A 57,671-nucleotide genomic window follows, 5' to 3' on the forward strand; every position below is an offset into this window, starting at 1 on the left:
GAAAAAGATCAAAAGTTTTATGGCGCCGCCTTTTTGAAAAAAGCTTCACCAAAAACGTCCTTATGATTCCTGGATCTTTTCCGGGCTGACTTTTCAAACAGTCTGTCAGGATTTGCCGTTCAGCGGGCTTCGCCAAGGCAGGCGAGCATGGCGGCCTGATCCGGTCGGGCCGCCACGCGTATGTTGCGCCACGCAGGCCCTGCCGCCAGGGTATTCGCCACACCCGCTGACATGGCCACCGCCACCACATGCCCCAGCATCGCGGCCTGCGCCGCGTTCAGCGCGGCAAGAAAAGCCTGCGCCGTGCGGGTGGAATAGAACAGGATCGCCGCCACCTGCTCTGCAAGCAGTGCCTGCGCCGCCTGCGCGGGCAGACGCTGTTCGGGGCTGGCCGCATAGACACAGCGCCGCATGACGCGAAACCCCGCCGCCCGCAGCCCCTGCGCCATATCGTGCCCATAGCCACGCCCCACGGCCAGCAGCAGCAGGCCACGCGCGGGCAGGGCCGCACGCAGCAGGGCGCCCAGATCATTCGCCGTGCCAGCCGCCATGACAACATGCGTAAACCCGGCCACGCGCGCCCGCGCGCCCGTGGCGTCACCCACCACATAGCAGGGTACATCGTGCCATGCGGGGCGATTGATGGCGGCAATGGCCTGCCCGCTGGTCAGCACGATGGCATCCGGCCGGGGCGTGCCCGGGGCAAGGGAAAGCGGTTCGACATGCAGCATGGAAGCCGCAATGGGCCGCCACCCCAGCCCGGCCACCGCCGCCATGGTGGGGGCGAGGCCCGGCGGGGGGCGGGTAATGATGACCCCGTCACGCATGACGGGGGCGTCTGGCGGACTAGGCGCTCTCGGCAAAGATGTCGGCCGGGCTGTCCGCGCGCAGGCTGCGGCCAAGGTCACGGCCCAGACGGGCTGCATCAGCCGGCGCACCGCTGATCGAGCGCTTGAGCAGGAAGGAGCCGTCTTCACGCGCCACAAGCCCGGTCAGGTGCAGTTCCGGCGCGCCACCGGCCACGACCGGGATCAGCCGCGCGTAGCCGCCAATGGGGGTGCGGCACGAACCGTCAAGCTCGGCCAGCAGCGCACGCTCGGCGGTGGCCACGGCGCGGGCCTCGTAATCCTCGATGGCGGAAAGCAGTTCGCGCAGTTCCACATCGCTTTCACGCACGGTAACACCCACAATGCCCTGCCCCGCCGCCGGCACCATGATGGTGGGGTCAAGGATCACGTCGGCGCGATCTTCCATGCCCAGGCGGCGCAGGCCCGCATAGGCCAGCAGGGTGGCATCGCACTGGCGCGCGGCCAGCTTGTCGAGCCGTGTCTGCACGTTGCCACGCAGCAGGCCGAATTTCAGGTCAGGGCGCACATGCAGCATCTGCGCCTGCCGCCGCACCGAGGCACAGCCCACCAGCGCACCCTGCGGCAGCACGGCATACGGATCCGCCGGGTCAGGCTCGCCGCAACCGGGGCCGAGGATCAGCACATCACGCGCATCCTCGCGCTTGAGCGTGCAGGCCAGCACCAGCCCCGGCGGCAGCGTGGTTTCGAGATCCTTGAGGCTGTGGACGGCAAAATCGATCCGGCCATCAAGCAGCGCTTCATGGATTTCCTTGGAGAACAGACCCTTGCCGCCAATTTCAGCCAGCTTGCGGTTGAGCACCTGGTCGCCCGTGGTGCTGATCTGGTGCTCCTGAAACGCGCCCATGTCGCGCAGAACGGGGCAGAAGCGGGTCAGCACCGTAAGGAAGGCGCGTGTCTGAACCAGTGCCAGCGGGGAGGCCCGCGTTCCGACCTTCAGCGGTAGCTGCCGCCGGTGGGGTTCGGTCTGGGTGGCTTCCTTTCGCTGGCGTGCAGCTGCCTCGGCCGCGACTTTCTGTAGCGCGGACGATGGAAACGGGGCGGATGGCTTTGCGGACTCCATATCGCGTGTCTATTACCGCATCGCGATAAAGGAAAGATGACAATCGACACATCCGGATTGTAAATTACGCCATGCACGCCAGCGACCAGACCCCACCCGATCTGCCAACTCCCGTTATGGCCATTGAATCTTCGTGCGATGACACCGCCTGCGCCATTGTCGCGACAGACGGTCGGATCGTGGCAGAAACGACATTAACGCAATCCGGCCATGTGCCATTCGGCGGGGTCGTGCCCGAAATCGCGGCCCGCGCCCACCTTGCCGCCCTGCCCGCGCTGGTGCGCGACACGCTGGCCAAGGCCAATATGCAGCCCCGCGAACTCGGCGCCATTGCCGCAAGCTGTGGGCCGGGGCTGATTGGCGGGCTGATCGTGGGCGCCGACATGGGCAAGGGCATGGCCATAGCACTTGATAAGCCCTTCATTGCCGTCAACCACATCGAGGCCCATGCGCTCACCGCCCGCCTGCCCGGCGTTGCCGAAAATGGCGCGCCGTTTCCCTACCTGCTCCTTCTTGTGTCAGGCGGGCACTGCCAGTGCATTGCGGTGGAAGGCGTGGGCCACTACCGCAGGCTCGGCGGCACGATTGATGACGCGGCGGGCGAGGCGTTTGACAAGGTGGCCAAGATGCTCGGCCTTGGCTGGCCGGGTGGTCCGGCGGTGGAGGCCCTTGCGCGTGAGGGCGACCCGCGCGCGGTCGCCCTGCCCCGCCCGCTGATGGGGCGCCCGGGCTGTGACTTCTCTTTCTCCGGCCTGAAAACCGCCGTGGCGCAGAAACTGCCCACGGCAGTACGCACCGCCCTGCCCCGGCAGGAAGCCGCCAATATTGCCGCGAGCTTCCAGCAGGCGGTGAGTGACATCGTGATCGACCGCCTTGGCCATGCGCTGGACATGATGGAACGCCCCACCACCCTGGTGGTGGCGGGCGGGGTTGCGGCCAATGGCGTGCTACGCGCCAGCCTGCGCGATTTTGCGGCCCGCCACGACCTGCCCTTCGCCGCCCCTCCGCTCAGGCTGTGCACCGATAACGCGGTAATGGTGGCGTGGGCCGCGATCGAGACCATGCGCGCGCGCCGTGAAGCGGGCCTGCCCATTCCCAACGACATCGCCCTGCGTCCACGCCCGCGCTGGCCGCTCGCGGAGATGGCGCAGCGCATGACCGCGGACCCGCTTGAAACAATGCCTTAAGAAGATAAAAGTTTCTGGCGACGCTTTTTTCAAAAAGCTTCGAAAGACGCCGCCTTTTTGAAAAAAGGCGGCACCCAGAAACTTTTATCACACGCGCTCCTCTTCCCCTTGCCCGGCAACCCCGCGCGGCGCATTGCGGTTAGGCACATGACAGAAGGCCGGTTTACGGCACGCACCCGCGGAGAACGCACATCATGACCCACACCAAACGCATCGCCGTGATCGGCGCGGGGGCCTGGGGCACGGCGCTGGCCCTGCAGGCAGCCCGCGCGGGCGCACATGTCACGCTGTGGGCGCGCAATCCCGCCGCCCTCTCGGCAGGAAGGGTCATGCCGCGCCTGCCCGGCTTTGCCCTGCCCGAGACCATTACCGTAACCGACACCCTACCCCGCCAGGCCGAGCTGATGCTGCTGGCCTGCCCCATGCAGCACCTGCGCGCGGTCGCCAGCGCGCTACACCCCTGCGCGCCCGTGATCGCCTGCTGCAAGGGCATCGAGCAGGCCACCGGCCTCATGCCGCTGCAGGTGCTGGGCGAGGTGTTTCCCCATAGCGTGCTGGGCGTGCTGTCCGGCCCCAATTTCGCGCATGAAGTGGCAGCGGACCTGCCTGCCGCCGCCGTGCTGGCCAGCGCCGAGCGCGCGCAGGCCCGCAGGCTGGCCGACCTGCTCACCACCCCCGCCTTCCGCCTGTATGCCAGCGATGACCCGACCGGCGTGCAGCTTGGGGGCGCGGCCAAGAACGTGGTGGCCATTGCCGCAGGCGCCACCATGGGCGCGAAACTTGGCGAGAACGCGCGCGCGGGGCTGATCACCCGCGCCATTGCCGAACTCGCCCGCCTGTCGCACGCGCTGGGCGGCAAGGTGGAAACGCTGTCCGGCCTGGCAGGGATTGGCGACCTGCTGCTCACGTGCACGGGGGCGGCCTCGCGCAATTACCGGCTGGGGCTGGCCGTGGGGCAGGGCATGCCCGCGCATGCAGCCGCCGCGGCCCTTGAGGGCGTGGCCGAAGGCATGGCCACCGCACCCGCCCTGCACCGTCTGGCGCAGGCGCACGGGGTCAGCACGCCCGTCATCGCCACGGTGACCAGCCTGCTGGCGGGCGAGATCGACATGGCGCAGGCAGCAACCACGCTTCTGGCCCGGCCCGTGGGGCATGAATTCGCCTGACCGGAGCACGGGCTACATTGCACATCTGCAAACAGGCAGCTTGACCCCCGGCGCGCTAGCCTGCAATCGGATCATTCCGGCGCGCATACGAGACCGAGCATTCCATGACCACGATCTACGATTTTAAACTTCCCGCCCTAGATGGTTCCGAGATCGACCTCGGCACGATGCGGGGCAAGCCGATCCTGATTGCCAATACGGCCTCGAAATGCGGGTTCACCCCGCAATATGAGGGGCTGCAGGGCCTGTGGACCACATGGCGCAGCCATGACCTGATGGTGATTGGCGTGCCATCGGGTGATTTCGGCAACCAGGAACTCACAACCCCTGCCGATATCGGCACATTCTGCCAGCGCAACTACAACGTCACCTTCCCGCTTACGGTCAAAAGCCATGTGAAGGGGCAGCAGGCGATCCCGCTGTTCCGCTGGCTGGCGCGCGAGGGGGGATTCCTGTCGCTGCCACGCTGGAACTTCTACAAATACCTGATCGGGCGCGACGGCAACCTGGCCAACTGGTTCACCTGCGTCACCTCGCCCGAATCGCGCCGCGTGCGCATGGCGGTCGAACGCGCCGTGATGGATCACTGATGGGTCGCCTGATCCGCTCCGCCGCATGCTGAAAGGCTTCCTGACCGTAAGCGGCTGGACCATGATCAGCCGCATCCTCGGGCTGGTGCGCGACCAGCTTCTGGCAGCCCTGCTGGGCACGGGGGTGGCGCAGGATGCGTATCAGATCGCCTTCCGCCTGCCCAACATGTTCCGCCGCCTGTTTGGCGAGGGCGCGCTCAATGCCGCCTTCGTGCCGCTGTTTGCCTCCCTGCTTGAACGCGAGGGCAAGGACACCGCGCGGCAGTTCGCCAGCGAGACCATGAGCGTGCTGCTGTCGTGGCTTTTGCTGCTGACCGTGCTGGGCGAGATCTTCATGCCCGGCGTGCTGCGCGTGATCGCACCGGGCTTCGCGCATGGGGATGTGCGCGATTCGCTGGCCATCTCGCTCAGCCGCATCACGTTTCCCTACCTGCTCATGATCTGCGGGGCGGCACTCGTCTCGGGCGTGCTTAACGGCATGCACCAATTCGGCGTGGCGGCGGCCGCCTATGTCAGCTTCAACGTGGTGGGCATTGCCGCCATATTGCTGCTGCCGCCCCTTACCGGCGATGTAGCCCATGCCGCGGCGTGGGGCGTAAGCGCCTCGGGCGTGGTGCAGTTCGGCATCCTGCTCTATGCGGCAAGCCGGGCGGGCATGCGCCTGCGGCTGGTCATGCCGTGCCTTACGCCGCGCATCCGCACGCTGCTGGCCCGCATGGGCGTGGGGCTGGTGGGCAGCGGCATTACCCAGATCAACTTCCTGGTCGATACCATCATCGCCACGCTGCTGCCCGCGGGCAGCGTGTCGCTCATGTATTTTGCCGACCGGGTGAACCAGTTGCCGCTTGGCGTGCTCGGCGCCGCGGCGGGCACCACGCTGCTGCCCGTGCTCACCCGCCACCTTGCCGCCGATGACGAGGCAGGCGCCCATGGCGTGCAGAACCGCGCCATTTCCTACGCCCTGATCCTGACCCTGCCCGCCGCCGCTGGCCTGCTGGTGCTGGCGGCCCCGGTCATGATGGCGCTGTTCGGCCACGGGCAATTCACGGCGCATGACGCGGTACTGGCCGCGCAGTCGCTGCGGGCCTATGCACTGGGGCTGCCCGCCTTCGTGCTGGTCAAGGTGCTCTCGCCCGGCTTCTTCGCGCGCGGCGATACGCGCACGCCGGTGCTTGTGGGCATGGGCACGCTGGCGCTCAACTTCATTCTCAACATCAGCTTCATGCACTGGCTGGCCCATATCGGCCCGCCTCTGGCCAGCAGTCTTGCCGCCATGGTCAATGCGGGCGTGCTGGCCTTCATCCTGCTGCGGCGCAAGGCACTTGTGCCTGACCCTGACCTGCTGCGCCAGCTTGCGGGCATGGTGGGCTGTGCCGGGCTGATGGCGGGCGGCGTGGCCCTGCTGGGCCATACACCGCTGGGCCGGGCCATGGAGGCAGGCCCGGTCATGCGGCTTGTCGATGTGGGCGTGCTGATCGGCCTTGGCGTGAGCCTGTATCTCGTGGCCCTGCATGTGCTCGGGGTGACCGACCTGCGGCTCGCCCTTGGCGCGGTCAGACGGCGGCTGGGCCGGAAGCGGCAGGCCTGAAAGCCCCCTGAAACCAGCGGATAAAAGCTTCACCAGAAACTTTCTTGTGCTCCCTGCTGGCGAATCCCCCACCCCACCGGTAGACACCAGACATGACATTTCCATCTCCCGAAGGCGCCACACCCGCCATGGCGCAGTGGTTTGCGCTCAAAGCCGAACACCCCGACGCCCTGCTGTTCTTCAGGATGGGAGATTTCTACGAACTCTTCTTCAATGATGCCGAAGCAGCGGCCTCGGCCCTTGATATTTCGCTCACCGCGCGCGGCACGCATGCGGGCCAGCCCATCGCCATGTGCGGGGTGCCAGTGCATGCGGCGCAGGCCTATCTGGCGCGGCTGATCCGCCGGGGCTTTCGCGTGTCGGTGGCCGAGCAGACCGAGCAGCCGCGCAAGGGGCGACCGGCCTCCAAGGGGCCGCTGCGGCGCGAGGTCGTGCGCCTGATCACGCCGGGCACGCTGACGGAAGATGAACTGCTTGAAGCCGGGCGCCAGAACCTGCTGGCCTGCATCATCTGCCCCACCGGGCGCGACGCGGGCGATCCCGGCCTTGCGTGGATCGATATTTCCACCGGCCTGTTCGAGACCGCAAGCGTGCCCGCGCGCGACCTGAACGACCTGCTTGGCCGCCTCGACCCCGCCGAGATCCTGTGCGCGGAGAATGTGGAGCTGGGCGATTTCGACCCCCGTCGCACCCCCATCGTGCCCCCGCCCGGCGCTGAGGCCGCCCGCACCCGCATGGCCGAGGCCTTTGGCGTGGCCAGCCCCGATGCGTTCGGCACCTTCAGCGATACAGAGGCGCAGGCCGCAGCCGCAGCCCTGGACTACATCCGCCGCAGCCAGGCGGGCCAGTTGCCGCGCCTGTCGCACCCCCGCCCCAGCGACAGCCAGGACGTGCTCGGCCTTGACCCCGCCACCCGCGCCAGCCTCGACCTGCTGCGCACGCGTGATGGCACGACCGAGCACACCCTGTTTGCTGCCGTGGCCCGCACCGTCACCGCGGCAGGCAGCCGCATGCTGGCCGACTGGATCGCAGCGCCCCTGACCGACCCCGCCCGCATTGCCCGCAGGCAGGCCGGGTGGGTCTGGCTGCTTGACAGGGCGGGCGTGCGCGACGACCTGCGCACCCACCTGCGCACCGCCCCCGACATGGCCAGGGCACTTGGCCGCCTGTCGCTCGGGCGCGGGCAGCCGCGTGATGCCGGGGCCATCCGGCTGGCGCTGCGCGTTGCGCGTGAAATCGGTCAGATCCTGAACCAGCAGGCGGACCTGCCGCCCCTGCTGGCCATGGCCGTGGGCCACCTTGACCGCGCGCACGACCTGCAGGCCCTGCTGGAGCGCGCGCTGAGCGAAAACCCGCCCGCGCGCATGGACGAAGGCGGCACCATCGCCGCGGGCTATGATGAGGAACTCGACGCCCAGCGCGAACTGCGCGATGGCAGCAGGCGCATCATCGCGGCCCTGCAGAAGGAATATGCCGAGGAATTCGGCATCTCCAACCTCAAGATCCGCCATCATGCCCAGCTTGGCTACGTCATCGAGGTGCCTGCCGCAGCAGCAGCGCGCCTGCGCGGGCGTGAAGACCTGATCATGCGCCAGGGCACGGCCAGTTCCAGCCGGTTTGCCACCGAGCGGCTGGCCAGCCTCGACCAGCAGATTGCACAGGCCGCCGAGAACGCCGCCCTGCGCGAGCGCCACCTGTTTACGCAGGTGGTGGGTCATATTCTCGATGAAGCCACCCTGCCGGACATGGCCGCTTCCCTTGCCGTGATCGACATCATGCAGTCCTGCGCGGTGCTGGCGGGCGGCGGTGCGTGGTGCTGCCCGGCGGTGGGCGATGATACGTCCTTCATCATCCGCGCGGGCCGTCACCCCGTGGTCGAGGCAGCCCTGCCGCGCAACACCCGCTTCACCCCCAATGACTGCGACCTCGAGCCCGACCACCGCATCATGCTGCTGACGGGGCCGAACATGGCGGGCAAGTCCACCTTCCTGCGGCAGGCGGCACTCGCCGTCATCCTCGCGCAGGCGGGGTTGCCGGTGGCCGCGGCGAGCATGCGCCTCGGCGTGGTGGACCGGCTGTTCTCACGCGTAGGGGCTGCCGATGACCTCGCGCGCGGGCGCTCGACCTTCATGGTGGAAATGACCGAGACGGCGGCCATCCTCAACCAGGCCGGCCCGCGCTCCCTTGTGGTGGTGGACGAGATCGGGCGCGGCACCTCCACGCTCGACGGGCTGGCCATTGCCTGGGCCGTGCTGGAAACGCTGCATTCCACCCTGCGCTGCCGCGCCATATTCGCCACCCACTTCCATGAACTCGCCGAGCTCGCCAACACCATGCCCCGCCTCACCCCGCACACCATGAGCGTGCGGGAATGGAAGGGGCAGGTCATCTTCCAGCATGAAGTGGTGCCCGGCTCGGCGCGGCGTAGCTGGGGCGTGCATGTCGCCCGCCTTGCCGGCGTGCCCGAGCCCGTGGTGCGCCGCGCGGGCCGCCTTCTGGGCATGCTGGAGAAGGAGCGCGGCAGGCAGGCCCCGCCGCTGCCCCTGTTCGAGCAGCAGGCCGAAATGGTGGAAGACACGCCCGCGCAGGCCGCCCTGCCACCCGCCGCCCTTGATATGCTCGAAGCACTCGACCCCGACGCCCTCAGCCCGCGCACGGCGCTGGAAATGCTCTATAAACTCAAAAAACTGCTGAAACCCTGATACGGCTCTGGACCTGACCCCATCAAGGGCGGCACACTCCCGGACTCGATCATTCTCGCCACTTACAGGACGCCATCCGCCCACGATGTCGAACGCTGCCCCCCTTCCCGCCTCCTCCGTCGAGGCGATGACCGACGCCCTCCATGCCGCCCTGTTTCCCGCAGGGGAGCCGGACGGCACGCGCGCCCTGCCCCCGCGTGAGGAGGCGATCAGGCTGTTCCGCCGCCACCTGTCGCGCTACCAGGCGCATGTGCGCGAGGAATTCGAGCATCACCGCCTTGGTGGCGCTGAAGCGGGCAAGCTGCTCGCGGCCTATACCGATGGCATGATCCGCGAGCTCGGTGCCTACGCCATGGCGCAGACCGGCATCGATTCGCACCACGAGGCCCCGTTTGCCATCGCAGCCACGGGGGGCTACGGGCGCGGGCTGCTCGCCCCGTTCAGCGATATCGACCTTTTGTTCCTGACCCCCGATGCGCAGGGCGAGGACATGCGCGCCTGCGTGGAATACATCCTGTATTTCCTGTGGGATCTGGGGCTGAAGGTGGGCCACGCCACCCGCACCATCAACGAGTGTATTGCCGAGGCGGAAGCCGACACCACGGTGCGCACCACCCTGCTTGATGCGCGGATCCTGACCGGCAGCGAATCGCTGTTCTCCATGTTCCAGGCCCGCTACATCGTGGCCTGCGTCAAATCCGGCGCCGACCGCTTCATTACCGACAAGCGTAAGGAGCGCGCCGCCCGCCACCAGCGCTTTGGCGACAGCCCCTACCTGGTCGAACCCAACGTGAAGGAAGGCCGCGGCGGCCTGCGCGACCTCCAGACACTGTACTGGATGTGCCGCTACACCTTTGGCACGCGGCATGTGTCCGACCTGCTGGCGCCCGGATTCAGCGAGCTTGGCCTGCTGACCGAGCCCGAAGCCAAGCGCGCGCGCCGCGCGTGGGACTTCCTGTGGCGGGTGCGCTTTCACCTGCATTACGTCTCGGGCCGGGCGGAAGAACGCCTGACATTCGACGTGCAGCCCGTGGTGGGCGGGCGCATGGGCTATACCCGCCACGGGCGGCAGGTGGGGGTGGAGCGCTTCATGCGCCACTACTTCCTGACCGTGCGCGAGGTCATGCGCCTGACCCTGGTGCTCGAGCCCGCCGTGCTGCGCCAGGCGCTCGGCCCGGTGGCCAACGCGCCCGAGGCCGACAGCCAGATGCGCGATGCGGGCTTTACCGTGATTGACGGCCGCATCCTGCCCCAGCGCGGCACGTCGTTCGAGAATGAACCCATCCAGATGATGCGGCTGCTGGACTGGGCCAACAAGCGCAAGCTGCCGATCCACCCCATGGCCATGCACCAGCTCATCCGCTGGGAGCGCAAGGCCGCCAGCCTGCGCGGCGACCCCGAGACCGCGCGCATCTTCCTTGACCTGATGTGTGGCGCGCCCCCCGAGCGCCCGCAGCGCGCGGCACGTGCGGAAGAGGAAAAGCCCGAGGCCATTCCCAGCTTCCACCTGATGGATGAGGGGCGGCGCAAGGGGAATGCCTACTGGCTGCACATCCTCAACGAGACCGGGCTGATGGGCCGCCTGCTGCCCGACTGGTCGCGCGTGGTGGGGCAGATGCAGTTCGACACCTACCATGTGTTCACGGTTGACGAGCACATCATCGACGCGCTGCGCATCCTTGGCCGGGTCGAGCATGGCCACATGGCCGATGAAATTCCCATCGCCTACGACCTGGCGCGCAACCTGCATTCACGCCGGGCGCTGTACGTGGCGGTCATGCTGCATGACATCGCCAAGGGGCGCGGGGGCGACCATTCGGAAATCGGGTCGCAGATCGCGCTGTATGTCTGCCCCGAACTGGGCATGGACAGCGAGGAGACGGAAACCGTGTCATGGCTGGTGCTGCACCACCTGCTGCTCAGCCACACCGCCTTCCAGCGCGATATCGACGACCCCAAGACCATCCTTGACCTTGCCGACATCATCCAGTCCCCCGAGCGGCTGCGGCTGCTGCTTTTGCTGACCATCGTGGACATGCGTGCGGTCGGCCCGCGCGTGTGGAACGCGTGGAAGGCAACGCTGCTCAACGAGCTTTACATGCGCGTGGCCGAAGTGCTCGAAGGCAGCCTTGCCACCACCGAGCGCGACGTGCGCGTGGAGCGCGCCAAGGCCGCCACCGCCGCGTGGCTGGTGGAAGACGGCATGAACGAGGCCGAGGTGCAGCACTTCATGAGGCTGGGCTATGGCAGCTACTGGCTGTCCTTCGATCATGACACCCATGCCCGCCATGCCCTGCTCATTGGCGAATCCGAGCGCCTGCACTCCCCCCTTACGGTCGAGACCCAGCCCCTGCCCGCGCGCGGCGTGACCGAGGTGACCATCTACGCCGCCGACCATCCGGGCCTGTTCTCGCGCATTGCGGGTGCGGTGGCCATTGCAGGCGCCTCGATCGTGGATGCGCGCATTCACACCATGACCAACGGCATGGCGCTCGACACGCTGTGGATTCAGGACGCAGGCGGCGCCGCCTTTGAAGAACCGCAGCAGCTTGCCCGCCTGTCGCTGCTGATCGAGCAGGCGATGACCGGGCAGATCAACATCAACCGCGAGATTGCGCAGTGTGGGCGCAGGGTATCGGGGCGGCGCATGCGCGCGATCCATGTGCCGCCGCGCGTGGTGATCGACAATCGCGCCTCAAACACCTGCACGGTGGTCGAGATCAACGGGCGCGACCGCCCCGGCCTGCTGCATGATGTCACGGCGGCGCTGAGCGAGCAGAAACTCCAGATCGCCTCCGCCCACATCACCACCTATGGCGTGCGGGCGGTGGACGTGTTTTACGTCAAGGACCTGTTCGGGCTGAAAATTACCGACAAGGGCCGCCTCGACGCCCTGCGCACAGCCCTGCTGTCGGGCCTGCAGGAGGCTGAAGCCGCGGCCCAGCGCCGTTCATCCGAGCTCGAATCCATCACCATCTAGCGCGGATCCAGTTTGCATGGACACATTCAAACTGGTGAAGATGCTCAATAAACAATGAGTTGGAGCAATTCCACCGAGCCAGAGTTCAATGGAATTGCTCTAGCCGCCTTTGCCGCCTGACCCAGCCCTGCAGGGCGGTCACGATGCCAGCGATCACGGGTTGCCATGCCCGGCCGGGCGGTTGCAGGGCAGGCTGGCGCAGCACGCGCACGCTGTCATACCACCGGCTGGCCGGAGCCGGGCCGCTCGCACCGGGCACACAGACCGGCGGGCAGATACCCTCCGCCTGATCCGCATCGAATGCTTCTGCCCACCGCCAGTCCCCGCCAAAACGGCTGAGCAGCCAGACCGGGCAGCCCATGGCCCCTGCCAGATGGGCGGCCAGCGTATCGACGCTGATCACCAGATCCAGCGTGGCAATCAGGCGGGATGTTTCAAGCAGGTCCGCATCCTCTGCCAGCTCATGGCGCATGAAAGCCGGGTCCAGCGCCAGGTTGCGGTCAGGGCGCAGCGCAATGAACGTAACCCCCTCAACCTGCGCCAGCGCGGCCAGTGCTTTGGCCGCGATCGAGCGCCGTGCATCAAAACGATAGGCGGCATTGCCCGCATGGCACAGCCCGACCCGCAACGGACCGGCATGCCGGTCTGGCCGCCACGCATCCCGCCCCAGATAGGGCCGGAACGGCGCCACCGCATGCACGCCCAGAAGCATGGGCAGGCTGAACAGGTCACACTGGCAGGCTACGCCCTGATAATCATTTTTATCAGGGGTGATAATTTCAATATCATGCAACGCCCTTTCACCCGCCGCCTGCCCCAGCGTTGCCGCCAGCCGGTGCAGGGCGGGCGGCACCTCCAGCACGACCGGCGCGCGCCTTGCCGCCAGCAGCACATAGCGCAGGAAATGCACCGCATCGCCCAGCCCCTGCCCCATCGTGACCAGCAGCCTGCGCCCTGAAGGCAGCACCTGCCCCTGCCAGCGCGGCAGGCGGTGCGCGGCAGGGTGCGGCGGCATGAAGCCGAGGCGGGATTCCCACAGCGCCCAGCCCTGCGCCAGATCGCCTTCGGCCAACCGTGTCACGCCAAGGTTGAACCGCACGCGGGCCAGCGTTGCCGCATCGGGCGCGGGGCTTGGGGCCAGCAGGCTTTCATAGGCCGCGCGGGCCTGATCGTGCTGGCCGGACTCAAACAGGGCGGTGGCATGGTTGAGGGCAATGCGGGCATCGCCCGGCTGTGCGCGGCGGGCATTGGCCAGCATGGCCTGCGCCTGCGCCATGTCGCCCAGCGCCATCAGGGTCAGGCCCAGATTGTTTGCGGTTTCAGGCGCAGGATCATGCCGCAGGGCCGCGCGTAGCATGGTCGCGGCAGGGCGCAGGCGGCCCGTGGCAAAGAGCAATGCGCCAAGGGTGGCGCGCGCCTGCCCGTCGGCTCCGTCATGGGCCAGCCGGTGGCGCAGCACGGTTTCGGCCTCGGCCCTGTGGTCGTGGGCGAGCAGCATGCTCACCAGTTCATGCACCGCTACGCCATCATGAGGCGCATTGCCCACTACATGGCGCATCTGCGCCAGGGCCGCCGCCCCCCGCCCGCGCCGCCACCAGAAACGCGCCTGCGCCACCCGCGCGGCCACGCCGCTCAACGTGACCGCGCGGGCATGGGCCGCCTCCGCCGCCGCCATATCGCCCGTGCGTTCCATGATCTCGGCCAGCGCCAGCATGATCGCGCCATCATCGGGGCGGTAAAGGCAGGCGGCCCGGATCGCGGCCCGTGCGGCATCACCGTGCCCGCAGGCCAGTAGCGCGTGGGCCAGCACCTCATGATAATGCGCCAGATGGGGATGACCCGGCGGCGCGACCAACCGTGCCCGCCCGGCAAGGCTTATGGCACGATCCGCCCGGCCAAGCGCCAGCGCAATACAGGCAAGGCCATGCAGGGCGTCAGGATCATCAGGCCAGAAACCCCGCATGGTGGCAAAACAGGCGCGGGCCCCCGCCATGTCGCCCGCCCGCAGCGCCACCTGCCCCCGTGCCAGCAGGCCATTGCGCCCCGTCATCGCGTTCATGGCATGTGCTTTCCCTTGATTGCTGGCAGGACTGGTTTGCATACAGGGCGGGCGGTTAAGGAATGGTTTGCAGGCGACACCCGCACACCGGGCGGCGTTTTCCGAAGCTTTTTGAAAAAAGCTTCACCAAAAACTTTCTTATGTCTTACAGACTGGTGGGCATGATTTTTACGCAGGAGTGCGCATGAACATCCCGTCCCGCCCCACCGGCCAGCAGGCCTATGACATCCTGCGCCAGCGTTTTGCCCGCATGGGGCAGATCCGCAACGCGCTCGGCATTCTGGGGTGGGACAAGGACACCATCATGCCCGCAGGCGCTGCCGACAGCCGCGCCGAGAGCATCGCCACGCTTGCCGTGCTCTCGCACGAACTCATGACCGCGCCCGACATGCCCGACCTGCTCGCCCGCGCCGAACCCGGCACGGACGCCATGGCCACGGCCAACCTCGTCGAGATGCGCCGCCAGCACGCCCATGCCGCCGCCGTGCCGGGTGACCTGGTGGAGGCGACATCCCGCGCGGCCTCGCGTTGCGAGATGGCCTGGCGCACCGCGCGGCAGGACAGCGATTTCGCCAGGCTTCTGCCCCACCTGCAAACCGTGCTGGACTGCACCCGCGCCGTCGCTGCCGCCAAGGCCGGGGCCCTCAACCTCTCGCCCTACGACGCGCTGCTTGACCAGTATGATGCAGGCACAAGGCAGGCGGATATCGACCCTGTTTTTGCCGAACTGGCCAGCGAACTGCCCCACCTGATCGCCACCGCGCTGGACCACCAGAAAAGCCTGCCAGCCCCCATTGCCCCCACCGGCCCGTTCGCCGTGCCCGCGCAGGAGAAACTGGGCCGCGAGACCATGGCCGCCCTTGGCTTTGACATGCAGCGCGGGCGGCTTGATGTCAGCCTGCATCCCTTCTGTGGCGGGGCGGAAGATGACGTGCGCATCACCACCCGTTACGAGACTGATGACTGCATCAACGCGCTGATGGGCATCGTGCACGAAACCGGCCACGCATTGTATGAGCAGGGCCTGCCCAAAGACTGGCGCGCCCAGCCCGTGGGCGAGGCACGCGGCATGAGCCTGCATGAAAGTCAGTCCCTGCTGATGGAAATGCAGGTGGCGCGCAGCCGTCCCTTCATGGAGTGGATGGCCCCGCGCCTGCGCGCCGCTTTTGGCGGCAACAGTAATGATGCGCCGTGGGGGGCTGACAACCTGCACCGCCTTGTCACCCGCGTGCGGCCCGGCTTCATCCGCGTGGATGCTGATGAGGTCACCTATCCCGCCCATATCCTCGTGCGTTACGAGATGGAAACCGCGCTGATCGCGGGCACAATGAAGCTGGCCGACCTGCCCGATGCCTTCAATGCCCGCATCCATGACCTGCTGGGCCTGAAAGTGCCCAATGACCGTCTGGGCTGCCTGCAGGATATTCACTGGCCGTCCGGCTCGTGGGGGTATTTCCCCACCTATACGCTGGGCGCGATCATTGCAGCGCAGTTGCGCGAGGCCGCCATGCGCGACAACCCCGCCATCATGCCCGCCATCGCGAAAGGCGACTTCACGCCCCTGCTCGACTGGCTGCGCCCGCGCATCCATGCCCGTGGCAGCGGGGCGAGCACAAAGGAGATCGTGCGCGACGCCACCGGGGCCGTGCCCAATACCGGGCCGTATCTGCGCCATCTGCGGCAGCGTTACTGCGCGCAGGTTTGACCCCTTTGAATTCATAAAAGGCTTCAGGTGCCGCCTTTTTTCAAAAAGGCGGCGTCTTGCGACGCTTTTTGAAAAAAGCTTCGCCAAAAACTCTATCCGGTTTTCCCGGCACGCATCAGGTCAGGGCGGGCATGCCGCATCATGCCCTTGCCATTCGCCCCCGTTCGTGACGAGATAAGGCGCGATGCACGCCATGATCCCTACAGCCTTCCGCCGCCTGCGCCCTGCGGGCCTTCTCCTTGCCTGCGGCGCCAGCCTGCTGGCCATGCTGCCTGCCGCCCATGCCGCCAAGCCCGCGCCGCCGCTCAACCCGCCCGCGGCACTTGAGGAGGTCGCATCCTCCTCCACCAGCGCATGGGACCGCGTGGTGGTGCTGCCCGATGGCAGGCTGCTCGTTGAACTGCCGCGCTGGGCGGGCAATAGCGGGCCGGGGCTTGCCGTGCTTGATGCCAGCGGCAACCCCCAGCCCTACCCCGACGCCACATGGAACGACCCCGCCGCCCCTGCTTCCTCGCGCTTTGTGGCACCGGCTGACATGCAGCTCCAGCCCGATGGCACGCTGTGGGTGCTTGATAGCGGCCAGCCCGACCCTGCGGGCAGGCCGCTCGAGGGCGGCCCCAAGATCGTGAAGCTCGATACAAAGGGCCAGCGCGTGCTCCAGACCTGGCCGCTCAACCCCGACATGCTGCGCGCTGGCAGCTACGCCGCCACCATGCGCGTGGCGCGTGGCCATGCCTTTGTGGGCGATGGCGGGGTTCCGGCCATGATCGTGGTCCAGCTCGACACCAACATCCAGCGCCGCCTGATGGAGCACACGCCCGCACTCACCGCCCACCAGCCCATCACGGTGGAGGGCAAGGTGGCGACCAACCCGGCAGGCCATACCGCCATTGTCAATATCAGCCAGATGGATGTCAGCGCCGATGGGCAGTGGCTGTATTTCGAGCCGCTCTGTGGCCCGGTCTACAAGCTCGATACCGACCTGCTCGTGGACCCCGACGTCACCCCCATCGAACTCGAGGAAGGCCCGACACTGTGGTACAAAACGCCCCCGCTCGGTGGCATTACCGTGGGGCCGGATGGCACGCTGTATTTCAATGACGTGTCCACCGGCAGCATCTTCCGCCTGATGCCCGACCGCGTGTACCAGAAAATCGTGACCGACCCGCGCCTGCACTGGCCCGCGGGCTCGTTTGCCACGAAGGACGGCCAGCTTTACGTTCCCGCCGCCCAGCTTGACCGGACGGCCCCGCTCAATGGCGGCACCAATGCCATACAGTGGCCGGTGCATATCTACCGCATCAATATCGGCAACCTGCCCCCGCCTAAATTCTGACACACCGCCAGCGGAATCGCGCAAGCCGGTCCCGCGCCCCCTTCGCGCGGGGGGCGGTTGGGATTATGATGGCGCCATGCGCTATATTTCTACCCGGGGGCAAGCCCCCGTCCGCGATTTTTCGTCCGTTCTGCTGGCGGGGCTGGCAGAGGACGGTGGCCTGTACCTGCCGGAAAGCTGGCCCGAGCTTTCGGTCGATGACTGGCGTAGCCTGCGTGGCCTGCCCTACCCGGAGCTTGCGGCCCGGATCATCGCCCCCTTCGCCGAAGGCTCGATTACGCACGATGTGCTGCTGAAGCTGTGCCGCGAGGCCTATGCCCGATTCGATCACCCCGCCATCGTGCCGCTGACGCAGGTGGAAGACGGGCTGTTCGTGCAGGAACTGTTCCACGGCCCGACGCTGGCCTTCAAGGACATGGCCATGCAGCTGCTTGGCCGCCTGTTCGACCATGTGCTGACCGCGCGTGACGAGAAAGTGACCATCGTGGGTGCGACCTCGGGTGATACCGGCTCGGCCGCCATCGAGGCCTGCCGTGGCCGCGAGCGCCTGCGCGTGGTGATCCTGCACCCCGAGGGCCGCACATCGGAGGTGCAGCGCCGGCAGATGACCACCGTGCTGGAACCCAACGTGACCAACCTTGCGGTCAAGGGCACGTTTGATGACTGCCAGGACCTGGTCAAGGCCATGTTCGCCGACCTGCCCTTCCGCACGGACATGAACCTCTCGGCGGTCAACTCCATCAACTGGGCGCGCATTGCAGCCCAGGTGCCCTATTACGTCTATGCCGCCCTCGCCCTTGGCGCGCCCGACCGCGAGGTCTCGTTCGCGGTGCCCACCGGCAATTTCGGCAACGTACTGGCCGCCTGGGTGGCCCGCCGCATGGGCCTGCCCATCCGCGCGCTGTGCGTTGGCTCCAACCGCAACGACATCCTGAGCCGCTTCCTCAACGAGAACGACATGAGCATCCACGGCGTGGTGCCCAGCCTGTCGCCCTCGATGGATATCCAGGTCTCGTCGAACTTCGAGCGCCTCCTGTTCGAACTGCTCGACCGCGACGCCGCGGCCTGCGCGCGCATCATGACCGCATTCCGCAAGACCGGCGTGATGAAGGTGTCCACCCCCGTGTGGGACCGCGCCAATGCCCTGTTCCACGGCATGGCGCTTGATGATGACGCGACGGCAGCCGAAATCCGCACGCTCAATACGCGCAGCCACTACCTGGCCGACCCGCACACCGCCATCGGCATTGCGGCGGGGCGCGCCTTCCGTGAGCCGGGCATTCCCATGGTGGCCATGTCCACAGCGCACCCGGCCAAGTTCCCTGATGCGATGGCGAAGGCCACCGGCATCCGCCCGGCCCTGCCCGACTCGCTTGCCGACCTGTATGACCGGCCCGAGCGCTACACCGTGGTGCCCGCCGATCTGGGCATGATCGAGGACAAGGTGCGCGCGGCGGTCCTGACCAACACGCCCTGAGCCTTTCCCCCATCCATCTTACGTAAACAAGGGGTTGCTGGCGCCAAGGCGCCACGCCGCCCGCAGGACCAGCATGACCGACCTGATCAATGTGACCCGACTGGACTCCGGCCTGACCATCGTGACCGAACGGATGGACAGGGTGGAAACCATCTCGCTCGGGGCGTATGTCGCCGCGGGCACCTGTAACGAGAGTGCTGCGGAAAACGGGGTTTCCCATTTTCTCGAGCACATGGCCTTCAAGGGCACGGGCACCCGCACCGCCGTGGGCATTGCAGAGGAAATCGAGAATGTAGGCGGCCACATCAACGCCTACACCGCGCGCGAGCACACGGCCTATTACGTCAAGCTGCTCAAGGAAAACCTTGATCTGGGTGCCGACATCATCGGCGATATCCTGACCCATAGCAGCCTCGCCCCCGATGAACTCGAGCGCGAACGCGGCGTGATCCTGCAGGAAATCGGCCAGGCCAACGACACGCCGGATGACATCGTGTTCGACCATTTTCAGGAAACCGCCTTCCCCGACCAGCCGATGGGCCGCCCCACGCTGGGCAAGGAAGCGGGCATCCAGTCCATGTCACGGGCAACGCTGGTCAACTACATGGGCACGCATTACCGGGCGGGCAACACCATCGTGGCGGCGGCGGGCAACCTCGAGCATGGCCGCGTGGTCGACCTTGTGCAAAAGCACTTCGCCGACCTGCCCACCGGCACCGTGCCGCCGCAGCCGGGCGTGAACTACGTGGGCGGCGCGTTCGTGCAGGAGCGTGAACTCGACCAGGCGCATATCGTGCTCGGCTTTCCCTCCATGCCGTATGGCGATCCGGATTATTACCCCGCCCTGCTGCTCTCCACGCTGCTCGGCGGTGGCATGTCCTCGCGCCTGTTCCAGGAGATCCGGGAAAAGCGCGGGCTGGTCTATTCGGTCTATTCCTTCAACGCGCCATTCCGCCAGGGCGGCCTGTTCGGCATCTATGCCGGCACGGGCGAGGCCCAGGTGGCCGATCTGGTTCCGGTCACGCTCGAGGAACTGCGCAAGGTGCGCCACACGGTCAATGCCAGCGAGCTTGCGCGGGCACGTGCCCAGCTCAAGTCCTCGCTGCTCATGTCGCTGGAGAGCACGGGCAGCCGCTGCGAGCAGCTTGCCCGCCAGCTTCAGGTGTTTGGCCGCCTGATCCCGACCAGCGAGACCGTGGGCAAGATCGACGCCGTGAGCATTGAAGACGTGCAGCGTGTGGCCACCCGCATCTTCAGCGGCAGGCCCACCCTGGCCTCGCTGGGGCCGGTCAGCCACCTGCCTTCTCTCGACAGCATTACGGGAGCGCTGGCAGCATGAGCGCCAATCCCCTTGACCTGATCGCAGCCCTCATCACCCGCGCCCGCGCGGCGGGGGCCGATGCGGCGGATGCCATATACGTCAACCGCGTAGCCCATGGCGTGCAGGTACGCAATGGCTGCACGGAAGACCTCGAGCGCTCGGAAACCTGCGACCTGGGCTTACGGGTATTCGTGGGCCAGCGCGCCGCCATCGTCTCGGCCACGGCACTCGACCCCGAACGCTTCGACACGCTGGCCGCCCGCGCGGTAGCCATGGCCCGCGTGGTGCCCGAGGACCGTTTTGCCGGACTGTGCGAACAGGCGCAGCACGGTTTTGTCGATGCGGCGGGCCTCGACCTGTTCGACCCGGCCACACCCACCACCACCGACCTCATGGCGCGCGCCCGCACCGCGGAGGAAGCAGCCCTTGCGGTGGCGGGCGTGTCGAACAGCAACGGGGCCTCGGCCAGTTTTGGCCTGTCGGACATCATCCTCATGACATCGGCCGGTTTTTCGGGCCGCTATGCCCGCACCAGCCATTCGGTCTCGGCCAGCGTGGTGGCGGGGTCGGGCACGCACATGCAGCGTGATTACGACTACCATTCAACCGTGTACCTCGCCGACCTTGAGGATGCCGCCCTGATCGGTCGCCGCGCGGGCGAGCGCACGGTCGCCCGCCTCAACCCGGTGCGCCCGCGCACGGGGCGGCTGCCCATCGTGCTCGACCCGCGGGTTTCCACCTCGCTGCTCGGGCATCTGTCAGGCGCGATCAACGGCATTTCCATCGCGCGCGGCACCTCCTTCCTCAAGGAGAAGATGGGCCAGCAGATCATGCCCGCAAACATCACCATCATTGACGACCCGAGGCGGGTGCGTGGCCCTGGCGCGCGCCCGTTTGATGGCGAGGGCATGCTCACATCCACCCGCACGCTGGTGGAAAATGGCGTGCTGAAAACCTGGGCGCTCGATTCCCGCTCCGCCCGCCAGCTTGGCCTTACCCCCACTGGCTGTGCCAGCCGGGGCACGTCCGGGCCGCCCGCGCCCTCGCTGGGCAACATGCACATGCAACCCGGCACGCTCACGCCCACCGAACTGATGCGTGATATTGGTGAGGGCATCTACGTTACCGAGATGATGGGCTCGGCCATCAACGGCATTACCGGCGACTACAGCCGTGGTGCCGCAGGCTTCATGATCCGGGGTGGCGTGCTGGCCGAGCCGGTGGCCGAACTGACCGTGGCGGGCAACCTCAACGACATGTTCGCCCGCCTTGTGCCCGCCAATGACCTGACCTTCCGCCAGTCCACCAATGCGCCGACCATCCGCATTGATGACATGGTGATCGCCGGGGCCTGATCGTTGCCTTTCCGTGATTTCATGTTTCTGTAAGCCCGTTGCCCCTGTTACAGGGGCGCGGGCCTGCTTATATCTGGTTCAAGGCGGCCCGATCTCATGCAGGCTGCATGGATAATGATGGTTCCGATACAGGATTGCAGATACCCTGACCCAGATGAAACAGAATTCCTCGCGCCTGATGCCGCGTAAAAGCATCATCCTCGCCGCTGGCGCGGCCCTGAGCATGCTCTCCCTCGTGGCACACCCCGACGTGGCGGATGCCCGCGCCGGTGGCGGCATGTCGATGGGGAGCCGTGGCTCGCGCACCTACAGCGCCCCTGCCCCCTCACAGACCGCCCCGTTTGGCGCAACACCTTTCCAGCGCACCATGACACCGCGCCAGGAGGCGCCCGGCTATGGCGCGCGGGCACCGTTTGGCGCCGGTGCGGGCATGGCCATGGCGCGGCCCCGCCACCCGTTCATGAGCGGGTTCATGGGCGGGCTGATCGGTGCCGGGCTGTTTGGCATGGTGTTTGGTCATGGCATGTTCAGTTCGGGCATGGGGGGCGGCGGCTTCCTTGGCCTGCTGATCCAGCTTGCGCTGGTCTTCTTTGTGGTGCGGTGGGCGATCCGCCGTTTTAGCAACAGGGGTGGTGGCACCGGCGGGTCCGTCGCAAGCCCCTTTGGCGCCACCGGACCCGCCGCCCCGCAACAGGGCGGCCAGCAGAATGTGGGCGTGGCCATCACGGCAGCCGACTACCAGGCCTTCCAGCAGGCGCTGATCAATATCCAGACGGCCTGGAGCCAGCAGAACGTGGACGCCATGCGCCACATGGCCACGCCGGAGATGGTGTCCTACTTCAACAACCAGTTGACCGAGCTTGCCAGCCGTGGCGCACGCAATGTGGTGTCCGACCTGCGCTTCGAGCGGGGCGACCTGGTGGAAAGCTGGCGTGAAAACGGGGCCGACTACGCCACCGTGGCCATGCAGTATTCCATGATCGACATCACCACCGACATGACGGGCCGCGTAATCGAGGGCGATCCCTCCAACCGCACCACCGTGACGGAACTATGGACCTTCGTGCGCGCGGCAGGTCTCGGCACATGGCTGCTCTCGGCCATTCAGCAGACACCGCGCCGCTGATACCAACCCTACTGAAAAAGGCCTGCATCGCATGATGCAGGCCTTTTTTATATGCGGCACACGGCAAACCAATCCCCGCATGCCAGCTTTTTTCGAAGCTTTTTGAAAAAGCTTCACCAAAAACTTTTATCAGAGAGGCGCGAGGCTGAGCGCGTAGAGGATCACCGCCAGCGCCGAGAGCGTAACGGCCACGGCCTTGATACGCCCCCTGTGCCGACGCAGCGCCTCCTGCGCTTCCTGCTGCGGGCTCACCTGTGCGGTTACTACTGGCTCCATGAACCTGATCTCCCGTATGTGAAAACAGCCCGCTTCAGTGGGCAATGAAGGCGTGGTCAGCCAGCAGGCCAAGGAACAGGAAAAACAGATAGGCCAGCGAGTAGCGGAAGGAACGGCGTGCCGGGCCATCGCCCGTCAGGCTGACCCCGTTCGCATCCTGCCTGTCGCGCAGCACGCCTATGGCGCACAGGATGAAACCCGCGCCAAGCACGCTGGCCACGACCGTGTAAAGCCAGCCTGCAAGGTGCATGAAAGACGGCACCAGCGACGTGGCGGTGAGAATGAGGGTGTACCACAGGATCTGCCAGCGCGTGTGCCGCGCGCCCCTGACCACGGGCAGCATGGGAATGCCCGCCCGCCCGTAATCCTTGCAGGCGTAAAGCGACAGCGACCAGAAATGCGGCGGTGTCCACAAGAAGATGATGCCGAACATGACCACTGGCATGATGGCCATCGACCCCGTGGCCGCCGCCCAGCCGATCATGGGCGGAAACGCGCCCGCGGCCCCGCCGATCACGATGTTCTGCGGTGTCGAGCGCTTGAGCCACATCGTGTAGATCACGGCATAGAAAAAGATGGAAAACGCAAGGATGCCCGCTGCCAGCGCATTGGTGGCCAGCCATAGCAGGATGACCGAGGCGACCGACAGGCCAATGCCGTAGCCCAGCGCCGCATCGGGCGCGATCCGCCCATCAGGGATGGGGCGGGTGACGGTGCGCTTCATCACCGCATCAATGTCGCGGTCATACCACATGTTGATCGCACCTGCGGCACCCGAGGCCATGCACACGCACAGGATGCTGACAGCGGCCACCAGCGGGTTGATCGGCCCCGGCGCCATGGCCAGGCCGGCAGCCCCCGTAAACACCACCAGCGAGATGACACGCGGCTTGAGCAGCAGCAGCCAGTCACGCGCCAGCGTGCCGACGCGGCCGGAATCATAGGCAAGGGCGGCCTCGCTGGCCGGATTGGTTACGGTGCCGCTCATGGTCATGCCTTCTCGCGCGCGGGGGAGGGTGCCTGCCATTCGGCCGTGCGGGCGCCCGGCCCCCAGTAATTATCCGGCAGGGTGCTGCCCGGGCGCAGGCCCGCCTGCACCACGATGCCTGCAAACACCAGCACCGACAGGCCCATCAGCACCGCACCCAGCACGCCCAGCGCCCCATGGAACGCCATCAGCGACAGCACGGTTCCGCCTACCGTCAGCCCGAAATGCAGGCGGCTTGCGCCCACCGGGGCCACGTGGCCCACCATCTTGCCAATCCAGTAATAGAAGCCCGCAAACAGTGCGAAGACGGCGGCATACAGCGTTGCGGCATGCACATCGGCCATGCCGCCGGGCCGCAGCGACATGACGGAGCCTGCCAGCAGCAGGGCCACGAAGCCAACAGCCCATTCCATCGGCACGGAGGCCCGCATGTGGCCCAGCCGCACCGTCTGCGCCCACGCCACCAGCACGACCAGCACCGGCGCCACGATCAGCCCGAGCTGCACCGCAGCCGAAGGCGCCGCCAGATGCGCAAGCCCGCCATGCAGCAGGTCATGCACCCATACGGAACTGCCACCGACCGACATGACCACCAGCGCACCCAGCACGAGGCGCGGCATCTGCAGCGGGCGGGCGCAGAAGGTCTCGACAACCTGCGAGACGATGCCGATGGAAGGCAGCAGCAGGAGCGCGATCTCGGGGCCGGAAAAGGCATGCAGCAGCGCATCGATATGGGCGGAGACATCGCCGCCAGCCAGCCAGATGCGCGTAAGCCCGCCTGCCATGACCGGCATGACCATGACCGCCATCATGCCCGCAAGCCCCTGCGCCCACACGAACAGGGGCAGGTCGCGCAGGCGCTGGCCCATTGGCCCCATGTTCAAAACGGTCGCCACCATGCAGATGCCCTGCATCAGCATGCCCAGGCACCAGCCCAGTAGCGCCAGCAGCGAAACCTGCGCAGGCAGCGCGGGCGAAAGCCCGGCCAGCACGGCCACGAAACTCGCGGCCACCAGCCCCCAGCCCGCCAGCGCCACGCGCGGCAGCGCCAGCGCGCGGGCACGCAGCAGCAGCGGCACGAACCAGTTGCCAAACCCGCCCGTAAGGGCTGGCAACGCACAGAAGAAGACCATCATCATGCCGTGGCGCCGCGCAATGCGCTCCATGGCGCCGGGGGTGTCCCCCCCGGCCCAGGCATCGATCAGGGCATGGGGCAGCAGGCCCGCCTGCAGCCCCACTGCCAGCAATCCGCCCACAAGGCCCGCCACAATGGCCATGACGAGATACAGCATGCCGATGGTCCTGTAGCGACAGGCCCCCGCATCCTGCACCGCATCCGCCCCGAACTGTGTGCCTGTGGGCATACGATGTACTCCCTGCTGCCATGCGCCGCTTATGGCATGGCCAATCGTTACCATGATTTCATCATATACCGCGACTTATACACAAAAACGACCCTGTGGGCCGCCTGTGTGGTCGCGCAATTGTCATTTCAGCCCTGCCGCTGGGGCAGGGCTGTGCCTGTGTGGCTCAGGCCACCATCGGGCTGGCGCAGTCATCCGCCTCACGATCGAGCGTGACGAGGGTGAACAGGCCCGCCGGGGGTACCGGCTGCAGGATTGCGCGGCGCAGGTCGGCGGGAGGCAGCAGGGATTCAATGGCGAAATCGGGGTGCCAGCCCAGCGAGTGCGAGGCCCGCGCCATGCCGCGCTCGACCGCAAGCCTGACCCCACCCTCGGCAAGGAAGTGGTTGACGAACAGGATATGCCCGCCCGGCCTGACCACGCGCTTGAGTTCGGCCAGCAGCGCGCGCGGGTGCGGCACCACAGAGGCCACGAACATGGCCACCGCGATATCGAACGCGCCATCCTCGAAGCCGGTGGCCTCGGCATCCATTTCCAGCAGCGCATCGACATTGGACAGATGCAGGCGGGCGGCACGCTGGCGGGCGCGCTCGAGCATGTCGCCTGACAGGTCGATGCCGGTAATGCGCTTGTCGGCCCGGTAATATGGCAGGGCCAGGCCGGTGCCCACGCCCACTTCCAGCACTCTGGTGCCGGGCAGCGCGTTCACCGCCTCGACCGCGCGCTTGCGGCCAAAGGTGGAAATGCTGCCAAACAGCGCGTCATATACACTGGCCCAGCGCCGGTAGGCAGCCTTGACCGCGTTTGCATCCATCGCGGCACGGGGGGACGGGATATCCACAACCGTCTCGGCGGCTTCATTGGGCAGGACATCGCTCATCGGGCTGCTCCCTTGTCGTGGCCATGGAAAAGGGCATGGCCAGCCCCCTTCCGTGCTGCGTCTGCCATGATCAAATCCGTCCCATCGTGCTGCATTACAATTCCACCTGACCTGCCCACGTGCCACACGGCCCGCGCAACTGCCTGTAATCCCTATCCGGTGTCACCACGCCACAGGGCGCCACAGCCACGACCACCGTGCCTGTCATGAACACCGGTTCAATCTCTACGCGTTCACGCCGCCCGCGACCAGACGGGATGTGATCGCATCCCATATCAGGCCAGCGGTATTGATGCCGTCAAAACGGTCAATTTCCTGCAGGCCGGTGGGGGATGTGACATTGATCTCGGTCAACCATTCCCCGATCACGTCAATCCCGACAAAGATAAGCCCCTGCTCGCGCAGCATCGGGCCGATCGCGTTGCAGATCTCGCGGTCACGCGCGGTCAGTTCCGCCCGCACGGGTTTGCCGCCCACATGCATGTTGGAGCGTGTCTCGCCCTCGGCGGGAATGCGGTCGATGGCGCCCACGGGCTGGCCGTCAACGAGAATGATGCGCTTGTCGCCCTGCCGCACGGCGGGCTCGTAGCGCTGGATCATCAGCGGCTCGCGCGAGCGGGCGAAGTGCATTTCCAGCAGGGCGTTGAGGTTGGGGTCATCCTCGCGGATGCGGAACACGCCGGCACCGCCATTGCCAAACAGCGGCTTGACGATGATGTCGCGCCATTTCGCGCGGAATTCCAGTATCGCCTTCACATCCCATGTCACCAGCGTGGGGGGCATGAGGTCGGGGTAATGCGTGACCAGGATCTTCTCGGGCGCGTTGCGCACGGCGGCGGGGTCGTTCACCACCAGCGCGCGGTCGGGGCCAATGCCGTGGATATGCTCAAGGATATGGGTGGCGGTAATATAGGCCATGTCGAACGGCGGGTCCTGGCGCATCAGGATCACGTCCATGCCCGCAAGGTCGATCACCTGCTCGGGGCCGAAGGTGGCGTGGTCGCCCACCCGGCGCTGCACCGTAACCGGGCGGGCGCGGGCGGTGACGCGGTCCATGCGGTGGCCCTGCGGGCTGGCCCGTCCCTCGCTCAGACTCAGCGCCTCGACCTGATAGACAAACAGCTCATAGCCCCTGGCCTGCGCCTCGAGCATCATGGCGAATGTTGAATCGCCATTGATGTCGATGGCGCCAAGCGGGTCCATCTGGACGGCAACCTTCAGGGGGCGTGACATAGGATCAGTTTCTCCGCGCGGAACAGGTCCGGTTCGAGCCGATGGTAACAAAGGGCAACCACCCGCAGCCAAATGTCATAATATGCCTTCCGCCCCACGGCCAGCCCCCCTTTCAGGGTAAAGGCGGATAAGCAATGGCGAGCACCTCGATCATTTCCTCCCCGCGCGGGGTGACCAGCTTCACCTCATCGCCCACGCCCGCGCGCATGAGCGCGCGCGCCACGGGCGAGACAAGGCTGACCTGACCGGCGGCCATATCCGCCTCGTCCACGCCGAGGATGGTAACGGTCCGTTCCTCATCACGTTCGCTCACGTAGGTCACGGTCGCGCCAAAAAACACCCGGTCGCGCCGGGGCTGGGCGGCGGGATCGACGATGATGGCATTGTCGATGCGCTTGGTGAGGAAGCGGATGCGGCGGTCGATCTCACGCAGGCGGCGCTTGCCGTACTGGTAGTCGCCATTTTCCGAGCGGTCGCCATTGCCTGCCGCCCACGATACGATCTCAACGATTTTTGGCCGTTCGTCGCGCAGCAGGGCATTGAGTTCGCGCCGCATGGCCTCGATGCCCGCGGGCGTGATGTAGCACGACAGGCCGCCGGTCGCGGGCTTGCCATCCTTTGTGGTGGCACGGGTTTTCAGCATCGCGCCACCGTCATGCGGATATGCCCTTCCATCTTCTGGCCGGGCGCGAGCACACGCACGCCACTATCGGCAATGGCCATGCGGTTGAAGCCATCATTCATGTTGCTGACCGGCTCCAGCCCGATATAGGGCTTGCCGGGCGGCGTAAACAGCACGAGGTGGCGCAGTTCGGGGCTGCCCTCGAGTGTGAGGGCATAACCCTCGCGCGGCCAGCGCAGGAAGGCGCTGCCCGACCAGCCCGCGTAGCAGTTGTCAATGGCCGCATCCCCCACGTCGCGCATCTGGGCGAACGACCACTGCCCCTCCGCCGGGATGCGCAGGAGCGGCAGGTGATCGGGCGCGCTGGTCCACACGCTGCTGGCCGCGAACCCCACCCTGAGCCCGGCATGGCAGGGAAAATAGGGGTGAAAGCCCATGCCCACAGGCTGGTTGCGGGTATCGGTGTTCTCGATCAGGATGCCGATCGAAAGCCCGGCCTCGCGCAGGTCATAGCGCAGTTGGGCGCGGTAGCTGAACGGCCATTCCCCCGCGCGCGGGCCGATGGGCGCGTGGTCGAGCGAGAGCGTGGCACTCCTGTCCGACAGCATGGCGATCCGCCAGCGATGCTGCCAGCCATTGCCATGAATGGCGCAGTTCTCGCCGCCAAAATTGGGAGTGAGGCGGTAATCCACTCCCTCGAAGCGGAACTGGTTGCCCGCCACCCGGTTGGAAAACGGCACGAGCGGATACCCCGCAACCGCCCGGCCATGCTGGGCCACAAGGTGGGGATCGGCCACGGGGCGCAGGAAATCCATCGTGCCACTGCGCCAGAAGGCGATGCTGCCGCCCATGTCAGGCAGCAGGCCAAGGCGGGCGGCACCTGCCTGGAGTTCCAGGGTTGCGGACATCTCGCGTTCATGCTGCCCCGCGCATGGCGGCATGGCCTTATCGCCCACGGCGCTTTCCCCTTCCCTTCGCCTGATCGGGGTCATACCCCCCGCCGCCCGGCCCGAGCGGCACGGGGCCACGGTTGCGCCGGGCGATGGCCTTGGGGCTGGTGCCCGGCATACCTGCGCTTGATTGCGGCAGCGGTGGCGGCTCCATGCCGAGTTCGAGCGCCTCAAGCCTGCGGATTTCATCACGCAGGCGCGCTGCGGTCTCGAATTCCAGCTCCGCCGAGGCGTCGCGCATCTTCTTTTCCAGATCAGCGATGGCGGCCTTGTAGTCCTTGCCCACCATCTCCTGCACGCTGCCATCCGCCGTGGGGGCCACCGTGACGTAATCCTGCTCGAACACCGAGGAAATGGCCTCGCCGATATGCTTGCGCACCGATTGCGGGGTAATGCCGTGTTCCTCGTTCCACAGGCTCTGTTTTTCGCGCCGCCGCGCGGTCTCCTCGATGGCGTAGCGCAGGCTGTCTGTCATCTTGTCGGCATAGAGCAGCACGCGGCCATCGACGTTGCGCGCGGCGCGGCCGATGGTCTGGATGAGCGAGGTGCGCGAGCGCAGGAAGCCTTCCTTGTCGGCATCAAGGATGGCGACGAGCGAGCACTCGGGAATGTCCAGCCCCTCACGCAGAAGGTTGATGCCGATCAGCACGTCAAACGCGCCAAGCCGCAGGTCGCGGATGATCTCGATGCGCTCGAGCGTATCCACATCCGAATGCAGGTAGCGCACGCGGATGCCCGCCTCGTTCATGTATTCGGTCAGGTCCTCGGCCATGCGCTTGGTCAGGGTGGTGACCAGCACGCGCCCGCCATCGGCAATGGTCTCGCGGCATTCGGCCAGCAGGTCATCCACCTGGTGCTCGACCGGGCGCACGATGGTGATGGGGTCGATCAGCCCGGTGGGGCGGATGACCTGCTCGGCAAACACGCCCTCGGTGCGACGGATCTCCCACGGGCCGGGGGTGGCGCTGACAAACAGGCTCTGCGGGCGGAATTTGTCCCATTCCGCAAAGGTGAGCGGGCGGTTGTCGAGGCAGGATGGCAGGCGGAAGCCGAATTCGGCCAGCACGGACTTGCGCGCGTGATCGCCGCGCTCCATGCCGCCAATCTGCGGCACGGTCACGTGGCTTTCATCCACGATCAGCAGCGCATCCTCGGGCAGGTATTCGAACAAAGTGGGCGGCGGCTCGCCCGGCGCGCGGCCCGACAGGTAGCGTGAATAGTTCTCGATGCCCTTGCACACGCCGGTAGTCTCGATCATCTCGAGGTCGAACGTGGTGCGCTGCTGCAGGCGCTCGGCCTCGAGCAGCTTGCCTTCGGTGGTGAAGGTGGCCAGCGTGTCGCGCAGTTCCTGCTTTATGCCGGTCATGGCCTGCGTGAGCGTGGGGCGCGGGGTGACGTAATGGCTGTTGGCGTAGATGCTGATGGATTCGAGGTCGCTGGTCTTCTCGCCGGTCAGCGGGTCGAATTCGCTGATCTCGTCAATCTCGTCGCCAAACAGGCTGATGCGCCAGGCGCGGTCCTCGTTCTGCACGGGAAAGACATCGACCGTCTCGCCACGCACGCGAAAGGTGCCGCGCTGGAAGGCGGCATCGTTGCGGCGGTACTGCAGTTCGACCAGCGCCTTGATCAGCTTGTCACGCGCGATCTCGCCGCCAACCTCGAGCTTGACCACCATGCGCGAATAGGTCTCGACCGAGCCGATACCATAAATGCACGACACCGAGGCCACGATGATGACATCGTTACGCTCGAGCAGCGCCTGCGTTGCAGCATGGCGCATGCGGTCGATCTGCTCGTTGATCTGGCTGTCTTTTTCGATATAGGTGTCCGAGCGCGGCACATAGGCCTCGGGCTGGTAGTAATCGTAGTAGCTGACAAAATACTCGACCGCGTTATCCGGGAAGAACTGCTTCATCTCGGCATAAAGCTGGGCGGCGAGCGTCTTGTTGGGCGCCAGCACGAGGGCCGGCTTCTGCGTGGCCTCGATGATCTTGGCCATGGTGAAGGTCTTGCCCGAACCCGTCACCCCAAGCAGCACCTGATCGCGCTCGCCCGCCTCAACGCCCGCCACGAGTTCGGCAATGGCGGTGGGCTGGTCGCCCGCGGGTTCATAGGGCGAATGGACCCTGAATTTGTTGACCTTGGGCTTGGCCGCCTGCCGCTCGGGCTGGAAGGTGACCGGCATGTCGGCAGGGTCGATGTCGGTGGTTTTCTTCTTTTTGCGTGATGCTGTTGCCATGGCTACACCAAGTGGGGCGTCACCGGCCCTGCCGCAAGGGCCATGGCCGGCTGCGTCCCGCCGCCCCCCTTAATGCTGCGCGCCAAGCGGCGGCGGCACGCGGGCGGCGCGCAGGGCCTCGGCCTGGCGGGTGGCAAGGGCCGCCTCGCTGAAGTCGCCAGCCAGTTCCTGAAACAGCTCATGCCAGTTCACCTTGGCCTTGAGGCGCAGGAACACGCTGCCCAGCCCCACGGCGGAGCGGTCAACCAGCACGAATTCACGCGGCGGCTGTACCCCGCCGGTGCGCTTGAGGCCGTTATAGACCTTCTCGGCCACGGCGCGGCCATATTGCGGGTCGTTATCTTCCTGAATGAAGCGTTCGCGGTCATCAAGCAGTGGGCCGTAGATGAAGCGCGCCCATTCGTTGAGCACCCGCACCGTATCGCGCGACAGGTTGGCAAAGCCCCATGCCTCGTAGGCGTGCATGGCCAGATCCTCGTCATCCGTCTCGATCGCCTTGTGCAGGTCGATGATGCCCTGGACAAAACGCGGGCGGAAAATGCGGATGGCGCCAAAGTCGAGCAGGTTGATGCCGTAGTCATCGCGTATGGTGAAGTTGCCCATATGCGGGTCGCCATGAATCACGCCATAGCGGTACAGCGGCGCGTACCACGCGCGGAACAGGGCGCGCGCCATGCTGTTGCGCTGCTCCTGCGTGGGGTTGGCGTCGAGCACCTTCTGCAGGCCCTGGCCATTGACCCATTCCATGGTCAGCAGGCGGCCCGTGCACAGGCTGTCGACAGGCTCGGGAATGGTCACGTCGGGCCAGTCGGCCATCATGATGCGGTACAGCCGCATATTGGCGGCCTCGCGCTGGTAGTCGAGTTCCTCATACAGGCGGTCCTGCAGTTCCTCGAGCACGTCATCCTGGCAGATGGTGCTGTCGAGGCGATAGAACAGGCCCACGGCCATGCGGAACTGGCGCAGGTCGGACTCGACGGTGGATTTCATGTCCGGGTACTGCAGCTTGCACGCCACCTGCCGCCCGTCGGGCAGCACGGCGCGGTGTACCTGCCCAAGGCTTGCAGCCGCCGCAGCCGTGCGGTCGAACGAGCGGAAGTTGCGCTCCCAGTTGGGGCCGAGTTCGGCGGCCATGCGGCGGCGCACGAAGGTCCAGCCCATGGGCGGCGCATTGGCCTGGAGCTGGGCCAGTTCCTTGGCATATTCCTCGGGCAGGGCGCCGGGAATGGTGGAGAGAAGCTGCGCGCCCTTCATTAACGGCCCCTTGAGGCCGCCGAGCACGCTTTTCAGGTCCTCGGCATGTACGTTCTGGTTGGAGCGGAAGCCCATCTTGTGCCCCGCAATGCGCGCGGCAATGCCGCCCACCGTGCCCGAGGTGCGCACCATGCGGCGGAATTCACCAAACAGGCCGGTATTATCGAGGTTCCGTTCATCCGCCACGTCAGACACGCTCCAGTTCATCTATAAATCCGGCGATCACATCCAGCCCCTTCTGCCAGAACCCCGGATCGGCCGCATCCAGCCCGAAGGGGGCCAGAAGTTCGCGGTGCCGCAGGGTTCCACCAGCCTTGAGCATGTCGAGATACTTGTCCTGAAAACCAGGGTGCCCGGACCGGAACACCCCGTATAGCGCGTTTACCAGGCAATCGCCAAAGGCATAGGCGTACACATAGAATGGTGAATGGATGAAATGCGGAACATATGTCCAGTACACATCATAATCTGGCGTGAAGTTGAAGGCCGGGCCAAGGCTCTCGGCCTGGGTCTGGCGCCATATCTCGCCAATGCGCGCGGGCAGGAGCTCACCCTTGCGGCGCTCCTCATGCACCAGTGTCTCGAAGCGGTAGAACGCGATCTGGCGCACCACGGTGTTGAGCATGTCCTCCACCTTGGCGGCCAGCATCAGCCTGCGCCGGGCGGGATCGGTCTGGGCATCGAGCAGGGCGCGGAAGGTCAGCATCTCGCCAAACACGCTGGCGGTCTCGGCCAGGGTGAGCGGCGTGCTGGACATGAGGTAGCCCTGCCTGCCCGCCAGCACCTGATGCACGCCGTGGCCGAGTTCATGCGCCAGCGTCATCACATCACGCGTGCGGCCACGATAGTTGAGCAAAAGGTAGGGGTGGACGGACGGCACCGTGGGGTGGGCAAACGCGCCTGAGGCCTTGCCGGGCACGGGCGGCGCGTCGATCCAGGCATGATCGAAGAACTGTTTTGCCACGTCCCCCATGCGCGGGTCGAAGCCTTCATAGGCGCCCAGTACCTGCTTTGTGGCCTCCGCCCACGGGATCAGCGGTTCATCCTGCGTGGTCAGGGGGGCGTTGCGGTCCCAGTATTCCAGTTTGTCAAGGCCGAGCCATTTGGCCTTGAGCGCGTAATAGCGGTGCGACAGGCGGGGATAGGCCTCGGTCACGGCCTGCACCAGCGCGTCCACCACTTCGTCTTCCACCATGTTGGCGCAGTTGCGCGCCGAGGTAGGGCGCGGGTAGTGGCGCAGCCCGTCCATGATGGCCTTGTCCTTGGCCAACGTGTTGGTAATGAGCGAGAACAGCTTCACATTCCGGCTCAGCTCATCGCCAATGGCGCTGGCCGCTGTGGCCCGCTGTTTGCGGTCGGGGCTGGACATGGTGTCAAGCGCATTGCCCAGCGTGACCGGCTCGCCGCCCACGCGCACGCGCAGGCCGGCCATCGTCTCGTCAAACAGGCGGTTCCATGCGGCAGCGCCCGTGACCGATTTCTCGTGCAGGACCGCCTCGACCTCATCGGAAAGCTGATAGGGGCGGAATACGCGCAGGTCGCGCAGGAAGGGGGCCCAGTGCGCCAGCGCCGCATCACTCATCTGGGCGGCCAGCACCGCATCATCAATGCGGTTGATCTCGAGCGTGAAGAACAGCAGATGCGTGGAGATGGTGGTCAGCCGCTCATTGATCGACTGCGCGAACCGCGCCACGCCGGAATCCGACGTGTTGGCCGCGAAAAGAAGCTGGGCATAGGAGCCTGCCCGGCCCAGCACCTCGTCAATGCGCTGGTATTCGGCAATGGCCTGCGCCAGTTCCGCCCCCGGCAGGCTGGCCAGCCGGCCCTGCCATGCATTGCTGAAAGCCTGCGCATCGGCCTCGGCCTGATCAAGGTCGGTGGCCAGTTCCGGGGCATCCGGCCCGGCATAGAGGTCCGACAGGTCCCAGCGCGGCAGGCCGGCCAGGCCGGGCGTGGTCGCGGCGGCGGGCGCATCAGCGCTGCGCGGGACAGACAGGGAGGCGGAAAAATTCGCTTTGAACATAGATCGGGCACCAACCATCAGATCGGGCGAAGCCTGCGCACCAGCGCGGGCCCCGCGATTCCATGGTGTGAATCTAGTGCGTCATGTCCTGCTAGGCGACCCCACTGCCCGATATTATGCCCCCAACGCAGGCGGGGCCGGACATTGCTGCCCGGCCCCGCCATTTTTTGCGAAACTTCTGCCGTTTACGCGCCGACCGCCAGCGCGGGGACCTCGAAGCCGATTACTTTCGCATATTCCTTGGGCACGACATGCCAGAAGCGCGGCAGCGTCTTGTCCCAGTCATGCAGCAGCAGTTCGGCATAGCGGCTGCCAGTCTCGCGGGCATGGGTCTCGACCTGCTCGCGCAGCACGGCCTCCCATCTGGGGTCGTGAACGCGGCACCACATCACGGTATCGGGGTTCACCCGCTCGGCAAACGTGCCGCTGGCGTCATACACAAAGGCCATGCCGCCGGTGAAACCCGCGCCGAAATTGTCGCCCGTCTCGCCAAGGATCACCACCGTGCCGCCGGTCATGTATTCGCACCCGTTCGACCCGCAGCCCTCGACCACGCCAATGGCGCCCGAGTTGCGCACCGCAAAGCGCTCGCCCGCCTGCCCTGCCGCATAAAGCGCGCCCGCCGTTGCGCCATACAGCACCGTGTTGCCCACGATCGCGTTCTCGTTCGACACGAGGCTGGAAGACGGCGAAGGCCGCACCACGATGGTCGCGCCCGAGAGGCCCTTGCCCACATAGTCGTTCGCATCACCCAGCACCTCGAGCTTGAGGCCCTGCACCGCGAATGCGCCCAGCGACTGCCCTGCCGAGCCACGCAGCCGCGCCGTGAGGTGGCCCGGTGCCAGCTTGGTCATGCCGAACTGGCGCACGATGAGCGAGGAGATGCGCGTACCGATGGCGCGATGCGTGTTCTGCACGTTGTACTGCAACTGCATCTTCTCGCCATGGTCAAATAGCGGGCGCGCATCGGCAATCATCTGCGCATCCAGCGTCTCGGGCACCTCGTTGCGGCCCTCACGCGTGCAGTAGCGGCCATAGGGGCCGGGATCGGCCTGCGCCAGCAGCGAGTTGAGGTCGAGGTCATCAAGGTAGTCCGCCCCGCGCAGCACCTGGTGCAGCAGGTCGGTGCGGCCGATGATCTCGTTAAGCGTGGAGAAGCCCAGCGATGCGAGGATATTGCGCACGTCCTCGGCAATGAAGGAGAACAGGTTGATCACCTTCTCCGGCGTGCCTTCGAACTTCCTGCGCAGGTCCTCATCCTGCACGCACACGCCCACCGGGCAGGTGTTGGAGTGGCACTGCCGCACCATGATGCAGCCCATGGCCACGAGGCTGGCCGTGCCGATGCCGAACTCTTCCGCACCCAGCATGGCGGCGATCACCACGTCGCGCCCGGTTTTCAGCCCGCCATCGGTGCGCAGCTTCACGCGGTGGCGCAGGCGGTTGAGCATCAGCACCTGATGCGCCTCCGCCAGCCCCAACTCCCACGGCATGCCCGCATACTTGACCGAAGACTGCGGGCTGGCCCCCGTGCCACCGGAATGGCCCGAGATCAGGATGGCATCCGCCTTGGCCTTGGCCACGCCGGCTGCAATCGTGCCGATGCCCGAGCGCGCGACCAGCTTCACGGTCACTGTGGCCTCGGGGTTGATCTGCTTGAGGTCGTAGATGAGCTGGGCCAGATCCTCGATTGAGTAGATGTCGTGGTGCGGCGGCGGCGAGATCAGCGTCACGCCCTCCGTCGCATGACGCAGCTTCGCGATCAGGCTGGTCACCTTGAAGCCGGGCAACTGCCCGCCCTCGCCGGGCTTCGCACCCTGCGCCATCTTGATCTCGATCTCCCGGCAGTCATTGAGGTACTGCGCGGTCACGCCAAAGCGGCCCGAGGCGATCTGCTTGATGGCGGATGAGGCATTATCGCCATTGGGGCGCGGCTTCGCGCGGGCCGGGTCTTCACCGCCCTCGCCCGAATCCGACTTGGCGCCGATGCGGTTCATGGCGATCGACAGCGTCTCGTGCGCCTCGGGGCTGAGCGCGCCGAGCGAGATGCCGGGCGCGATCAGGCGCTTGCGCAGTTCGGTGATGCTCTCGACCGATTCCACGGGGATGGGCGTGCGCCCGCCACGGAAGTCGAGCAGGTCGCGCAACGCCACCGGCGGCTGGCGGCGCACCGCATCGGCATAACGCTGGTAGATGGAGAAGCTGCCGGTGCCCACCGCCGTCTGCAGCATGTGGATGAGGTTGCCATCAAAGGCATGCACTTCCCCGCTGCGGCGCATCTTGTAGCGCCCGCCGACGGAAAGCGTTTCCACCTGTTTGTTCCACGCCTTGTGGTGGAAGCTGAGCACATTGCGCGCGATGCCGGTCAGGCCAATGCCCGAGATGCGCGAGGGCATGCCGGGGAAGAACTCCGCCGTCAGCGCGCGTGACAGCCCGATGGCCTCGAAATTGTAGCCGCCCCGATACGACGCCACGATGGAAATCCCCATCTTGGACATGATCTTGAGCAGGCCCTTGTTGACCGCCTTGCGGTAGCGCTCCACCGACTCGCTGAGCGAAAGCTGGCCGAACAGGCCGCGACGGTGGCGGTCGGCAATGCTTTCCTGTGCCAGGTACGGGTTCACGGTCGTCGCACCCACGCCGATGGTCACCGCGATGGCATGCACGTCGAGCGCCCCGGCCGAGCGCACGTTGAGCGAGGTGAACGTGCGCAGCGACTGGCGCACCAGATGCGTATGCACCGCCGCCGTGGCGAGGATCATCGGGATATATGCCCGCTCGCTGGACTGGTGCTCATCGGTCAGGAACACATGGGTGCAGCCCTGGCGCACGCGGTCCTCGGCCTCGGCGCGGATGCGCGCGATGGCGGCGCGCAGCCCGGCCTCGCCCTCGCTGGCGGGGAAGGTGCAGTCGATGATGCAGGCATTCCTGCCACAGAACTCGACCAGCGCCTGGAACTCACCCGTGGTCAGCACCGGGGAGGGAAGCTGGAGCAGGTCGCACTGGCTCTCGTTTTCCTCCAGGATGTTGCCAAGGTTGCCAAGGCGGGTCACGAGGCTCATCACCCGCGTTTCACGCAGGCTGTCGATGGGCGGGTTGGTAACCTGGCTGAAGGCCTGGCGGAAGTAATGCGCCAGCCCCCGGTAGCGGGAGGAAAGCACGGCAAGCGGCGTGTCATCGCCCATCGAGCCGATGGCCTCGGCAGCGTTTTCCACCATGGGTTGCAGGATGGTCTCGAGATCCTCGAGCGTCAGGCCCACGGCAAGCTGGCGGCGGCGCAGCATCTCGGCCCCGTACAGCACCGGCTCGCTGCCATCGGGGCGGACAATGCTCGAGATTTCCTGCGTGCGCTTGACCCAGGCCGAGAAGTCCTGCCGCTGCGAGAGTTCATCAAGCAGCTCTTCATTGCTGTAGAGCTTCGCGGTTTTCAGGTCGAGGGCAAGCGACTGCCCCGGCCCGAGGCGGCCACGGCTCACGATCTCGGCCTCGGGCACCTTCACCATGCCCGTCTCGGAGCCCACGATCAGCAGGCCGCCTTCGGTCAGGGTGTAGCGCAGCGGGCGCAGGCCGCTGCGGTCAAGACCCGCCACCATCCAGCGGCCATCGGTGGCGCACAGGGCGGCGGGGCCATCCCACGGTTCCATCACGGCATTGCAGTAGGAATACATGTCCTTGTGGCGCTGCGGCATGGCGGAGTTGCCGCCAACGCTTGCCGGAATCATCAGGCAGCGCGCCATCGGCGCGTCACGGCCTGCGAAGGTCAGCAGTTCGAACACGTTGTCAAAGCACGCGGTATCCGACCCCTGCGCCTGCACCACGGGCTTGAGGTCATCCATGTAGGGGTCAAGGATGGGGTCGGCCAGCCGTGTCTCGTGGCTTTTCATCCAGTTGACGTTGCCCGAGATGGTGTTGATCTCGCCATTATGGGCCAGCCTGCGGAAAGGCTGGGCCAGCTTCCATGTGGGGAAAGTGTTGGTCGAGTAACGCTGGTGATAGATGGCGAAACGGCTGACAAAGCGCGGGTCGAGCAGGTCGGGGTAGAACTCGGTCAGGTGCTCGGCAAGGAACATGCCCTTGTAGATGAGCGAGCGGCACGACAGCGAGCACACATACAGGTCGACCTGGTTGGCGATGGCGCTTTTTTCGATCTTGCGGCGGATCACGTACAGGTCGCGCTCGAACTCTTCCTCCCCGCTGCCGGGCAGGTTGCGGATCAGGATCTGCTCGATCTCGGGGCGGGTGGCGTTGGCCTTCTCGCCAATGCAGTCGGTGTTGATGGGCACCTGCCGCCAGCCATAGATGCTGTAGCCGAATGCCAGGATCTCGCTCTCGATGATCTGGCGGCAACGCTCCTGCGCTGCGATATCGGTCTTGGGCAGGAAGATCATGCCCACCGCGATCTGGCTGTCCACGCCGCTTTCGGCGCCGCCTGCATGAATGGCGTCGGCAAAGAAATCCTGCGGGATCTCGACATGGATGCCCGCGCCATCGCCGGTCTTGCCATCGGCATCGACCGCACCCCGGTGCCACACGGCCTTGAGGGCTGCGATGCCCGCTTCCACCACGTCGCGGCGCGGCTTGCCATCAAGGGCGGCCACCATGCCCACGCCGCAGGCATCATGCTCGTCGGCGGGGGTGTACAGGCCGGAGATGGCCTGCGCGTTGTCGCGCCATTCCTGCACGAAATCGGTGGACTGGTTTTCGAACTGATCCATCATGCTTACTCCGCCACCTCGGCCTGTGCCGCCGTCATTTCCTCTAGCCATGCGTGCATCTGCGCTGCCGCATCACGCCCATCGCGGATGGCCCACACCACCAGGCTGGCCCCGCGCACGATATCGCCTGCGGCAAACACACCAGGCAGGCTGGTCATGAAGCTCTTGCGATCGACCATGAGCGTGCCCCAGCGCGAGACCTCAAGCTCCGGCTGGCCCCACAGCGTGGGCAGCGGCTCGGGGTCAAAGCCAAGCGCCTTGACCACGAGGTCGGCCTCGAGCGTGAACGCGCTGTCCTCCACCGGCTCGACCGACTGGCGGCCCGAGGCATCGGGCAGGCCCAGCTTCATGCGGCTGGCGCGCACGCCGCTCACATGGCCCTCGCCCTCGAACGCCTGCGGGGCTGCGAGCCAGACGAACTCCACGCCTTCTTCCTCGGCGTTCTTCACCTCGCGCACGGAGCCGGGCATGTTGGCGCGGTCGCGGCGATAGAGGCATTTGACCGACTTGGCCCCCTGCCGGATGGCGGTGCGCACGCAGTCCATGGCCGTATCGCCACCGCCAATGACCACGACAGACTTGCCCGCCGCATTCAGCGCGCCACTGTCATATTCGGCCACGCTGTCGCCCAGCGAGACGCGGTTGGACGCGGTCAGGTAATCAAGCGCGCGCACGATGCCGCCCAGACCCGCACCAGGGCCACCAATATCGCGCGACTTGTACACGCCGGTGGCGATCAGCACGCCATCATGCCGCGCGCGCAGGGTGGAGAACGCGATGCTGTCCGCACCATCGGTATCGCCAATGCCCTTGCCGAGATGGAAGTGGATGCCCGATTCCACCAGCAGCCTGTGGCGGCGCAGCACGATGTCCTTCTCCAGCTTGAAGCCGGGGATGCCATACATCAGCAGGCCACCGATGCGGTCGTAGCGGTCATAGACATGCACCTGGTAGCCCTGCTCGCGCAGTTGCACGGCGGCGGCAAGGCCACCGGGGCCAGCACCGATGATGGCAACACTCTCATCGCGCTCGGCCACCGGTTTGACCGGCCTGACCCAGCCGTTATCGAAGGCGGTATCGGTAATGTAGCGCTCGACCGCGCCGATGGTGACGCTCTCGAACCCTTCCTCGATCACGCAGTTGCCTTCGCACAGGCGGTCCTGCGGGCAGATGCGGCCACAGATTTCGGGGAAGGTGTTGGTGGCGGAGGACAGCTCATACGCCTCCTCCATCCGCCCTGCCGCCGTCATCATCAGCCAGTCGGGGATGTTGTTGCCCAGCGGGCAGTGCACCGAGCAGAACGGCACGCCACACTGCGAGCAGCGCGAGGCCTGCGCCTCGGCCTTCGCGGGCACGAACTCATCGTAAATTTCGTTGAAGTCCTGGCGGCGCGCCTGGGCAGGCCGTTTGTCGGGCTGCTCCTGCGCCACGGAGACGAATTTCAGCATGCGCTCGGCCATCGGTCTGCCCCTGGTCTGCATATGGAAGGAAGGCGTCAGGCGCGGCTTACGCGCCCGGTGGTTCGCACATGACCTACGCAACGCCTTGCCCAAAGAAAAGACAGCAGTACTGACCTTATTGCGGAAAAAGACCAGAAATACGCGAAATTCCTCCCCTCCGCACCGAAATCAGTCCAGCACCAGATCCATGGGCGAGGGCGTTATGCCCAGCATCTCGAGCGTGCGGGCGCCGGGGGCCACGACGTTATCGACATAAAGCAGCCTGACCTGATCGCGCGTGAGCAGCTTGCCCGGCAGGTGCTCGAGCACGCTGGCCTGAAGGGTGGCGAGCCAGCGCGGCACCTCGATGAGCGGGCGCGGATGCCCGCCCCACCGCGCGGCCCAGGCCACGAGCTGGCGCATGGTCATGACCACGGGGCCGCCAAACTCGAAGACGGCGCCCTCCATGCCCTCGCTCGAAGCAATGCGCAGCATGCCATCGGCCACATCCCCCACCCATACGGGCTGGAAACGGGTGGCCGGCCCAAACACCGGCACCACCGGCATGAAACGCGCCATGCGGGCGAACATGGCGGGAATGGCTCCCTCCACGCCAAAAATGAGCGAGGGCCGGACAATGACCGCCTGCGGCATGGCGCGGCTGACGGCGGCCTCCCCCTCACCCTTGCTGCGGGCATAGGCCGAAGGGCTGCTCACATCCGCGCCAATGGCCGAGACATGGATCAGCCGCTCGACACCGGCGGCGGCACTGATCCGCGCCACCCTTGCCGCACCCGCCACATGGATCGCCTCGAACGTGGCCGCCCCGTGCGGGGAGAGGATGCCCACAAGGTTGATGACCAGCGTGCTGCCCTCAATGGCGGCGACGCAGGCCGCCTCATCAGTCACGGAGGCGACAACGGGCACCACCTGCCCCACGTCGCCAAGCATGCGCAGGGTCGTGGCATGCGCCGCCGTGCGGCCCGCCACGCGCACCACGTAGCCCGCCCGTGCCAGTCGCCCCACCACGGAGCGGCCCACGAATCCACTCCCGCCAAATACCGTTGCAACCTTGCGTGCCATAGCCTGCTCCTGTCCGTGATTCATGACTGTTTCCCTGCCCCCCTGTTCTCACATCTTTGCCCGGTCGCTTCCCATCCATTTTGTCCGTGCAGCCATGCCGGACGGCCTGCTTCCGGCCGCATGGAAAAAATGCGCCTGATTTCAAAAAAATGCATTTACCCTGTTGACCGCCCCCGCAGGCCGGACTAAACACCGCTCACACCACCCCGGCGGCCTCCGCTGGGGAGCCTCTGAGCCCAGATGGCGGAATTGGTAGACGCGCAGGTTTCAGGTACCTGTGGCCGCAAGGTCGTGGAAGTTCGAGTCTTCTTCTGGGCACCATCTCTCAAAACTGAATAGCATTCCCCTCCGGGGGGCGGTCAGGACAGCCCATTACGGGCCTGTCCCGTTATCTTTTTGCCTGTTCCGCAGCCGGAATTGGTGTAAACCGCCCCGAACACACCCTTCACGGCCCTGCCCCCCCGGGCACAGGCAGGCGTTACGACACAACGGATTGCCCTGCTTGCGGTTGCGTTGCAGACCTGCCACCGTGAATTCAATTGCGTGACGGAGCATTTCACATATGGCCACAAGCCCATCACCCGACGCCATTCACCTCTATCGTGGCGACCTGCCCGCGCACGTCACCTTCAGTGGCAGTGTTGCGGTGGATACGGAAACGATGGGCCTCAACCCGCACCGCGACAGGCTGTGCCTCGTGCAGCTTTCCGGCGGGGATGGCCACGCCCACCTGGTGCAGATGCCCAAAGGCGCGCGCGCCGCCGACTGCCCCAACCTCGTGCGCGTGCTGGCTGACCCGGCCCTGCCCAAGCTCATGCATTTCGCCCGCTTTGACGTGGGCATCCTGCAATACACGCTGGGCATGACGGTTGCCCCCGCCATCTGCACCAAGATCGCATCAAAACTGGTGCGCACCTATACCGACCGCCACGGCCTGGCCCATCTGTGCCGCGAACTGCTGGGCGTGGAACTGAGCAAGCAGCAGCAGTCATCGGACTGGGGGGCACCAGAACTCAGGCCCGAGCAACTGGCCTATGCCGCCTCCGACGTGCTGTACCTGCATGCCCTGTGGGCAAAGCTCGAAGCCCTGCTGCACCGCGAGGGGCGGCGTGAACTGGCGCAGGCCTGCTACGATTTTCTGCCCACGCGGGCGCGGCTTGATATACTGGGCTACGAAGATCCTGATATTTTCGCGCATCGGGCCGCCTGATGGCCCATGCCCGGTTTGACCGGGAACCCATTCAGACCGATACAGATCGTGCATGAATAGCAGCCCCTTTCCCCCTCCCTCCGCCACGGGCGATGACACGGCCCTGCCCGCGCGCATGCTGCGCGAGGCCCGTGCCGTGCTGCGCGCCGAATCCGCCGGGCTGCAGGCCATGATCGCCGCGATGGAAGACGGCAATGCAGGCGATGGCGGGCTCGGGGCGGCCTTCATCGCGGCGGTCGAGGGCATCTGGTCGGGCAACCGGCGCGTGGTGGTGACCGGCATGGGCAAGTCGGGCCATATCGGGCGCAAGATCCAGGCCACCCTTGCCTCGACCGGCACGCCCGCCATTTTCGTGCATCCGGCCGAGGCCTCGCACGGCGACCTGGGCATGCTGCAGAAGGGCGATGCGGTGCTGGCCATATCCAATTCCGGCGAGACGGCGGAAATGGCCGACATCATCTCGCATGCCCGCCGCTTCGGGCTGCTGCTCATCGCCATGACCGCGCGCGCGGGCTCCACGCTGGCGCAGGCGGCCGATATCGTGCTGCTGCTGCCCGATGCCCCCGAGGCCTGCCCCATTGGCCTCGCGCCGACCACCAGTTCCACCATGCAGCTTGCGCTGGGCGATGCGCTGGCCATCGTGCTGCTCCAGCGCCGGGGCTTCAGCGCCAGTGACTTTGGCATCTTCCACCCCGGCGGGCGGCTGGGCACGCGGCTGCGCCGGGTGCGCGAACTGATGCATGCAGGCGAGAGCATGCCCCTTGGCCCGCCTGACATGGAACTGCGCCGCGTGATCGTGGAAATGACCCGCAAGGCCTTTGGCTGCATGGGCGTGGTGGACGCACACGGCCGCCTGCTCGGCCTGATTACCGACCATGACCTGCGCCTGGCTTTGGGCCGCGACCTTGACCACACCCTTGCCGCCGACATCATGAACCCCACCCCCCAGACCATCGGCCCCGACCTGCTTGCCGCCGAGGCGCTGCGGGTCATGAACGACCGGCCGCGCCCGATCTCGAGCATTTTCGCCCTTGATGAAGCAGGGCATGCGGTGGGCATCCTTCACCTTCACGACCTGCTGCGCGCGGGCATTGCATGACCGACCGCCCCGAAGACAGGGACGACAACACCGATCCCGACACCATCCAGCGCGAGGATTATGCCCGCAGCGCCGCCGATATCGAGCGCCAGCGCAGCATATTCGACCAGGGCGCGCGCACCCGCCTGCTGCCCAGCGCCGCCGACCAGGCGCGCAGGCAGGCCATCATGCGCTCGGCCAAGTGGATGCTGCCGCTGTTCGCCCTCGTGCTGCTTGGCTCGATCGCCGCATGGCCCGCCGTCGAGCGCGCCGTGATCATGCATACCGGCACCATGGCGCAGATGAGCCGCGTGCGCGTAAAAAGCGGCAGCATGCTCAACCCCACCTATCGCGGGCTGGACGAGCATGGCCGCCCCTACATGATCACCGCCGACGAGGCCCGCCAGGTCGACCCCGAGCGCATCGACCTGAGCAACCCCGCAGCCGACACCCTGACCGATAACGGCAACTGGCTGTATGTGACCGCGCGCGACGGCGTGTATATGCAGCATACCCAACTGCTGGACCTGACGCGTGACGTCACCCTCTATCGCAATGACGGAACCCTCATGCTCAGCCCCACCGCCGATGTCGACATGCGCCACAACATCATCGTAACCGATAGCTGGGTCCATGCCGAAGGCCCGGTGGGCGTGCTCGACGCGCGTGGCGGCATGGTGGACACACGCGGCGGCATCATGCTGTTTCGCGGTCCGGGCCGCATGATCCTCAATGCAGCGGAAAGATCGAACTGATGGCGCGCCTCTTCCCTCACCTGCCGCTTGGCGGCGTCCTGCTCGGGCTGGTGGCAGCCACCCCCGCCATGGCGCAGGGGCTCGACATGTCGCACGGCCAGCAGATCAATGTCACCGCAGCAGGCGGCTTCGACTGGGACCAGAACGCGCAGACCGTCACCGCCTATGACCGCGCCCAGGCCATCCGGGGCGACCTGACCGTGCGCGGCGACAAGCTCATCGCCTTCTACCGCAAGAAGGCCGCCACCACCCCCGCGCCGGGACAGGCCACGCCCGGCGCGAATACGGCCGCAACACCGGGCACGCAGGCCGCGGGCAAGCCGCCCGGCCCCGACGCACCGCTTGCCGCCCATCTCGGCGTTGCCCCTCCGCCCGAGACGCGTCGGCCCCATATCGTGGATGACACGCCCGCCCCCGCTGGCGCCACGAGCACGCCGGCACCGGCCAGCGCGCCCGGCCCCACCGCCTCCGCCAGCGACCCGGACGTGGATACGAACCTCGCCACCCCGTCTGACACACTGCCGCAGGACCTGCCCATTCCCGACCGGCCCGACCCCATCGGCGCGCCCGGCAATGGCCCCGCCAGCGGGCCTGCGGGCACGGCCCAGGGAACGGGGCAAGGGACAGGACAGGGTGATGCGGCAGGCGGTGGCGCGGGTGATGGCGGCGGGTCGAGCGAGGTTTACCGCCTTGAAGCCATCGGCCACGTGCATGCCTTCAACCTCAATGACCAGGCATGGGGCGACCATGCGGTCTATGACGTCGATCAGGCCATTCTGGTCATGACCGGCGAACACCTGAAGATGACCGCGCCGCAGGATATCCTGACCGCGCGCGACGTGCTGGAATACCATTCGCACGAGCACATGTCGGTCGCGCGCGGCAACGCCACCATGACCACCAATGACGGCCGCCAGATCCGCGCCGACGTGCTGGTGGGCTACGACAAGCCCAAGCCCGAGCGCAGCAACAAGCGCAAGGAATGGCGCCAGACCCACCCCAACGGCAAGAACCCGGTACCCGACGACGCCATAACGCCAGAAGATGCGGCGGCGGATGACAGGCCATCCCCCGGCGCGGGCACGATGGACCATGTCGATGCCTTCGGCCACATCATCATCCGCACCCGCACCGAGACCATAACCGGGGATCGCGGCGTGTACGTGCCCGATACGGGCATTGCCCGACTGGTGGGCAACGTGCATATCACCCGTGGGGAAAATCAGGTCAGCGGCACATCGGCCATCGTGAACCTGCATACCGATATCTCGACCCTGACCGACAACCCCGGCTCGCGCGTGAGTGGCCTGGTCATTCCCAACCAGGCTGGCAAAGGTGGCAAGGTACAAGACAAATGAACATGACCCCCCCGACCGATGGCCCCGACCCCACGGCACTGCCCATTCCCGCGCCCGCTGCCGGGCTGATCGCCAGCGGAATCGGCAAGAGCTACAAGAAGCGGCAGGTGGTACGTGACGTGTCGCTGCAGGTGCAGCGCGGCGAGGCCGTGGCCCTGCTTGGCCCCAATGGCGCGGGCAAGACCACCAGCTTCTACATGATCGTGGGGCTGGTGCGGCCCGACATGGGCACCATCACGCTCGATGGCGCGGACATCACGCAACTGCCCATGTACCGCCGCGCGCGCATGGGCATTGGCTACCTGCCGCAGGAGGCGAGCATCTTTCGCGGGCTCAATGTCGAGCAGAACATCATGGCCGCCCTCGAGATCGTGGAACCCGACCCCGACCGCCGCCAGACCATGCTTGACGGGTTGCTGGGCGAATTCGGCATCACCCGGCTGCGGCATTCCTCCTCGCTCGCCCTTTCGGGCGGCGAGCGGCGACGGCTGGAAATCGCCCGCGCGCTGGCCAGCCAGCCGCATTACATCCTGCTTGATGAGCCGCTGGCGGGCATTGACCCCATTGCGGTGGGCGAGATCCGCGACCTCGTGGCCCACCTCAAGGACCGGGGCATTGGCGTGCTGATTACCGACCATAACGTGCGCGAGACGCTGGAAGTGATCGACCGCGCCTACATCATGCATAGCGGACAGGTGCTGACCGAGGGGCGGCCGGAGGAAATCGTGGCGAACGAGGACGTGCGCCGCGTCTACCTGGGCGAAAAATTCACCCTTTAAACAAATTGATAACAGTTTCCGGGTGCCGCCTTTTTTCAAAAAGGTGACGTTCTCCCGAAGCTTTTTGAAAAAGCTTCACCAGAAACTTCTTTCATCCGGCAGCAGGCCCACCCCTGTATTCGTTACGCTTTACGCAAGGGGCGGGCGTAAAAAAAAGCACCACTCCCCCATGCAAGGAAAGCATGGACAGCGAGGGGGCAACCATGCCCAAATATATTCGTTCGCTGTCACGTACCCCCACGGGTCCGACGCAACAATCACTGTCACGCAGGCCTTGCGGGAAGGATCGTCCCCTTTAATTCATAGCCATTCGCTCAAAGCACGTCTTCCTTCTGCCCGTAAGCCACCGCGTTACGACCATGTAAGGAGTTGCCCCTTATGCATATCAGTGTCGCCGGAAAGCAGATCGCCCTGTCCGATGCCCTGAAACACAGGGTAAGCGCCCATCTGGACCGCATATCGGAAAAATATTTCGGACAGGCCATGGAAGCCCGCGTCACCTTCAGCCGCGCGCGCTCGTTCTTTACATGCGACATCAACCTCCATGCCACGCGCGGGCTGACCCTGCGCGGCGAAGGCGAGGCCGCCGATGCCCATTCGGCCTTTGATGATGCCGCCGAGCATATTGCCAGCCGCCTGCGCCGCTACCACCGCAAGGCCACCAGGCACGGCCACCAGAAAGCCCGCCAGCAGGTGCCCGAAGTCGGGCGTGGCTATGTTTTGCGGCCCGGCATGCCCACCACGCTTTCCGCCACGGAAGACGACGTAGCGAGCGAGGATGAGGACAGCGCACTGCCCGCAACCGGCCCCTACGCCACCATCATTGCCGAGCACCCGACCGAGATCCCGACCCTGAGCGTGAGCGAAGCGGTGATGCGGCTTGACCTGGCCGACTGCCAGATCCAGCTCTTCCGCAACAGCACGACCGAGACGGTCAACGTGCTCTATCGCCGCCCTGACGGCAATATCGGCTGGCTCGACCCCTCGCTGCGCTCAAACTGACCCCTGACCGGCAGCGCCCCCCAAGGGGCCTGCCCCTTTCCCAACAAAAATGGCCCTGCCCCCGGATAGGGGAGCAGGGCCATCTGTTATGTGGCATGCACCAGGTGCTAGTGCAGCGGCACCAGCATCATGTCATGCTGAACGATTGCATTGACCGCCTCATCGCGGTCCTCGGCTACGGCAAGCGGCGTGCCGTCGGCGGCATGGATGGCGAAGGCGTCCTCGCCCTCGACCTGTACTGCCCGGATATAGGCCACCGCCTCCATGCCCAGCCCACGCAGTTCGCCGGTGCTGATCATGTAGGGGCTGGTAGTCGGCTCCGCCGGTTCGCCGTGCAGCAGCACCCGGCCATTGCGTGTCGTAACTCTCATGGCGTCATCTCCTGCATCATGAAGGGTCTCCATCGCCCTTCGTCTCCGCATCCCAACAGGGGCGACAGGGGACCTGACCATGCGGGGATCAGTCCTCGTCAATTACCCTGACAACACGTTGCTTGCGCCCGGCGGGCACATCAACCACCGGCGCAACACGATCATGCGAGGACGGCGGACTGGCCTGCGGGGCGCGGGCAATCTCGATCTTGCGCACGCGCACTTCAGGCTGTGGGCGGGCGAGTTCGATATGCAGCAGCCCGTTATCCATCCACGCGCCGCCAACCTCGATTCCCTCGGCGAGCACGAACGCCTTCTGGAACTGCCGCGCCGCAATGCCACGATGCAGGAAAATACGCCCCTGCCCGTCGTCGCTCTGGCGGCCGCGGATGACAAGCTGGTTGTCTTCCTGCGTTATGTGCAGGTCTTCCATCACGAACCCCGCCACCGCGAGCGTAATGCGCAGCGTGCTGGGGCTGACCTGCTCTATGTTGTAGGGCGGATACCCGTCTGATGCATTTTTTGATGCCCGTTCAAGCATCTGCTCCAGATGGTCGAACCCAAGGAACATGGGCGACCCGAAAACTCTTCCCGACAAATCGGCCTCCTCTGCTGTGAGCGAGACAGGAAACGGAAAAAGCGGACCCGAAACGGCATCCGCCCTCCGTCCCTTTACGATATGGGAGAATAATGGAAATGCACAAGGGAGCAGACCGCACCGCGCCGGTGCATTTTGCGTGCATCCCCACTGGCATCACGCGGGCGGAAACGCTAAATGGCGATACTATGATTGATCATGATGTCATCGCTCAGGCGACCCCCATGCCGATCCTGGTCGCGCCCCAGGCGGTCCTGCGCCAGAAAACACGCCTTGTCCGCCCCGAGGACATGGGCGCGCTGCGCACCACCATCCCCCGCATGTTCGCCGCCATGTACGCAGCCCCCGGCATCGGGCTGGCGGCACCCCAGGTAGGGCTTGGCATGCGCTTCGCCATTGTGGACGTGTCCGACAAAGGCGAGGCCCGCAACCCGCTCGTGCTGATCAACCCCGAGGTGATTGCCGAGACCGAGGACATGGCCGTGCGCGAGGAAGGCTGCCTGTCGCTGCCCAACCAGTATGCCGAGGTCATCCGCCCCGAGGCCGTGCGCGTGCGCTACCAGGACATGGAGGGCAAAAAGCACGAGCTTGAGGCCAATGACCTGCTGGCCACCTGCCTGCAGCACGAGATCGACCACCTCGAGGGCATCCTGTTCGTCGATCACCTTTCCACCCTCAAGCGCAACATGATCATGCGCCGCCTGGCCAAGGAACAGCGCCTCAAGCACTGAGTGCTGAACGCGGACCCGCCGCCGCCGGAACCCGACCTGTCCCGCCAAGGGTTCCGGCCCAGACAGAACGGACCCACACGACATGCGACTGGCCTTCATGGGCACGCCCGATTTTGCAGTGCCCGCCCTGCGCGCCCTGCATCAGACCGGGCATGACATCGTTACCGTCTATAGCCAGCCCCCCCGGCCCGCGGGCCGGGGCAAGAAGCTGCGCCCCTCGCCGGTACATCTTGCAGCCGAAGACCTCGGCATTCCCGTACGCACCCCGCTCGCACTGCGCCGCAATGCGGAAGAACACGCCTTCTTCCGCGCACTCGAACTCGATGCGGCCATAGTTGCCGCCTACGGGCTGATCCTGCCTGTGGAGATGCTCGATGCGCCCGCGCGCGGCTGCCTGAACATCCATGCCAGCCTGCTGCCGCGCTGGCGCGGGGCGGCGCCCATTCAGGCCGCCATCCTGGCCGGTGACAGTGAAAGTGGCGTGACCATCATGCAGATGGATGCCGGGCTGGATACCGGGGCCATGCTGCTGCGCGACCATGTGGCGCTGACCGACCACACCACGGCCACCACGCTGCATGATGACCTCGCCGCCATGGGCGGTCGCCTGATCGTGGACGTACTGGCGCAGCCACCCCACCCCGGCACCCCCCAGCCTGAAAGCGGGGTGACCTACGTGCAGCGCCTGAGCCGCGAGGACGGACGCATTGACTGGACCCGCCCCGCTGCTGAAATCGACCGCCAGGTCCGCGCGCTGACCCCCTGGCCCGGCACGTTCACCACGCTGGACGGGCAGGTGATCAAGATCGGGGCCGTAGGCCTGACGCCGGGCAATACGCAGGCAACACCCGGCACGGTGGTGGATGACACGCTGCGCGTGGCCTGTGGCGGAGGCACGGACCTGCGCATTACGCGCCTGCAACGCCCCGGCCGGGGCATGATGGAGGCTGCCGACTTCCTGCGCGGGCAGGCCGTGGCCGCTGGCACGCGGCTGGGCGTGGCGTGACCCGACGATGACCGAGACCACGCCCCCGCTCCCCGCCATTCCCACCATCCGCCCGGATGACATTGCCCCGCCTTCCGTCTGCCGCTGGGCCGTGCTGCTCGAATATGACGGGCGGGGTCTTGTGGGCTGGCAGCGCCAGTCGCCGGAGGATCTCGTATCCGTGCAGGGGCTGCTGGAAGGTGCTGCGCGCAACCTGACCGGTGGCCGCACGGTGCGCAGCATCACGGCAGGCCGCACCGATGCGGGCGTGCATGCGGCGGGACAGGTCGCGCATCTGGATTTTCCCGCCGATGTCACGCTGTCCAGTGCCACGGTGCGCGACGGGCTGAATTTCTACATGAAGCCCCATCCGGTGGTGGTGCTCATGGCGCGCCCGGTGCTGCCGCACTGGAATGCCCGCTTTTCCGCCTGCGCGCGCGCCTATCGCTACCGTATCCTCAACCGTTCATCACGCCCTGCGCTTGATGAGGGGCGGGTGTGGCACATCAAGGCCCCGCTGGATGTAGACATCATGCAGCGCGCCGGACGCTGCCTGCTCGGGCGGCATGATTTCACGTCTTTCCGCGCCTCCGCCTGCCAGGCGCGCAGCCCCGTGCGCTCGCTCGAGCAACTCGATGTGCGCCGCGAGGGTGAATACGTGGTGGTTGAAACCGCAGCTCGTTCCTTCCTGCACCATCAGGTGCGCAACATGGTTGGCACCCTGAAAATGGTGGGGGAAGGCCGCTGGGAGCCGGAGCGGGTGGCCGAGGCCCTTGCCGCCCGCGACCGCCGCGCCGCAGGCCCCACCGCCCCGCCAGACGGGCTGTGCCTGACGGCGGTGGGGTATGAGGATAATCCCTTCAGCCGGTAAAGCCCGGTTTCAGGGGACTGCCTGAAAACATCCAGCAATCATAAGAAAGTTTTTGGTGAAGCTTTTTTCAAAAAGCTTCGAAGAACGCCGCCTTTCTGAAAAAAGGCGGCACCCAGAAAGTTTTCTACTTTTCAGGATATGACCGGGCCTGACTTTTCAACCAGTCCCTTAATGCGGCTGGGCCTGCTGGACCATGAGCGGGTAGAGAAAATCATGCCATGCCCGCTGATGGGGAGAAAGCAGCCCCGTCGCGGCCACGAGCAGCCCGAGGCTGCCCAGAATGGCCAGCACCAGCAACACCGCCTGCCCGCGCCGCAGCAGCAGCCCCACGCGGGCGACGTACCAGGTCAGCCACAGGCTGTAGCCAAACTCCACTCCGTTGAGAATGCCCGCCCCCGTTGCCGATTGCAGCAGTCGGGGCGAGGCGAGCGCCATGAGCAGCGCCACCACCAGGCCGACAAACAGGGTGATCCAGTCGGTCCACCATGTCGCGGTGATGTAGCGCATCCACAGCCCTTCGCGCTTCCAGTGGCGGGCCAGTGCATTGGTCACGACCGCAGGCAGCAGGATCAGGCACAGCGCAAACAGCACCTTGACGCCGCTGATGGCCTGCGGGGCCGCACCCAGCGTCAGGCCGCCCAGCACCAGCCACATCGCCAGCCGGGGCGCCAGGGCAGCCAGCACGGAATCGCGCGTATTGCCAAAGCAGGCGATCCCTTCCGCGCGGCCCCGCCCCAGCAGCATCATGCCTTTGAGGATAACGCCAAACCCCGATACGTTCGGGGTTGGAGAGGGGCCGCGATCGGACATTAGCCCATTACCTTTTCAAGAAAACCGGAATAGATCGCTGTAAGCTGCTTCAGGTCGGCCAGCGCCACATGCTCATCCACCTTGTGCATGCTGGCCCCGACAAGGCCGAATTCGGCCACGGGGCAGTAGCGGCTGATGAAGCGGGCATCGGACGTGCCGCCCCCCGTATCCAGCTTCGGCACATGGCCCGTCACCGCATGCACGGCCCGGCGCAGGGCCTCGACCGGGGCATCGGGACTGGTCAGGAAGGATTCCCCGCTGATGGCAATGCTCACATCCGCCCTGGGCGCATGCCGGGCCACCACCGTGCGGATCCAGCCCGCAAGGTCCGCGCCGGTATGCAGGTCATTGAAGCGGATGTTGAGCCGCGCCTGCGCGCGTGCCGGTATGACATTGTTAGCCGTATTGCCCACGTCAAGGCTGGTCACCTGCAGGCTTGAAGGCTCGAACCATTCGCTACCCGTGTCAAGCGGGGCCGCCGTCAGTTCACCCAGCAGCGCGAGCAGCCGGTGGATGGGGTTATCCGCCCGGTGCGGATAGGCCACATGCCCCTGCATGCCCTGCACGGTAATGCGGGCATTAAGGCTGCCCCGTCGACCGATCTTGACGACCTCGCCCATCTCGCCCGGATTGGTGGGCTCGCCCACCAGGCAGAAATCAGGGATCTGCCCATTGGCCTGCATCCATTCCAGCACGCGCACGGTGCCGTTGGTGGCGGGGCCTTCCTCATCGCCGGTGATCAGCAGGCTGATCGTGCCCCGGGGCCGGGGCGTCTTTTGCAGGTACAGGCGCACGGCGGCGACAAAGGCGGCAATGCCCCCCTTCATGTCGCACGCGCCACGACCGAACAGGATGCCATCGTGTATTTCGCCGCCAAAGGGGTCATGGGTCCAGGCGGCATCACCGACCGGCACCACATCCGTATGGCCCGCAAAGCACAGATGCGGCTGGCCCGTGCCAAGGCGGGCGAACAGGTTGGGCGTGCGGGCGGTCCCCTCGCCAAAGGGCAGCAGGGTCACGCTGAAGCCGATGCCTTCGAGCACGGCGGCCAGCGCGTTGATGCCACAGCCATCATCAGGCGTGACGGAAGGGCAGCGGATCAGCGCGCGCGCCAGTGCGACAACGCCCCCGGGGTCCTGTTCCGGACCAGCCATTCCATCATCCGCCATCAGGTGTGTCTCCGTTACCGGTCAGCCGCGCAGCAGGTCGTTGATCGAGGTCTTGGAGCGGGTGCGCTCGTCCACGCGCTTGACGATCACCGCACAATCGAGCGAAGGCAGCGGCTTGCCATCGGTGGACGTGGCCTGGCGCGGCGGCAGGGTGCCGGGCACCACGACCGAATAGGCCGGGACCCGACCCATGAAGACCTCGCCCGTGGTGCGGTCAACGATCTTGGTGGACGCACCGAGGAACACACCCATGGACAGCACGCTGCCGCGCTCGACCACAACGCCCTCGGCCACTTCCGAACGCGCGCCGATGAAGCAGCCATCCTCGATGATGACGGGCGCCGCCTGCAGCGGCTCGAGCACGCCACCAATGCCTACGCCGCCGCTGATGTGGCAGTTCTTGCCAATCTGCGCGCAGCTGCCGATCGTAACCCAGGTATCGACCATCGTGCCGCTATCGACATACGCACCGGCATTGACGAAGCTTGGCATCAGCACCACGTCCGGCGCGATGAAGGCCGAGCGACGCACGATCGAGCCGGGAACCGCACGGAAACCGGCAGCCGCAAAGGCGGCCTGGTCCCAGCCCGCAAACTTCAGCGGCACCTTGTCATAGCTCGGCGCGCCCGCGCCACCGCCTTCAACAAGGCGGTTATCGTTGAGGCGGAAAGACAGCAGCACCGCCTTTTTCAGCCATTCATTCACCACCCAGCCGCCAGCGCCCGGCGTCGCCACGCGCAATTTGCCCGAATCAAGCGCCAGAAGGGCGGCTTCAACGGCATCACGATCGACGCCGGTCGTGGCGGTGGACAGCGTCTCGCGACGCTCCCACAGGGCCTCGATCTGGCTCTGGAGGGATGTATCGGTCATATCTGCAAAATCCTGTCTGGGCTGGTTTTCCCGGCCTGTCATGGCCGCAAACCTGTATTAATTTGCCAGCGGACCATGCGGAGGATCAGGGGGAATGTCAACGCATCCCCCTGCCCCAGCCCGCATGGCACTGCGCATCATGCGCTGCGAATGAGGGTTCCTGGCCCGGCTTCGGTAAAGAGTTCGAGCAGGCAGGCATGCTGCACCCGGCCATCAAGGATGACGGCCGCCTTGGCACCGGCCCGCACGGCCTCGAGGCAGGTTTCCACCTTGGGGATCATCCCGCCCGAGATCATGCCGCTGGCAATGCCCTTGCGGGCATCCTCGGCCGTGAGTTCGGGGATCAGCTTGCCATTGCCATCGAGCACGCCGGGCACGTCGGTCAGCATCAGCAGGCGGCTGGCATTGACCGCGCCCGCAATGGCGCCCGCGGCGGTATCGGCATTGATGTTGTAGGTCTCGCCACTGGCACTGCTGCCAATCGGCGCAATGACCGGGATCAGCCCCGAGCCTGACAGCGCATAGATCACGCGCGGGTCGATGCGCTCGGGCTCGCCCACGAAGCCAAGGTCGAGCAGGCGATCGGTTTCCACGCCGTTTTCACGCGCGCGGCGGATGAGCCTGCGCGCGGTGATCAACCCGCCATCCAGCCCCGAAATGCCCACCGCGAGCGCACCGGCGCGGTTGATGAGACCGGCGACCTGCTTGTTCACCTTGCCGCCGAGCACCATCTCGATCACATCGATCATGGCGGCATCGGTCACGCGCAGGCCGTCGATGAAGGTGGATTCGATCTGCAGGCGCTTGAGCATGGCGCTGATCTGCGGGCCACCGCCATGCACCACCACCGGGTTCACACCCACCTGCTTGAGCAGGGCGATGTCATGGCCGAACGCGGTGGAGAGCGTGGTGTCAACCATCGCGCTACCGCCATATTTCACCACGACCGTATCACCCGCATAGCGCCGCAGATAAGGCAGCGCCCTGGCCAGAACCTCGGCGCGTGCCTGTGCGTCCTGATCAGCCGATCCTGTTCCTGTCATCCGAACGGTTCCTTCGCTCCTGACTGCTTCATATCCATTACCCCCGGGCGCATCAGCGCGGGAGCAGGCCCGCATGCGGCCTAGACCGGGTTGGCCAGGCGGGCGAGTTCGGCCCGCAATTCCTCAATCCCGGCCCCGGTCGTGCTGCTCGTGGCCAGCACATCGGGGAAGGCTGCGGCATGCGCGCGTACGATCTCGCCCACTTCGCGCAGCTTGGCCGCGAGCGCGGGCGGCTTTGGCACATCGCACTTGGTCAGCACGACCTGAAAGGTCACCGCCGCGCGGTCGAGCATCTTCATGATCTCTTCGTCGCTGGCCTTGAGTTCCACCCGGCTGTCAAGCAGCAGCACCACGCGGCGCAGCGTGGGCCGGCCGCGCAGGTAGGAGAACATCATGCCCTGCCAGTCTTCCTTCACCGCCTTCGCCGCCTTGGCAAAGCCGTAGCCCGGCATGTCAACGAGGGTGAGGCGGTCGGCAAGTTCAAAGAAGTTGAGCTGCTTGGTCCGCCCCGGCTCGGATGAGGCGCGCGCCAGCGCCCTACGCCCGGTCAACGCGTTGATCAGGCTGGACTTGCCCACGTTGGAGCGACCGGCAAACGCAATCTCGGGCAGGATCGGGTCAGGCAGTTGCCCGAGCTTCTGCGCGCCGAACACGAAGTTGAATTCACCGGCAAACAGCACGCGACCGGTCTCGCGGTCGCGTTCCATTTCCTCTGGCGTGGGGGCGGGGGTCGAGAAATCCACCATGTTGGTCCCTGCGGTCATTTCTTCCCGGCCGGCAGCTTGGCCTGGCCGGTCGCTGCGGCGGCGGCCTTCGTGTTCATGCGGCGCTGGATCACGGTCTGCTGCAGCATGGTCAGCAGGTTGTTCCAGCAATAATAGATCACGAGGCCAGCGGGCTGGCGCGCCATGAAGAAGGTGAAGATGATCGGCATGAACTGGAACATCTTCTGCTGCGCCGGATCAACCGAAGGGGCCGGGTTCAGCTTCTGCTGGATGAACATGGTCAGCCCGAACGCCATCGGCCACAGGCCAAGCTGGAGCATGGGCGAGATGACCGAGGGATCCCACGGGATCAGCCCGAACAGGGTGAACAGGTTTGTCGGGTCAAAGGCCGAAAGGTCATGGATCCAGCCAAAGAACGGCGCGTGACGCATCTCGATGGTCACGTACAGGTCCTTGTACAGGCACCAGAACACGGGGATCTGCAACAGCATGGGCAGGCAGCCGCTGGCAGGGTTCACGCCTTCCTGCTTGTACAGCCCGATCATCTGCTGGTTGAGCGCCATCTGGTCGTCTTTATAGCGCTCGCGCAGGGCTTTGATCTTGGGCTGGAGCTGGCGCATCTTGCCCATGGAATGGAACTGCTTGGTGGCCAGCGGGAAGAACAGCGCCTTGACCAGCAGGGTGAACGCCATCAGGGCGAGGCCAAAATTGCCCAGCATGGTGTTCAGCCAGTCCAGCACCGTAAAGATGGGGCGGGTGAGGAACGCAAACCAGCCGAAATCAACCGCTTTCCAGAAATCGGGGATATGCAGGCTGGACTCGTATTTCTCCAGCAGCGGCACTTCCTTCGCACCGGCAAAGACATGGCTTTCGGTGCAGGCTTCGCCACCTGCCGCCACGACAAGCGGCGCGCGCGCGGTAAAGCCGACATCATAGATGCCCTTGTCCCCACCCTGGGAGAGGAAGGCGTAGTTGGCCGCCACATCGCTATCCTGCTGCGGAATCACGGCAGAAAGCCAGTATTTGTCGGTAATGCCAGCCCAGCCACCCTGGCCGGGCTTGGACCACGCAATGTTGCCCGGCGGCACGGCGGCCTTGCGCAGCGACTTGTAGGAGCTTTCATCAAGCCGGTGATCAATGACCGAGATCGGCCCTTCATGCACCAGGTAGCCGCCCGTCTCGACCGGCGTGTAGCCACGCTCCACGCGTGAGAACGGGTAGAGCGACACCCCGTCGCCGCCATGGTTGACCACCTTCTGCGTGACCGTGAACATGTAGTTGGGGTCAATGGCAATGGCGATCTGGAACACCTGGCCCTGGCCGTTATCCCAGCTCAGGGTTACGGGCTGCGCCTCGGTCAGCCTGTCGTGGTCGGCGGTCCATACCGTATTGGCGTCGGGCACACGCACCTGACCGCCGCTGATATTGGTCCAGCCGACTTCGACAAGGTTGGGCTGCTCGCCGCCACGCGGCGCGAGCACGCGCACGAGCGGGCTGCCGTCCTTGACGGTTTCATGGTAATTCTTGAGCACGAGGTCATCGAGCCGCGCACCACGCAGGTCGAGCGAGCCAGCCACCCGGCCGGCATCGATCGTAACCCGCGGGTCAGGCGCGTCAGGCTGCGCCGCCTGCCCGGCAGCCGGTGTGGCCGCGCCATCGGCTGCGACAGGCGCAGGCGCGGACTGCTGCGCGGGGGCCTGCGGCTCGACCGTCTTATGGTTCTGCTGTG

The 57,671-nt window shown here is 66.0% G+C and carries 45 protein-coding genes and 1 tRNA gene (1 of these 46 running past the window's edge); 22 read left to right on the forward strand and 24 right to left on the reverse strand.

Annotation, left to right across the window (positions count from 1 at the left end):
* Positions 1-119 precede the first annotated feature (119 nt).
* Positions 120-827, reverse strand: coding sequence for a uroporphyrinogen-III synthase (locus GXY01S_RS00885; protein ID WP_061271513.1), 708 nt, complete (start codon positions 825-827; stop codon positions 120-122).
* A gap of 19 nt (positions 828-846) precedes the next feature.
* A complete protein-coding gene (gene hemC / locus GXY01S_RS00890; RefSeq protein ID WP_061271514.1) occupies positions 847-1,929 on the reverse strand; it encodes a hydroxymethylbilane synthase in 1,083 nt (360 codons plus the stop codon).
* A 71-nt stretch (positions 1,930-2,000) separates the two neighbouring features.
* Here hemC and tsaD point away from each other — a divergent pair, with 71 nt between their 5' ends.
* From tsaD to GXY01S_RS00920, 6 genes are all read left to right on the forward strand, one after another.
* Positions 2,001-3,116: a tRNA (adenosine(37)-N6)-threonylcarbamoyltransferase complex transferase subunit TsaD gene (gene tsaD / locus GXY01S_RS00895; protein ID WP_061271515.1), complete on the forward strand. Its 1,116-nt coding sequence runs from the start codon at positions 2,001-2,003 to the stop codon at positions 3,114-3,116.
* A 194-nt stretch (positions 3,117-3,310) separates the two neighbouring features.
* Positions 3,311-4,282 (forward strand): NAD(P)H-dependent glycerol-3-phosphate dehydrogenase, encoded by a 972-nt coding sequence (locus GXY01S_RS00900; protein ID WP_061271516.1) that lies wholly within the window; start codon positions 3,311-3,313, stop codon positions 4,280-4,282.
* A gap of 104 nt (positions 4,283-4,386) precedes the next feature.
* Positions 4,387-4,872: a glutathione peroxidase gene (locus GXY01S_RS00905; RefSeq protein ID WP_061271517.1), complete on the forward strand. Its 486-nt coding sequence runs from the start codon at positions 4,387-4,389 to the stop codon at positions 4,870-4,872.
* Between the two features lie 25 nt (positions 4,873-4,897).
* A complete protein-coding gene (gene murJ / locus GXY01S_RS00910) occupies positions 4,898-6,460 on the forward strand; it encodes a murein biosynthesis integral membrane protein MurJ (protein WP_061271518.1) in 1,563 nt (520 codons plus the stop codon).
* Between the two features lie 92 nt (positions 6,461-6,552).
* A complete protein-coding gene (mutS, locus tag GXY01S_RS00915) occupies positions 6,553-9,162 on the forward strand; it encodes a DNA mismatch repair protein MutS (protein WP_061271519.1) in 2,610 nt (869 codons plus the stop codon).
* An 85-nt stretch (positions 9,163-9,247) separates the two neighbouring features.
* Positions 9,248-12,142, forward strand: a complete 2,895-nt coding sequence (locus tag GXY01S_RS00920) for a [protein-PII] uridylyltransferase (RefSeq protein ID WP_061271520.1) — start codon at positions 9,248-9,250, stop codon at positions 12,140-12,142.
* Between the two features lie 85 nt (positions 12,143-12,227).
* On the opposite strand, the gene GXY01S_RS00925 is transcribed toward GXY01S_RS00920, so the two are convergent.
* Positions 12,228-14,201: a tetratricopeptide repeat protein gene (locus GXY01S_RS00925; protein ID WP_061271521.1), complete on the reverse strand. Its 1,974-nt coding sequence runs from the start codon at positions 14,199-14,201 to the stop codon at positions 12,228-12,230.
* A 184-nt stretch (positions 14,202-14,385) separates the two neighbouring features.
* On the opposite strand from GXY01S_RS00925, the gene GXY01S_RS00930 reads away from it, so the two are divergent.
* The 6 genes from GXY01S_RS00930 to GXY01S_RS00955 all read left to right on the forward strand — a co-directional run bounded on the left by GXY01S_RS00930 (position 14,386) and on the right by GXY01S_RS00955 (position 22,521).
* Entirely contained in the window at positions 14,386-15,906 is a 1,521-nt protein-coding gene (locus GXY01S_RS00930; RefSeq protein WP_061271522.1) for a carboxypeptidase M32, read from the forward strand.
* 193 nt (positions 15,907-16,099) lie between these two features.
* Positions 16,100-17,242, forward strand: coding sequence for a major royal jelly family protein (locus GXY01S_RS00935; protein ID WP_242501233.1), 1,143 nt, complete (start codon positions 16,100-16,102; stop codon positions 17,240-17,242).
* A gap of 76 nt (positions 17,243-17,318) precedes the next feature.
* Complete coding sequence (gene thrC / locus GXY01S_RS00940) at positions 17,319-18,719, forward strand: threonine synthase (protein WP_061271524.1); 1,401 nt, start codon at positions 17,319-17,321, stop codon at positions 18,717-18,719.
* 73 nt (positions 18,720-18,792) lie between these two features.
* Complete coding sequence (locus GXY01S_RS00945; RefSeq protein WP_061271525.1) at positions 18,793-20,058, forward strand: M16 family metallopeptidase; 1,266 nt, start codon at positions 18,793-18,795, stop codon at positions 20,056-20,058.
* Positions 20,055-21,395 carry a TldD/PmbA family protein gene (locus GXY01S_RS00950; protein ID WP_061271526.1) on the forward strand — a complete coding sequence of 447 codons (1,341 nt, stop codon included), beginning with the start codon at positions 20,055-20,057 and terminating at the stop codon, positions 21,393-21,395. The genes GXY01S_RS00945 and GXY01S_RS00950 overlap by 4 nt, the downstream gene beginning before the upstream one ends.
* Before the next feature lie 154 nt (positions 21,396-21,549).
* On the forward strand, positions 21,550-22,521 hold the full coding sequence (locus tag GXY01S_RS00955) for a Tim44 domain-containing protein (protein ID WP_061271527.1): 972 nt from the start codon (positions 21,550-21,552) through the stop codon (positions 22,519-22,521).
* Positions 22,522-22,650: 129 nt separating this feature from the next.
* Here the strand turns inward: GXY01S_RS00955 and GXY01S_RS18465 are convergent, their stop codons facing one another.
* From GXY01S_RS18465 to GXY01S_RS01015, 13 genes are all read right to left on the reverse strand, one after another.
* Positions 22,651-22,797, reverse strand: coding sequence for a hypothetical protein (locus GXY01S_RS18465; protein ID WP_165165681.1), 147 nt, complete (start codon positions 22,795-22,797; stop codon positions 22,651-22,653).
* Between the two features lie 34 nt (positions 22,798-22,831).
* Positions 22,832-23,785: a heme o synthase gene (locus GXY01S_RS00960; RefSeq protein WP_061271528.1), complete on the reverse strand. Its 954-nt coding sequence runs from the start codon at positions 23,783-23,785 to the stop codon at positions 22,832-22,834.
* A 2-nt stretch (positions 23,786-23,787) separates the two neighbouring features.
* Entirely contained in the window at positions 23,788-25,149 is a 1,362-nt protein-coding gene (locus tag GXY01S_RS00965; protein WP_174520887.1) for a cbb3-type cytochrome c oxidase subunit I, read from the reverse strand.
* A 166-nt stretch (positions 25,150-25,315) separates the two neighbouring features.
* Entirely contained in the window at positions 25,316-26,029 is a 714-nt protein-coding gene (locus GXY01S_RS00970) for a class I SAM-dependent methyltransferase (protein WP_061271529.1), read from the reverse strand.
* A 225-nt stretch (positions 26,030-26,254) separates the two neighbouring features.
* Positions 26,255-27,262 carry a glutathione synthase gene (gene gshB / locus GXY01S_RS00975; protein WP_061271530.1) on the reverse strand — a complete coding sequence of 336 codons (1,008 nt, stop codon included), beginning with the start codon at positions 27,260-27,262 and terminating at the stop codon, positions 26,255-26,257.
* A 112-nt stretch (positions 27,263-27,374) separates the two neighbouring features.
* Positions 27,375-27,905, reverse strand: coding sequence for a transcription elongation factor GreB (gene greB, locus GXY01S_RS00980; protein WP_061271531.1), 531 nt, complete (start codon positions 27,903-27,905; stop codon positions 27,375-27,377).
* Entirely contained in the window at positions 27,899-28,792 is an 894-nt protein-coding gene (locus tag GXY01S_RS00985) for an aldose 1-epimerase (protein WP_061271636.1), read from the reverse strand. The genes greB and GXY01S_RS00985 overlap by 7 nt, the downstream gene beginning before the upstream one ends.
* Before the next feature lie 37 nt (positions 28,793-28,829).
* On the reverse strand, positions 28,830-31,073 hold the full coding sequence (gene uvrB, locus GXY01S_RS00990; RefSeq protein WP_061271532.1) for an excinuclease ABC subunit UvrB: 2,244 nt from the start codon (positions 31,071-31,073) through the stop codon (positions 28,830-28,832).
* A 69-nt stretch (positions 31,074-31,142) separates the two neighbouring features.
* A complete protein-coding gene (locus GXY01S_RS00995; RefSeq protein ID WP_061271533.1) occupies positions 31,143-32,534 on the reverse strand; it encodes an ABC1 kinase family protein in 1,392 nt (463 codons plus the stop codon).
* Positions 32,515-34,350 (reverse strand): M3 family oligoendopeptidase, encoded by a 1,836-nt coding sequence (locus GXY01S_RS01000; protein WP_061271534.1) that lies wholly within the window; start codon positions 34,348-34,350, stop codon positions 32,515-32,517. Before GXY01S_RS01000 ends, GXY01S_RS00995 begins: the two co-directional genes overlap by 20 nt.
* 185 nt (positions 34,351-34,535) lie before the next feature.
* Positions 34,536-39,068: a glutamate synthase large subunit gene (gltB, locus tag GXY01S_RS01005; RefSeq protein ID WP_061271535.1), complete on the reverse strand. Its 4,533-nt coding sequence runs from the start codon at positions 39,066-39,068 to the stop codon at positions 34,536-34,538.
* Between the two features lie 2 nt (positions 39,069-39,070).
* Positions 39,071-40,525 carry an NAD(P)-dependent oxidoreductase gene (locus GXY01S_RS01010; protein WP_061271637.1) on the reverse strand — a complete coding sequence of 485 codons (1,455 nt, stop codon included), beginning with the start codon at positions 40,523-40,525 and terminating at the stop codon, positions 39,071-39,073.
* Between the two features lie 168 nt (positions 40,526-40,693).
* Entirely contained in the window at positions 40,694-41,587 is an 894-nt protein-coding gene (locus GXY01S_RS01015; protein WP_061271536.1) for a complex I NDUFA9 subunit family protein, read from the reverse strand.
* Between the two features lie 234 nt (positions 41,588-41,821).
* Here GXY01S_RS01015 and GXY01S_RS01020 point away from each other — a divergent pair.
* The 7 genes from GXY01S_RS01020 (at position 41,822) to hpf (ending at position 47,769) form a co-directional block, all read left to right on the forward strand.
* Positions 41,822-41,908 (forward strand) — tRNA-Leu (locus GXY01S_RS01020).
* A 241-nt stretch (positions 41,909-42,149) separates the two neighbouring features.
* Positions 42,150-42,797 (forward strand): ribonuclease D, encoded by a 648-nt coding sequence (locus GXY01S_RS01025; protein ID WP_061271537.1) that lies wholly within the window; start codon positions 42,150-42,152, stop codon positions 42,795-42,797.
* Between the two features lie 52 nt (positions 42,798-42,849).
* Entirely contained in the window at positions 42,850-43,896 is a 1,047-nt protein-coding gene (locus tag GXY01S_RS01030; RefSeq protein ID WP_061271538.1) for a KpsF/GutQ family sugar-phosphate isomerase, read from the forward strand.
* On the forward strand, positions 43,893-44,630 hold the full coding sequence (gene lptC / locus GXY01S_RS01035; protein WP_061271539.1) for an LPS export ABC transporter periplasmic protein LptC: 738 nt from the start codon (positions 43,893-43,895) through the stop codon (positions 44,628-44,630). The genes GXY01S_RS01030 and lptC overlap by 4 nt, the downstream gene beginning before the upstream one ends.
* Positions 44,630-45,988, forward strand: a complete 1,359-nt coding sequence (locus tag GXY01S_RS01040; RefSeq protein ID WP_061271540.1) for a hypothetical protein — start codon at positions 44,630-44,632, stop codon at positions 45,986-45,988. Before lptC ends, GXY01S_RS01040 begins: the two co-directional genes overlap by 1 nt.
* On the forward strand, positions 45,985-46,767 hold the full coding sequence (lptB, locus tag GXY01S_RS01045) for an LPS export ABC transporter ATP-binding protein (RefSeq protein ID WP_061271541.1): 783 nt from the start codon (positions 45,985-45,987) through the stop codon (positions 46,765-46,767). The genes GXY01S_RS01040 and lptB overlap by 4 nt, the downstream gene beginning before the upstream one ends.
* A 378-nt stretch (positions 46,768-47,145) precedes the next feature.
* Positions 47,146-47,769 (forward strand): ribosome hibernation-promoting factor, HPF/YfiA family, encoded by a 624-nt coding sequence (gene hpf, locus GXY01S_RS01050; protein ID WP_061271542.1) that lies wholly within the window; start codon positions 47,146-47,148, stop codon positions 47,767-47,769.
* 107 nt (positions 47,770-47,876) lie between these two features.
* Here hpf and GXY01S_RS01055 read toward each other — a convergent pair whose 3' ends face one another.
* Entirely contained in the window at positions 47,877-48,140 is a 264-nt protein-coding gene (locus tag GXY01S_RS01055) for a DUF1150 family protein (RefSeq protein WP_061271543.1), read from the reverse strand.
* Positions 48,141-48,228: 88 nt separating this feature from the next.
* Positions 48,229-48,711 carry an Hsp20 family protein gene (locus GXY01S_RS01060; protein ID WP_082770660.1) on the reverse strand — a complete coding sequence of 161 codons (483 nt, stop codon included), beginning with the start codon at positions 48,709-48,711 and terminating at the stop codon, positions 48,229-48,231.
* A 215-nt stretch (positions 48,712-48,926) separates the two neighbouring features.
* Between GXY01S_RS01060 and def the strand changes: the two genes are divergently transcribed.
* The 3 genes from def (at position 48,927) to truA (ending at position 51,325) form a co-directional block, all read left to right on the forward strand.
* Positions 48,927-49,469 (forward strand): peptide deformylase, encoded by a 543-nt coding sequence (gene def / locus GXY01S_RS01065; RefSeq protein WP_061271638.1) that lies wholly within the window; start codon positions 48,927-48,929, stop codon positions 49,467-49,469.
* 82 nt (positions 49,470-49,551) lie between these two features.
* Positions 49,552-50,475, forward strand: coding sequence for a methionyl-tRNA formyltransferase (gene fmt, locus GXY01S_RS01070; protein ID WP_061271545.1), 924 nt, complete (start codon positions 49,552-49,554; stop codon positions 50,473-50,475).
* A gap of 7 nt (positions 50,476-50,482) precedes the next feature.
* Positions 50,483-51,325: a tRNA pseudouridine(38-40) synthase TruA gene (gene truA, locus GXY01S_RS01075; RefSeq protein ID WP_061271546.1), complete on the forward strand. Its 843-nt coding sequence runs from the start codon at positions 50,483-50,485 to the stop codon at positions 51,323-51,325.
* A gap of 168 nt (positions 51,326-51,493) precedes the next feature.
* On the opposite strand, the gene GXY01S_RS01080 is transcribed toward truA, so the two are convergent.
* From GXY01S_RS01080 to yidC, 6 genes are all read right to left on the reverse strand, one after another.
* Positions 51,494-52,135 (reverse strand): hypothetical protein, encoded by a 642-nt coding sequence (locus GXY01S_RS01080; protein WP_174520888.1) that lies wholly within the window; start codon positions 52,133-52,135, stop codon positions 51,494-51,496.
* Positions 52,135-53,289: a succinyl-diaminopimelate desuccinylase gene (gene dapE / locus GXY01S_RS01085; RefSeq protein ID WP_061271639.1), complete on the reverse strand. Its 1,155-nt coding sequence runs from the start codon at positions 53,287-53,289 to the stop codon at positions 52,135-52,137. Before dapE ends, GXY01S_RS01080 begins: the two co-directional genes overlap by 1 nt.
* A gap of 36 nt (positions 53,290-53,325) precedes the next feature.
* Positions 53,326-54,174 (reverse strand): 2,3,4,5-tetrahydropyridine-2,6-dicarboxylate N-succinyltransferase, encoded by an 849-nt coding sequence (gene dapD, locus GXY01S_RS01090; RefSeq protein ID WP_061271548.1) that lies wholly within the window; start codon positions 54,172-54,174, stop codon positions 53,326-53,328.
* A 137-nt stretch (positions 54,175-54,311) separates the two neighbouring features.
* Positions 54,312-55,217, reverse strand: a complete 906-nt coding sequence (argB, locus tag GXY01S_RS01095; RefSeq protein WP_061271549.1) for an acetylglutamate kinase — start codon at positions 55,215-55,217, stop codon at positions 54,312-54,314.
* 80 nt (positions 55,218-55,297) lie between these two features.
* A complete protein-coding gene (gene yihA / locus GXY01S_RS01100) occupies positions 55,298-55,963 on the reverse strand; it encodes a ribosome biogenesis GTP-binding protein YihA/YsxC (RefSeq protein ID WP_061271640.1) in 666 nt (221 codons plus the stop codon).
* A gap of 14 nt (positions 55,964-55,977) precedes the next feature.
* On the reverse strand, positions 55,978-57,671 hold the 3' portion of the coding sequence (yidC, locus tag GXY01S_RS01105; RefSeq protein ID WP_061271550.1) for a membrane protein insertase YidC. The gene runs 73 nt beyond the window's last position; only the last 1,694 of its 1,767 coding nucleotides appear in the window; its start codon lies off the right edge, out of view; it ends in the stop codon at positions 55,978-55,980.

The organism is Komagataeibacter xylinus NBRC 15237 (assembly GCF_001571345.1).
GTDB lineage: Bacteria > Pseudomonadota > Alphaproteobacteria > Acetobacterales > Acetobacteraceae > Komagataeibacter > Komagataeibacter xylinus.

Coding starts and splice junctions, on each gene's coding strand:
- GXY01S_RS00885 (WP_061271513.1), bottom strand. CDS start 827: ATGCGTGACGGGGTCATCATTACCCGCCCCCCGCCGGGCCTCGCCCCC.
- hemC (WP_061271514.1), bottom strand. CDS start 1,929: ATGGAGTCCGCAAAGCCATCCGCCCCGTTTCCATCGTCCGCGCTACAG.
- tsaD (WP_061271515.1), top strand. CDS start 2,001: ATGCACGCCAGCGACCAGACCCCACCCGATCTGCCAACTCCCGTTATG.
- GXY01S_RS00900 (WP_061271516.1), top strand. CDS start 3,311: ATGACCCACACCAAACGCATCGCCGTGATCGGCGCGGGGGCCTGGGGC.
- GXY01S_RS00905 (WP_061271517.1), top strand. CDS start 4,387: ATGACCACGATCTACGATTTTAAACTTCCCGCCCTAGATGGTTCCGAG.
- murJ (WP_061271518.1), top strand. CDS start 4,898: ATGCTGAAAGGCTTCCTGACCGTAAGCGGCTGGACCATGATCAGCCGC.
- mutS (WP_061271519.1), top strand. CDS start 6,553: ATGACATTTCCATCTCCCGAAGGCGCCACACCCGCCATGGCGCAGTGG.
- GXY01S_RS00920 (WP_061271520.1), top strand. CDS start 9,248: ATGTCGAACGCTGCCCCCCTTCCCGCCTCCTCCGTCGAGGCGATGACC.
- GXY01S_RS00925 (WP_061271521.1), bottom strand. CDS start 14,201: ATGAACGCGATGACGGGGCGCAATGGCCTGCTGGCACGGGGGCAGGTG.
- GXY01S_RS00930 (WP_061271522.1), top strand. CDS start 14,386: ATGAACATCCCGTCCCGCCCCACCGGCCAGCAGGCCTATGACATCCTG.
- GXY01S_RS00935 (WP_242501233.1), top strand. CDS start 16,100: ATGATCCCTACAGCCTTCCGCCGCCTGCGCCCTGCGGGCCTTCTCCTT.
- thrC (WP_061271524.1), top strand. CDS start 17,319: ATGCGCTATATTTCTACCCGGGGGCAAGCCCCCGTCCGCGATTTTTCG.
- GXY01S_RS00945 (WP_061271525.1), top strand. CDS start 18,793: ATGACCGACCTGATCAATGTGACCCGACTGGACTCCGGCCTGACCATC.
- GXY01S_RS00950 (WP_061271526.1), top strand. CDS start 20,055: ATGAGCGCCAATCCCCTTGACCTGATCGCAGCCCTCATCACCCGCGCC.
- GXY01S_RS00955 (WP_061271527.1), top strand. CDS start 21,550: ATGAAACAGAATTCCTCGCGCCTGATGCCGCGTAAAAGCATCATCCTC.
- GXY01S_RS18465 (WP_165165681.1), bottom strand. CDS start 22,797: ATGGAGCCAGTAGTAACCGCACAGGTGAGCCCGCAGCAGGAAGCGCAG.
- GXY01S_RS00960 (WP_061271528.1), bottom strand. CDS start 23,785: ATGAGCGGCACCGTAACCAATCCGGCCAGCGAGGCCGCCCTTGCCTAT.
- GXY01S_RS00965 (WP_174520887.1), bottom strand. CDS start 25,149: ATGCCCACAGGCACACAGTTCGGGGCGGATGCGGTGCAGGATGCGGGG.
- GXY01S_RS00970 (WP_061271529.1), bottom strand. CDS start 26,029: ATGAGCGATGTCCTGCCCAATGAAGCCGCCGAGACGGTTGTGGATATC.
- gshB (WP_061271530.1), bottom strand. CDS start 27,262: ATGTCACGCCCCCTGAAGGTTGCCGTCCAGATGGACCCGCTTGGCGCC.
- greB (WP_061271531.1), bottom strand. CDS start 27,905: ATGCTGAAAACCCGTGCCACCACAAAGGATGGCAAGCCCGCGACCGGC.
- GXY01S_RS00985 (WP_061271636.1), bottom strand. CDS start 28,792: ATGTCCGCAACCCTGGAACTCCAGGCAGGTGCCGCCCGCCTTGGCCTG.
- uvrB (WP_061271532.1), bottom strand. CDS start 31,073: ATGGCAACAGCATCACGCAAAAAGAAGAAAACCACCGACATCGACCCT.
- GXY01S_RS00995 (WP_061271533.1), bottom strand. CDS start 32,534: ATGAACTGGAGCGTGTCTGACGTGGCGGATGAACGGAACCTCGATAAT.
- GXY01S_RS01000 (WP_061271534.1), bottom strand. CDS start 34,350: ATGTTCAAAGCGAATTTTTCCGCCTCCCTGTCTGTCCCGCGCAGCGCT.
- gltB (WP_061271535.1), bottom strand. CDS start 39,068: ATGATGGATCAGTTCGAAAACCAGTCCACCGATTTCGTGCAGGAATGG.
- GXY01S_RS01010 (WP_061271637.1), bottom strand. CDS start 40,525: ATGGCCGAGCGCATGCTGAAATTCGTCTCCGTGGCGCAGGAGCAGCCC.
- GXY01S_RS01015 (WP_061271536.1), bottom strand. CDS start 41,587: ATGGCACGCAAGGTTGCAACGGTATTTGGCGGGAGTGGATTCGTGGGC.
- GXY01S_RS01025 (WP_061271537.1), top strand. CDS start 42,150: ATGGCCACAAGCCCATCACCCGACGCCATTCACCTCTATCGTGGCGAC.
- GXY01S_RS01030 (WP_061271538.1), top strand. CDS start 42,850: ATGAATAGCAGCCCCTTTCCCCCTCCCTCCGCCACGGGCGATGACACG.
- lptC (WP_061271539.1), top strand. CDS start 43,893: ATGACCGACCGCCCCGAAGACAGGGACGACAACACCGATCCCGACACC.
- GXY01S_RS01040 (WP_061271540.1), top strand. CDS start 44,630: ATGGCGCGCCTCTTCCCTCACCTGCCGCTTGGCGGCGTCCTGCTCGGG.
- lptB (WP_061271541.1), top strand. CDS start 45,985: ATGAACATGACCCCCCCGACCGATGGCCCCGACCCCACGGCACTGCCC.
- hpf (WP_061271542.1), top strand. CDS start 47,146: ATGCATATCAGTGTCGCCGGAAAGCAGATCGCCCTGTCCGATGCCCTG.
- GXY01S_RS01055 (WP_061271543.1), bottom strand. CDS start 48,140: ATGAGAGTTACGACACGCAATGGCCGGGTGCTGCTGCACGGCGAACCG.
- GXY01S_RS01060 (WP_082770660.1), bottom strand. CDS start 48,711: ATGTTCCTTGGGTTCGACCATCTGGAGCAGATGCTTGAACGGGCATCA.
- def (WP_061271638.1), top strand. CDS start 48,927: ATGATTGATCATGATGTCATCGCTCAGGCGACCCCCATGCCGATCCTG.
- fmt (WP_061271545.1), top strand. CDS start 49,552: ATGCGACTGGCCTTCATGGGCACGCCCGATTTTGCAGTGCCCGCCCTG.
- truA (WP_061271546.1), top strand. CDS start 50,483: ATGACCGAGACCACGCCCCCGCTCCCCGCCATTCCCACCATCCGCCCG.
- GXY01S_RS01080 (WP_174520888.1), bottom strand. CDS start 52,135: ATGTCCGATCGCGGCCCCTCTCCAACCCCGAACGTATCGGGGTTTGGC.
- dapE (WP_061271639.1), bottom strand. CDS start 53,289: ATGGCTGGTCCGGAACAGGACCCCGGGGGCGTTGTCGCACTGGCGCGC.
- dapD (WP_061271548.1), bottom strand. CDS start 54,174: ATGACCGATACATCCCTCCAGAGCCAGATCGAGGCCCTGTGGGAGCGT.
- argB (WP_061271549.1), bottom strand. CDS start 55,217: ATGACAGGAACAGGATCGGCTGATCAGGACGCACAGGCACGCGCCGAG.
- yihA (WP_061271640.1), bottom strand. CDS start 55,963: ATGGTGGATTTCTCGACCCCCGCCCCCACGCCAGAGGAAATGGAACGC.